This window comes from Brevundimonas sp. EU05-FHT14B11 (assembly GCF_058790835.1).
The window spans coordinates 1225001-1279847 of sequence record NZ_JBYTCY010000001.1; the positions used below are offsets into that span (position 1 = coordinate 1225001).

Here is a 54847-nt window from a genome sequence, read left to right on the forward strand (position 1 = left end):
AATAACTCTAGCAGAGACCGTACCCGAAACCGACACAGGTGGTCAGGTAGAGCATACCAAGGCGCTTGAGAGAACTGTGCTGAAGGAACTCGGCAAATTGCACGCGTAACTTCGGAATAAGCGTGACTCACCTAGCGCAAGCTAGACTGAGTGGCACAAGCCAGGGGGTAGCGACTGTTTAGCAAAAACACAGGGCTCTGCGAAGCAGCAATGCGACGTATAGGGTCTGACGCCTGCCCGGTGCCTGAAGGTTAAAGGGAGATGTGAAAGCGTCGAACTGAAGCCCAGGTAAACGGCGGCCGTAACTATAACGGTCCTAAGGTAGCGAAATTCCTTGTCGGGTAAGTTCCGACCTGCACGAATGGCGTAACGACTTCCCCACTGTCTCCAGCACAGGCTCAGTGAAATTGAATTCCCCGTGAAGATGCGGGGTTCCCGCGGTCAGACGGAAAGACCCTATGAACCTTTACTATAGCTTCGCCTTGGCGTTAGCGACCGTATGTGTAGGATAGGTGGGAGACTATGAAGCCGGGGCGCCAGCTCTGGTGGAGTCATCCTTGAAATACCACCCTTACTGTCGTTGACGTCTAACCGAGGGCCGTTATCCGGTCCCGGGACATGGCGTGGTGGGTAGTTTGACTGGGGCGGTCGCCTCCTAAAGTGTAACGGAGGCGCGCGATGGTGGGCTCAGACCGGTCGGAAATCGGTCGTCGAGTGCAATGGCATAAGCCCGCCTGACTGCGAGACTGACAAGTCGAGCAGAGACGAAAGTCGGCCATAGTGATCCGGTGGTCCCGCGTGGAAGGGCCATCGCTCAACGGATAAAAGGTACTCTAGGGATAACAGGCTGATTTTGCCCAAGAGTCCATATCGACGGCAAAGTTTGGCACCTCGATGTCGGCTCATCACATCCTGGGGCTGGAGCAGGTCCCAAGGGTATGGCTGTTCGCCATTTAAAGTGGTACGTGAGCTGGGTTCAGAACGTCGTGAGACAGTTTGGTCCCTATCTGCCGTGGGTGTTCGAAGCTTGAGAGGATCTGTCCCTAGTACGAGAGGACCGGGATGGACATACCTCTGGTGGACCTGTCGTGGCGCCAGCTGCGCAGCAGGGTAGCTATGTATGGAATAGATAACCGCTGAAAGCATCTAAGCGGGAAACTAACCTCAAAACAAGGCTTCGCTGAGGATCGTGGAAGACTACCACGTTGATAGGCCAGGTGTGGAAGTGGGGCGACCCATGAAGCTTACTGGTACTAATAATCCGATCGGCTTGATCGTTTCTCAGCAAAACTCATTCGATTTTTTGACAATGTCTTCTTCGCAATCCTTCTATCCGCCTGGTTGACCTGGTGGCTATGTCGGAGGTTCCCCACCCGATCCCATTCCGAACTCGGTCGTTAAGCCCTCCAGAGCCGATGGTACTTCGTCTTAAGGCGCGGGAGAGTAGGTCGCCGCCGGGTCTACCAGTCGGATAGAATGATTGCTTTATGTCGCCGTTATCGGCGCGTCTTCTCGAACGTCTCTTCCTTCATTTCTACCGTTTGCCGCGGGATGGAGCAGCCCGGTAGCTCGTCAGGCTCATAACCTGAAGGTCGTAGGTTCAAATCCTACTCCCGCACCCAAGCTTTTAAGCCGTTAGATCAATCGTCTAACGGCTTTTTGCTGTCCGGAATCCCGACGCCGGCCGGCTGCGGGCGCCTCCAGATCCGGTTTCGCGCGCCGTTCGTCCGCTGCAACGCCTTTCTCAAAGCCCCGCCCGGTCCCGCCGGCGGGGCTTTTCTGCGTTGAGCCCCGTGCTGGCCCGGCGCCTGTCGCCGAGTTCATCCGGCCGCCCCGATCCTGACGCAATTCGCTACAAATGTAGCGCTACACATGTAGCGATCCGGAGGCGCTGTGATGATCGAAACCCTTCCCAGACGTGAGCGAGAGGTGTTCGAGACCCTGTGCCGGCTGGAGCAGGCCACCACGGGCGCGGTCCGCGCGGCCCTGGCCGATCCGCTCAGCGATTCCGCCGTCCGCACATTACTGGCCCGGCTGGAGGCCAAGGGCCTGGTCGTGCGCGAGGCGGGGGAGGGCGGCGTCGCCTATCGCCCGGCGCCCGCGCCCGAGGCCCTGGCCACCGGCGCCCTGCACCGGATGGTCGACACCTTCTTCGCCGGCTCGGCCGCCAGCGCCGCCACCGCGCTGCTGGGCCTGACCCGGGCCCTGAAGCCGGATGAGATCGCGGCCTTGAGGCGCGCCATCGACGACGCCGGGGAGCGCGACGCATGACTGTCGTCCTCATCCTCGAACTGCTGGTCAAATCGGGCGTCATCGCCGGCGCCGGCCTGTTGCTGGCGGCCGCCCTGCGCGAACGTCCGGCCACCGAAGGCGTCGATCTGCTGCGCGTCACGGTCCTGCTGCTGCTGGCCCTGCCGGTGCTGATGCTGCTGACGCCGGATCTGGCCCTGCCGCTGCTGCCCGGCGCCGCCGCGCCGGAGGCGACGCTCGCCCCCATGCCGCTCTGGGCCGGGGAAGTGGGCCCGGTGGCGGGGGTGTCCCTGTCCACCTCCCTGGTCGAGCCGTCGCCCGGCCTGCTCCTCTCCTGGGTCTGGGCCGCCGGCGCCGCCCTTGTCGCGGGCCGCTTCGCCCTGGGCCTGTGGACCCTGATGACCTGGACGCGCGCCGGGCGACCGGTGACGTCCCCCCTGTGGACCGCGCCGCTGGAGCGCATCGCCGCGCGCTTTCGCCCCCGCCTGCTGGCGTCGTCCGCCGTGGCCGCGCCGCTGAGCTGGGGTCTGCCGCCCGGCGTGGTGCTGATCGGCGACGATCATGTGGCCCGGCCGGAGTGCGCGCGCGCCGTCCTGGCCCACGAACTGGCCCACATCCGTCGCCGCGACTGGCTGTTCCTGCTGCTGTCCCGCTGCGCCCTGGCCCTGTTCTGGTTCAACCCGCTGGTCTGGTGGCTGCACGCCGAACTGGCCGCGCGGACCGAGGACGCCGCCGACGCCGAGGCCCTGAAGGTTCTGGATCCGGGCGCCTACGCCCGCACGCTCGTCGGCCTCGCCGCCGATTTCGGTCAGCCCGCCGCCCTCGGCATGACCGGCCCCGCCCGCTCTCTCTCCAAAAGGATCGCCCGCATCATGAAGACCCGCCGCTCCCTGCCTGCCCGTCCCCTGGTCCTGGCCCTGACGGTCGGCGCCCTGGTCGCCGTCGCCACCCCGCTGGCCGCCGTCGAACTGACGCAACAGGCCGCTCCGCCGCCGCCCCCCAGCGCCCCCCGCCATGCGCCGAAGGCTCCTCCAGCGCCCCCGGCCCCGCGTTCGGCCATGAACTGGGTGGCGCCGCCCGCGCCGCCTGCGCCTCCGGCTCCGCCTTCAGCTGTGGAATGGACCGCGCCGCCCGCGCCGCCGGCCCCGCCGGCGCCTCCGCCTCCGCCCCGGGCGCCCCGGTTCCAGACCTCGCAGGTCTACTGGACCGAGAACGCCGATCCGGAGACCCGCCGTCTGGCCGACCAGGCGAGGGAACAGGCTGCGCAAGCCAGGGAGCAGGCCACCCAGGCCCGTGAGCAGGCCGTCCAGGCGCGAGCCGATGCGGCCCGGGTCCGGGCCCAGGCCGCCCAGGTGCGCGCCGAAGCCGCCGCCATTTCCCGCTCCGACGTGCGCCGACAGGCGGAACAGGCGCGAGCCCTGGGCGAAGCGGCGCGTGTCGAGGCCCGCCACGCCGAGGCCCAGGCCGCGGTCGCCCGCCGCGAAGCCGGGCGCGCCATGGCCCAGGCCCGTGTCGAAATGGCCCGCGGCGCTGACGAGATGGAGCGCGGCGCGCAGCAGATGCGTGAGGAATCGCGCCGCCTGCGCGACCCGGCCTATCGCGCGCAGGTGATCGAGCGGCAACGCGTCGCCGGCCACCCGGTCACGGATGAGGACCTGCGCGCCCTGTCGCCGAAGCTCGCCCGTCAGGCCGAGGAGTTGGCCGCCCAGTCCGTTCAACTGCGCAATCAGTCCCGGGAAGGCTGACGGCCGGTCTGAATGGAAAGACGGCCCCGTCCGGGATCGGGCGGGGCCGTTTTGTTATGAGCGCTGGGCGTCCCACCAGCGGACCGCGTCCGCGTCGCGGGCGCTGAGATCCGGGTAGTCCGGATCGGAGCCGACGTCGGGCACCCGCCGCCACGAGCGGGCGCATTTGGGATGGTCGGCCAGCTTGACCTCGACCGAGATCGCCTCGCCGCCGTGGACCAGTTCGGCGCCCGAGGTCCGGAAGACCTCCGCGGCGTCCAGCTCGGCGAACGCCGCGAAGGCGCCGGCGGGACCGGTCACGACCGGCCAGGCGTCCAGCGCCCCGCCGATGACCTTCTCGCGCCGCGCGGCTTCCAGCGCCTCGTTGACGACCTCGAGCACGCCCTGGACGCCGGCCCAGCGGTCGGCTTCCTGCGGGTTGTTCCACTCCGCCGGCGTCTCCGGGATGACCCGCGCGCAGTTGGAGCCGCCCTCGGGGAAGCGCGTGGTCCAGGCTTCTTCCATCGTGAACGGCGTCAGCGGGGCCAGCCAGGCCGTCAGGCGCGCGAAGACCTCGTCCATCACCGTGCGGGCGGCGCGGCGGCGGATCGCATCGGGGCGGTCGCAGTACAGGCTGTCCTTGCGGACGTCGAAATACAGGGCCGACAGGTCGTTGGAGCAGAATTCCAGCACCGGGCGAACGACGTCCTGGAAGCGGTATTCGGCGTAGGCGGCGCGGACCTGGCCATCCAGCTCATGCAGGCGGTGGAGGATGAATTTCTCCAGCGGCGGCATCTCGGCGTAGGGCAGGCGTTCGCTTTCGTCGAAGTCGGCCAGGGCGCCCAACAGATAGCGCACCGTGTTGCGCAGCTTGCGATAGGCGTCGACCGTGGTCTGCAGGATCTGCTTCCCGATCCGCTGGTCCTCGGCATAGTCCACCAGCGCCACCCACAGGCGCAGGATGTCGGCGCCCGACTCCTTGATCACGGTCGCCGGGTCCACGGTGTTGCCCTTGGACTTGGACATCTTCTCCCCGTTCTCATCCTGGGTGAAACCATGGGTGAGAACAGCGTCATAGGGGGCGCGGCCGCGGGTGCCGGAGCCTTCGAGCAGGTTGGACTGGAACCAGCCGCGGTGCTGGTCCGAGCCTTCCAGATACAGGTCCGCGGGCCAGTGCGAGGGGCGATCGCCGACATAGCCGTGGGCCGGATCGCGGGCCTCCAGCGTGAAGGCGTGGGTGCAGCCCGAGTCGAACCAGACATCCAGGATGTCCTCGATCTTCTCGTACTTGGCCGGGTCGTTGACGCCCAGGAAGTCGGCGTCGGGCGTCTCGAACCAGGCGTCGGCACCGCCCTTGCTGACCGCGGCCAGGATGCGGGCGTCGACCTCCGCATCGACCAGCGGCTGGCCGGTCTGCTTGTCCACGAACATCGCCAGGGGCGTGCCCCAGGCGCGCTGTCGGCTGATCAGCCAGTCGGGACGGCCCTCGACCATCGACCGGATGCGGTTCTTGCCCGCCGCCGGGTGGAAGGCGGTGGCGTCGATCGCGGCCAGCGCCCGCTCGCGCAGGGTGCCGTCGTCTTCCAGCGGGGCGTCCATGCGGATGAACCACTGCGGCGTATTGCGGAAGATGACCGGCGCGCGCGAACGCCAGCTGTGCGGATAGGAATGCTCCATCCGGCCGCGGGCCAGCAGGGTCCCGGCCTCGATCAGCTTGTCCATCACCGCGCCGTTGGCGGGGCCGAACTTGCCGGTCTTCTTGCCCTCGGTCTCCAGCACCTTCAGGCCCGCGAACAGGGGCACGTGGTCATAGTAGGCGCCGTCCGGATCAACCGTGTCCGGCACCTCGTGATGGCCGTGGGCCTTCCAGACCTCGAAGTCGTCGGCGCCGTGGCCCGGGGCGGTGTGGACGAAGCCCGTGCCGGCGTCGTCGGTGACGTGGTCGCCGGCCAGCAGCGGCACGGCGAAGCCATAGCCGGGCGACAGGGCCGCCAGCGGATGGGCGCACTCCAGGCCCGACGGGTTCAGGTCGTCGACGCGGGTCCAGGCGGCGATCTTCGCGGCCTTGAACACGTCCTCGGCCAGCTTGTCAGCCAGGATCAGGCGGTCGCCCGGCTTGGCCCAGGGCTCGAACTCCAGGCCTTCCTCCATCGCCGTGACCTCGTACAGGCCATAGGCGATCTCGGGGCCATAGCTGATGGCGCGGTTGGCGGGGATGGTCCACGGCGTCGTGGTCCAGATCACGACGGACGGGGTCGCGTGGCGGAACGACAGCAGGTCGTCCGGATGATCGTCCGTGGCGCCGGTGACCGGGAATTTGACCCAGACCATCGGGCTGACGTGGTCGTGGTATTCGATCTCGGCGTCGGCCAGGGCCGTGCGCTCGACCGGCGACCACATGACGGGCTTGGAGCCGCGATACAGCTGGCCCGAGTTCTTGAACTTGTGGAACTCGGCGACGATGGCCGCCTCGGTGGCGAAGTCCATGGTGGCGTAGCGGTTGTCCCAGTCGCCGGTTATGCCCAGGCGCTTGAACTGCTCGCGCTGCACGTCGATCCAGCCGGCGGCGTATTCGCGGCAGGCGGCGCGGAACTCGGCCTTGGAGACCTCGTCCTTGCGGCGGCCCTTGGCGCGGTACTGTTCCTCGATCTTCCACTCGATCGGCAGGCCGTGGCAGTCCCAGCCGGGGACGTAGTCGACGTCGTTGCCCAGCAGGAACCGGCTGCGGACGACGAAGTCCTTCAGCGTCTTGTTCAGGGCGTGGCCGATGTGGATGTCGCCGTTGGCGTAGGGCGGGCCGTCGTGCAGCACATACAGCGGCGCGCCCTCGGCCTGACGCTGCTTGCGCAGGGCGGCGTAGAGGTCGCCCCATTGCGCGATGATCTGCGGTTCCTTCTGGGGCAGGCCGCCGCGCATGGGGAAGGGCGTCTCCGGCAGGAAGACGGTTTCGCGGTAATCGCGGCCGGAGGGGGTGTCGGTGGCGTCAGCCATGAAGTCTCGTTTCGTCGTGTGTGATCGTTCGCGTTGGTTTCGAAGTCCCGACGTGCGCGGGGCAAAAGCCCTGCGGCGCTACGCCGGGCGGCTAATCGAAATGGGGCGAAACACGCGGACGGTCATGGTGCTAGCGGTCTAGCAGGGGCGTTGGTCGGGCGCCAGCGGGAGCCTTGCCAAGAGTCCCTGCGGGGCCGATATTCAATCCATGACCGACATCACCCTGCAGCGATCCGCCAAGGGCAAGCGCGCCGGCAAGAAGCCGAAGGGCGTCACCCTGCGTCGGGTGACGACATCCGAAGGCGACAAGGTCACGATCCGCGCGGTCGATGCTCACAGCCCGACCTTCGGCGAGGACTTCCTGTACGTCTTCAGCAAGAACGTCGAGGCGGCGCGGCGCGAGAACAAGCGGGTAATCGGCTCCGCCGATGGCGTCAAGAAGCCCGCCTAGGTCGCCTTCGCTCTGGATCATCGCCGGGCCCAACGGCTCCGGAAAGAGCAGCGCCTATGGCATGGCGGCGGTCAATGAACCGTCGGGCTCGATCTGGATCATCAATCCCGACGAACTGGCCAGGCGGATCGCCGAGCAGGAAGACCTGCTGCTTCAGCCGGCTAACCTGGAGGCGGTTCGGCGCATTGAATCATGGCTGTTCACCTCGCTGGACGCTTACCAGACCATCGGCGTCGAAACGGTGCTTTCGACCGACAAGTACCGGCGGCTGGTCGAACATGCCCGGAAACGGGGTTTCAGCGTCAGCCTGATCTACGTCTTCCTCGAGACCGCCGAGCTGAACGTCGAGCGGGTGGCGACACGGGTTCGCAAGGGCGGCCATGCCGTGCCGGAGGACAAGATCCGGGGGCGCCGGGACCGCTCTTTCGCGCAGTTCGGCTGGTTCTTCGATGCGGCGGACACGGTCGATGTCTACGACAACTCCGGCGCGCGACCCCAGCGGGTCATGACCAAGCGCGGCGACGAGGTGACGGTCTATGATGACCTTCCGGACGGGATGCTGGCTTCACTGGAGCAGGTGATGCCGGGCTTCGGGGCCATCTACGAGGGCGACTGAGCCAGCGCCGTTCGCGCATTTGCAGCGTCTTGCCCGATCTGGACTTTCAGCGCGTCCAGTCCGTCGAACTTCATCTCGCCGCGCAGGAAGGCGACCAGTTCGGTCTCGACCGTCTGGCCGTAGAGGTCCTCGCTGAAGTCGAACAGCCAGACCTCCAGCAGGGGATCGTCGGTCGGATACATCGGCCGCACGCCCAGGTTGGCGACGCCGTCGATCACCCGCCCGTCCGGCAGACGGGTCCGGGTCGCATAGACCCCGTAGGCCGGGCGCATGTAGTCGCCCATGGCGATGTTGGCGGTCGGTATGCCGATGGTCCGGCCCCGCTTGTCGCCGTGGATCACCTCGCCGGCGATGGCGAAGGGGCGGCCCAGGATGGCGGCGGCGCGGGCCATGTCGCCGGCCTTCAGCGCCTCGCGCACGGCCGAGGACGACAGTTTCAGCCCGTCGGCGTCGTCCAGCCGCTCGGCGACGGAGACGGTGAAGCCCGCCGTCTCGCCGTAGCGGCGCAGGGCGTCGGGCGAGCCGGTGCGGCCCTTGCCGAAGGTGAAGTCGAAACCGACGGCGGCGTGCCTGATCCCGATGCCGTCGCCCAGCACGTCGCGGGCGAATTGTTCGTCAGTCATGGCCGCCATCTCGCCGTCGAAGGGCAGGAGATAGAGGCGATCGACTCCCAGGGACTCCAGCGCCCGGGCCATCTGGTCGGGCGTCATCAGGCGGAAGGGGGCGGCGTCGGGCTGGAACCAGCGGCGCGGATGCGGATCGAAGCTGACGACGGCCAGGGGAACGCCCAGACGGGCGGCGGCCTCGCGGGCGTCGGCGATGACGGCCTGATGCCCGCGGTGAACGCCGTCGAAGGCGCCGATGGCGACCGCCGCCCCCCGTTGCTCCGGGGGCAGGCCGCGCCAGCCGCGGACGACCTGGATCAACGCGCGGACGGCTTGCGGCGGCGCGGCACGCGAACCATGGCGATGCCGTCCATGATCAGCTTGCCTTCGACGAAGCCCTCGCAGTTCAGCTCGACCCGCGCGCTTTCCTGATCGACCGACAGCACGGTGATGCGGATCAGGACGGTGTCGTCGATGCGGACCGGCAGATGGAAGGCCAGGGTCTGGGAAATATAGATCGCGCCGGCGCCGGGCAGGATGGTGCCGACCACCGCCGAGCCGAACGAGGCCGACAGCAGGCCATGGGCGATGCGGCCGCGATAGGCGGTCCTGGAGGCGAAGGCCTCGTCCAGGTGGACCGGATTGAAGTCATCCGACGCCTCGGCGAACAGGCGGATCCGCTCCTCGGTGACGTGGATCACCTTTTCGGCGGCCATGCCCGCGTGAAGCTCCTCGAGGATGTAGCCGCCCGAGGGATGTTTCTGAACCAGATCAACCATGAGGGGGTGTTAGCGCCCGTGCGACAGAATGACCATCCTCACCACGCGAGATCGAGCATGGCGTGGCGCGCATATGTCGTTTCAGCCTTCAACAGGGCGGCGGCGCGGTCGGGGTCGAGGCGTCCGTCCGGTCCCTTGGCCTGATCGCCGTGGATGCCCTGGGCGATGAACAGGCAATCCAGCGCCTGTTTGTTGGCCCCGAGGACGTCGGTCACGACGCCGTCGCCGATGCACAGCACGCGCGAGCGATCGACCGGCTTGCCCAGCAGGGTCGCGGCTTCGTGCAGGGCCAGGTCGTAGATCGGGCCGAACGGCTTGCCCGCCATGGTCACGCGCCCGCCGAGGCTTTCGTACAGGTCCGCCAGCGAGCCGGCGCAATAGATCAGCCGGTCGCCGCGCTGAACCACCCGGTCCGGGTTGGCGCAGATCATCTCCAGATCCTGCGCGGCGGCGGCGGTCAGGCGCTCGCGATAGTCCTCCGGCGTCTCCACCTCGTCGTCATAGGGCCCGGTGACGGAGATGAAGGCGGCGCCCGAGGCGTCGGCGACGGTCTGGAGGCCCAGGCCTTCATACAGGGGGGCGTCTCGCTCGGGGCCGATCAGCCAGGCCGGGCCGGGCGCGCGTTTGGCCAGTTCGGCGCGGGTGGCGTCGCCCGAGGTGACGACGGCCTTCCAGCTGTCGCGCGGCACGCCCAGCGCGTCCATCTGGCTGACCACGCCCGGGCCGGGGCGGGGCGAGTTGGAGATCAGGACGACGTGCCCGCCCTCGCGGTTGAAGCGGGTCAGGGCCTCGCAGGCGGCGGGCCAGCTTTCGCGGCCGTTGTGGATCACGCCCCAGACGTCGCAGAGCAGGATGTCGTAGTCCCCGGCGATCTCGCCGAGGCCGGAAAGGGCGTGCGGAAGGGTCATGCGCCCGAGATAGCGGTTCGGGGGCGCCGGGTGAAGGGCAGGGTAGCCCCTAGTCCTCGCGGTGGACCGTCCCGCCCTTCATCACGAAGCCGACGCGCTGCAGCGCGGTCACATCGTCCAGCGGGTCGCCGCTGACGGCGATCAGGTCGGCCGGCATGCCCGGCGCGATCCGTCCCGCCTCGCCGGAGATGCGCAGGTGGGCGGCGGCGTTGACGGTCGCCGTCTGGATCGCCTCCAGCGGCGTCAGTCCGGCGCGGACCAGCAGGACGAATTCGCCGGCGTTGTCGCCGTGCGCGGAGACGCCGCTGTCGGTGCCGAAGGCGATGCGGACGCCGCCCTCATGCGCCCGGCGCGCCATGTCCAGCATCAGCGGCCCGGCCTGCAGGGCCTTGGCGGTCTGGGCCGGGGTGAAGAAGTTGTCGGGACCCGAGGCGATGCGGGCCACGAAGTCGCCGGCCATCAGGGTGGGCACCAGATAGACGCCGTCGCGGCGCATCAGCCGGATCGACTCGGCGTCCAGATAGGTGCCGTGCTCGATCGAGTCGCCGCCGGCGCGCAGGAAGCTGTTGATCCCGTCTCCGCCGTGGGCGTGCGCCGTGACCTGGCGGCCCATGCGGTGCGCGGAGTCGACGATGGCGGCCAGTTCCTCGTCCGAGAACTGCTGGCCCAGGCCGGCGGCGGTGTTGGACAGCACCCCGCCCGTGGCCGTGATCTTGATGATGTCGGCGCCGGCCCGCACCTGCAGCCGCACCGCGCGCATGCAGTCCTCGGGGCCGGAACAGATGTTCTCCCCGGTGAACAGATGCATGATGTCCTCGCGGTAGCCGTTGACGTCGCCATGGCCGCCATGGATCGACACCGCCGCGCCCGAGGCGATGATCCGCGGGCCCGGCACGTCGCCGCGGGCCACAGCGCCGCGCAGGGCGAAGATGGCTTCGTTGGTCGCGCCCAGATCGGCCACGGTGGTGAAGCCGGCCAGGAGGGTGCGGCGGGCGTAGCGGGCGCCGACCATGGCCTCGTCCGCGCTGGACTGGGTCACCCCCTCCAGCCGTGAATTCGGGTTCTGCTGACCGGTCAGATGCACGTGGCTGTCGATCAGTCCGGGCAGGACGAAATCATCCCTCAGATCGACGATCCTCCCTTCGCCGACGAAGCCGTCGCGGATTTCGACGACCTGGTTCCCTCTGATCACGAGAGTTTTATCGCGTTGCACAATCCCCGTGGACGGATCGGCCAGAAGTCGCCCCACTTGAACGAACGTGGTTCCCGCCTCTGGCGAAACGGACGTGGTCGCGGGTGTTTGCGCGGCGACGCTTGTGGCCACACATGCGGCGAGCGCCGCCAGCATCAACGTGATCGACTTCACGAAATCCTCCCTTGGTCCCCGGATCACCATACCCGTCCCCGGCCATCCTCCAAGGCTCAGGTTGCTAACCTCGGTCGCTTTTGAAACAACCCGTCACTTCCTGTGAAACGTGCGAGGGGCGTCGCATGCGGCTAGCAAGACGTGGATTCATTCTGGGCGGCGCCGCCCTCCTGTCGGGTTGCGCCTCAGCGGCGGCGACCCGGCCGACCGGCGTCTTCACACCGCTGACGACCGCACAGGCCGTTCCGGTCCAGACTCCGCGCATTGCCGTCGCTCCGGCCGAGCCTGAGGCCATCACGGCCCATCTGAACTCCACCCGCCTGCTGGATCCGCGGGGCCAGGTCCGTCCCGAGCTGATGCAGCGCGCCCTGGCCGCGCTCGACATCCACGATCACAAGATCACCCAGCGCGACCGCATGTATCTGGTCGACTTCACCAAATTCTCGGGCGAAGAGCGCCTCTACGAGGTCGATCTCGAGGGCGGCGCCGTCACCCTGATGCGCACCTGCCACGGCCGCGGGTCCGATCCGGACCACTCCGGCTACGCCCGCAGCTTCTCCAACACCCCGGAAAGCTTCAAGTCCTCGGTCGGCGCCTACGCCACCGCCGGCGCCGGCTGGGGCGCCCAGCAGGGCCCGAACGTCCTGCTGGACGGGCTGGAGTACACCAACAACAACGCCCGCGAGCGCGCCATCATCATCCACGGCGCCGACTACGCCGACCCGGCCTTCCTGGCCCGCGAAGGCAAGCTGGGCCGCTCCTACGGCTGTTTCTCGGTGGCCCACACCGACCTGCCGCGCCTGCGGGACCGCATGGGCGAAGGCCGCCTGCTGTTCGCCTGGGCTTAAGCGCCGGGCTGCTTATTCCCGTTCCAGCGCCCGCCAGCCGATGTCGGTGCGGTTGAAGCCGCCGGGCCAGTCGATCTTCTTGATCGCGGCGTAGGCGCGTTCCCGGGCCTGGGCGATGTCCTTGCCGCGGGCGCAGATGTTCAGCACCCGGCCGCCGGCGGCGACCAGCTGGCCGTCTTCCTGACGACGGGTTCCGGCGTGGAAGACCTGCACATGCGGGCCGAAGTCCTGCTCGGCGCCGCGGATGATCGACCCCTCGACCGGGCTGTCGGGGTAGCCCTGCGCCGCCATGACCACGCAGATCACCGTCTCGGGCAGGAACTCGGGCGGCGGCGTCCGGCTCAGGTCGCCGCGCGCGCAGGCCAGCAGCACCGGCACGATGTCGCCGGCCAGCCGCATCATCAGCACCTGGCATTCCGGATCGCCGAAACGGGCGTTGAACTCGACGACCTTGGGGCCCTCGTCGGTGGCCATCAGGCCGGCGTACAGCACGCCGCGATAGGGCATGCCCTCGGCCGCCATCCCGGCGATCACCGGGGCGACGACGTCGCGCTCGGCGGCCTCGACCAGTTCGGGGGTGAAGACCGGAGCCGGGGAATAGGCGCCCATGCCGCCCGTGTTCGGACCCAGATCGCCGTCATAGGCGCGCTTGTGGTCCTGGGCCCCGCCCAGCAGGACATAGTGGCGGCCATCGGACAGGGCGAACAGCGAGCCCTCTTCGCCGGCCATGAACTCCTCGATGACGACGCGGGCCCCGGCCTGGCCGAAGCGGCCGCCCAGCATCCATTCAATCTCGCGCTCCGCCTCGCGCTTGGTCGGCGAGATGGCCACGCCCTTGCCCGCCGCCAGGCCGTCGGCCTTGATGACGTAGGGGGGCTTGAACACCGTCAGGGCCTGCCGGGCCTCGTGCAGCCGCTCATAGACGCCGAAGCCCGCGGTCGGGATTTCGTGGCGTTCCATGAAGGCCTTGGAGAAGGCCTTTGAGGTTTCCAGCTGCGCCGCCTTGGCCGTCGGCCCGAAGCAGGGGATGCCCGCCGCGTTCAGTCGGTCGGCCAGACCCTTCTCCAGCGCGCTCTCGGGGCCGACCACGACCAGATCGGCGCGAATCTCGCGCGCCAGGGCCGCCAGCTGGTCGGCGTCCGTCACCTTGACCGGGCGCAGTTCGCCCAGCTTTTCCATGCCCGGATTGCCGGGCGCGATAACCAGCCGCTTCACCAGCGGTGACTGGGCGATCTTCCACGCCAGGGCGTGCTCGCGCCCGCCTGATCCGACCAGCAGGATATTCATGCCCGCGCAATGACCGCACCTGCGAAGGCGGTCAAGTCACGAGCGGCGCCAAACGACCTTAACCGGCCGGCGGAGGCGTCCATTCGGGCAGCGCGGCCAGCTGCGCGGCGCTCAGAGTGGTGGTCAAATTTTTCTCGGTTCCGTTGGCGTGGGCGATCGGGCTGATGTCGGCGATCGGCAGGGCCACCTTGCGGTCGCCTGGCCCTTCCAGCTCGACCACCACCTGCGTCAGCGCGCCCGAGGCGTCCAGAACCAGGGTTTCGATATCGCCCAGGTCGGTGAAGTTCGCAGACACCAGATCGGCGTCCTCAAGCTCCTTGCGGGTCATGCCGAAGGCGAGGGCGGCGGTGGTCTGGGCGGTCTGGGCGCGGGTCTCGGTGACGGGCGCGGGCGCGGCGCCCGGGGCGGGGGCCTGAACCACGTCGTCGGTGGTGTTGTCGGAGCAGGCGGCGACGGCCAGCAGGCTCACGGCGGCGGCGCTCAGAAGGGCGGTGCGGATCATCGGAACTCTCCTCGGGATCAAAGCAGGGCGGATACGACGTAGACCAGCCCGCCCAACATCAAGATGCCGCCTAGGATCACCCACGGGCTGACGGCGGGCGTGTCGCTCCGCTCGCGCAGGCCGCGTTCGCGCGGCGTCTCGTCTCCAGGATCGGTATCGGGCGGGTCGGCGGGCATGATCCGCAAACGACCCACACCTGAACGGCGTTCCCCCTGCCGTGGCGTCAAGCTTCACCCTGTCCCTTGCGGCCAAGGCGACCTAAACCGCCCGACCATGTTCGATTCCCTTCGTACCGACCGCCGCTTCGCCCTCCTCGCCGGAGCCGCATTCTGCGCCCTGGCCAGCGCCGCCCAAGCCCAGACCGCGCCCCAGACCGCGCCGGACTCGCTGGACGAGGTCGTCGTCACCGGCTCGCGCCTGTCGGGGGCCCAAAAGCTGGCTCCGGTCGAGATCCTGGACCATCGGACGCTGGACCGAGCGGGCGTCACCGACGCGGCCCAGGTGCTTCAGCTGCTGACCGCCAACTCCGGCTCCGAAGCGCGCGTGGACCAGCTGAACCAGCCGCAGAGCTCCGGCACGGCCCAGTTCAACCTGCGCAACCTCGGTCTCGGCTCGACCCTGGTGCTGGTCGACGGCCTGCGCTGGACCTCCAGCGCTGCCGTGGCCGCCGACGGCTCGAACTTCGTCGACATCAACAGCCTCGTGCCCCTGATCGCGCTGCGGCGCATCGAGACGTTCAAGGACGGCGCCTCGGCCCTCTACGGCTCCGACGCCGTGGCCGGGGTGGTCAACTTCATCACCCGCGACGGCGTGGACCAGCCCGAGCTGCGGGTCCGGTACGGTTTCATGGACGGGGCGGACGAGACCCTGATCGAGGCGTTGGGCGGCCTGCGGGTCGCGGGCGGGGACCTGACGCTGGCGGCATCGCATCTGCATCGGTCGGCGCTTGGCTCGGACGAACGCGCCTTCACCCAGGCCCAGACCTATGGCCGCGCCGCATGGACGGCCGTGACCAGCTACGGCCAGCCCGGCTCCTACTTCCGGCCCAGCACGAACGCCTATGCGCCGGATCCGAACTGCACCAATCCCGCCTTCACCCACGCCTTCCGCAACAGTCCGACCGACGCCTTCTGCCGCCTCGACTATTCGGACTTCTTCGACCTGTCGCCGGAAGAGACCCGCACCCAGCTGTTCGCCGGATGGCGCCGCACGGTGGGCGCGGTGGATGTCCGGCTGCAGGCCGCCTGGTCCTCGACCGAGACCATCGCGCGTCAGAGCCCGTCCCTGCCCATCCTGGCCCGCAGCCTGACCGTGCCGGCCTCCCATCCGGACAATCCGTTCGGCGAGGCGGTGCAGTTCCGGGGGCGTCTGCTGGGCGCCGAGGCCGGGGCGTCCCAGGCCGAGTTCGACTACCGGACCTGGCGTCTGGCGGGCGGCCTGGCCGGGCGCTTCGCGAGCGGCTGGACCTGGGACCTGTCGGCGACCTCCAGCCGCCAGCACATCGCCTATGACAAGCCCGACGTGATCGGCACGGCCCTGCAGAACGCCCTGAACGGCCTGGGCGGCGCGGGCTGCAATCCGGCGACGGGAACGCCCGGCGCCGGACCTTGCCGGTACTTCAACCCGTTCGGCAGCGCCTACCTGCGCACCGGTTCGGCCAATGACCCCACGCTGGTCGCAGGGCTGATCGGCTCGACCGGCCTGCGCGGCGCGGCCACCCTGACCACCGTCGACGCCCAGACGAGCGGCCGGGCCCTGAACTGGACCGGCGGCGGGGCCGACCTGGCTTTCGGCGTGCAGTATCGCCGCAGCGGCCTGCGCCACGACTGGAGCGATCTGGTCAATGCGGGCGAGCTGCTGACGGCAGGCTATTCGCCCGACTTCGACGGCGACCAGGAAGTCTTTTCGGCCTTCGCGGAGGCCCGCATCCGCCTCGGCGACGCCATCGAGGCCCAGCTGGCCGCCCGGCAGGAGGTCTATGACGGCGGCGAGAGCGCGCTGAGCCCCCGCGTGGCCGTGCGCTGGGATGTCGCCGACGCCCTGACCCTGCGCGCCTCCTGGGGACAGGGCTTCCGCAACCCGTCCGTCTATGCGCTGGCCGGCGCCCAGGCGTCGCAGCCGTCCGTCTTTGATCGCGGCGCCTTCGTCTTCGTCAACACCCTGACCATCGGCGACCCCGATCTGAAGCCCGAGGAATCCGAGACCCTGACGGCGGGGGCGGTCTGGACGCCCCTTCGCGGCCTGCAAATCGGCCTCGACGCCTGGCGGATCGACTACACCAACCTGATCGTCAAGGAATCCGCCCAGGCCGTCATCGACCGCGCGACGGCGGATGATCTGGCGGGCCTGACAGGCACGGCGGCGCAGGCCCGCGTCACCCGCGCGCCGGGCGGCGCCCTGACCTTCGTCGACCTGCGCTTCGCCAACGCCTCCTCCATCGAGACCCAGGGGCTGGATCTCTCGGCCCGCTATGAACGCGACCTGTTCGACGGCCGCTTCTCGGCCTCGGCGACGTGGACGTACGTGAACCGCTACGACATCCGCCTGGCGCCCGGCGCGCCGACCACCTCGGGCCTGGGCTCGACCAATCTGAACACCCTCGCGCGGTCGATGCCGCAGGACCGGGGCGAGTTCGCCCTCGGCTGGTCGGGGCCGAGCGACACCATCACCGTCCTGGCCCACTACACCGGCGGCTATCGCAATGACCGCAGCGGCATCACCGATCCGACCATCGATCACTGGACCACGGTGGACCTGCAGTACGTGCGGGCCCTCTCTTCGGCCTTGGACCTCTCGCTGGGCGTCATGAACGTGGCGGATTCCGACCCGCCGCTGGCCCAGTTCGCGCTCGGCTACGATCCGATCGCCGCCGATCCCCGCGGTCGGGTGATCAGCATCGGCCTGACGAAGCGGTTCTGAGTTTCGCCCGGCTCCGCGCCTCGCTAGGCTGACGCCATGACCGACGACTACGTCTTCGAAGGCCCGGCGGACGAACCGCAGGCGCCGCGCGACAACAATCCGCCCCAGACGGTCTCGGAACTGTCGTTCGCCCTGAAGCGCACGCTGGAGGACCGGTTCGGCCATGTCCGCCTGCGCGGCGAGATCTCCAAGGTGAACCACCACGCCTCGGGCCACGTCTATCTGACGCTCAAGGACGACAAGGCCGCCATCGACGGCGTGATCTGGAAGGGCTCGGTCCGGGGCCTCGGCGTACGGCCCGAGTCGGGGCTGGAGGTCATCGTCACCGGCAAGATCACCAGCTATCCGGCCCGCTCGTCGTACCAGATCGTCATCGAGAGCATGGAGGCCGCCGGCGCCGGCGCCCTCCTGGCCCAGCTGGAGCGGCTGAAGACTAGGCTGGCCGGCGAGGGGCTGTTCGAGGCCGCGCGCAAGAAGTCCATCCCCGCCTTCCCGGCCACGGTCGGCGTCATCACCAGCCCGACCGGCGCGGTGATCCGCGACATCCTGCACCGCATCGCCGAGCGCTGGCCGTGCCGCGTCATCGTCTGGCCGGTGGTGGTCCAGGGCGACGCCGCGGCGGGCCAGGTCGCCAACGCCATTCGCGGCTTCGATGCGATGACGCCTGACGGCCCCGTTCCGCGTCCCGACGTGGTCATCGTCGCGCGGGGCGGCGGCTCGGTCGAGGACCTGTGGTGCTTCAACGACGAGGGGCTGGCCCGCACGGTCGCCGCCGCCTCCATCCCGATCATCTCGGCCGTCGGGCACGAAACCGACACCACCCTGATCGACTTCGTCTCGGACCGCCGCGCGCCGACGCCGACCGGCGCCGCCGAGATCGCCACCCCGGTGCTGGCCGACCTGCAGTACGCCGTGGCCGATTTCGAGCGCCGCCTAGCCCGCGCCGGGGGACGGTTGCTGGAAGACCGCCGCACCCGCTTGCGCGCCGCCGCCCGCGGCCTGCCGGCCCGGCCCGAGGACCTGCTGGCCCTGCCGCAGCAGCGGCTGGATCACGCCGGAAGCCGCCTCGGCTCGGCCCTCCATCGCAATGTCGCGGTGCACGAACGGCAGTACGCCTCGGTTTCAGCCCGCCTGTCGCGGGGGCTGCTGGATCGCGCCACCGAGCGGCGCCGGGATCGCCTGACCGCCGTCGCCGGGCGGTTCGATCCGCTGCTGCCGCGCCGGCTTGAGCGGGATGAGACCCGGCTGGCCGCCCTGTCGCGGGCGCTGGCGACCCTTGATCCGAAGCGGCCCAAGCCCGGCTTCGCCCGTGTGGAGGATGCAGAGGGGGCCATGATCGCCTCCGCGGCCGGGCTGCACGACGGTCAGGCCGTGCGTCTAGTCTTCGCCGACGGATCGAAGGGCGCGCGGATAGAGGGGGAGGGGGCCTCCCCGTCTCCGGCGCTCGTGGAGCCCAAACCGCGCCCGGCGGCGAAGCCCAAGCCCGCCGCTCCGGGGCAGGGCGATCTGTTCTAGCCGTGTCTCCAGCGCTCCGGCCGGGATGACCGGTGGAGCGGAGCCTCGGATCACCCCCACGCCCAGATTCGACGCATCCCCCTGCTAGGGTGCCGGTCCTCGGATCTTTGACAATCAACACGCCCGACGCTCCGGTTGAGCCCGTTCGATTTCCCCCGCCTCAGGCGAATTTGTGCACAATGTGCACTCCATTTTTTCCGAGTGCACTTTTTCCGGCTGATCCGCGTCGGATGCGCCGGGAAGACGGGATTCGGCGTTTTTAGCCCGACAGGGTCGGCCAGGGCCTTGGCGCTTCCCGTTCGCTCAAGCTAGGCTGTCGTCATGGTCCAATCTCCCGGTGAACAGGCGACGCTCCACTACGGCGATGGCGAATTCGCCGTCCTGAAGCCTGGGCGTGTCGTCACCTGCGCCGTCTCCGGAAAGCCGATCCCGCTGGAAACCCTGCGGTACTGGTCGGCCCGGCTTGAGGAAGCCTACGCCGGCCCCGAGGAGGCCTTCCAGCGGCTGGGCCAGCAGCCCTGATGCTGGACCGGCGCGGCCTGCTCGCCGGCAGCGCGGCGCTTCTGGCCGCCGGCGCCGCCCGCGCGCAGACCACGGGCTCCGACCTCGACCTGACCGGCCGCTTCGTACAGGGCGGCCACACCATCGGCCGGACCTGGCCGCGGGCGCTGGTCTTCGTCGACGGCGAATCCCTGACCGCCGCCTCGGCCGACGGCTGGTTCATCGTCGGCTTCGACCGTGATGCGGCGGGCAGCGTCGAGATCGAGGCCCGGTCGGACGGCCGCTCGGCCCGCCGGGTGCTGTCCATCGCGGCGGGGACCTTCCCCTCCACGGCGGTCAACGGCCTGCCGCCGGCGACGGTGGAGCCCTCGGACCCGGCCCTGCTGGCCCGCATCCGGGACGAGGTTCTGCTCAAGACCGAGGGCTTCGCCAGCCGTACCGACGCGGACGGCTTCCATGACGGCTTCGTCTGGCCGCTGGAGAGCTTCCGCATCACCAGCCGCTGGGGCGCCCAGCGCGTGCTGAACGGCACGCCCGCCCGGCCCCATTTCGGCATCGACCTGGCCGCGCCGCAGGGCTCGGCCATTCGCGCGCCGGCGCCCGGCCGGGTGACCCTGGCCCAGCCGTCGCTGCATTTCGAGGGCGGGCTGGTCCTGATCGATCACGGTCAGGGCCTGATCACCGCCTATCTGCACCAGTCGCGGCTGGAGGTCCGGGAAGGGCAGGATCTGATGCGCGGCGATCTGATCGGGCGGGTCGGCATGACCGGGCGAGCGACCGGTCCCCACCTGTGCTGGCGCATGAAATGGCGCGATCGGAACCTCGATCCGTCGCTGCTGGTCAAATCCTGAGCAAGCTTAGCCGTTTACGCTAAAGTTGAAACAGCGTTCGCTGATAGACGCGGGCCGAATCCGGCCCTAGACGTCGCGAACGCCGACGGTTTGGCCGTCTCCACCAAGCTGTCCTGCATGTCTTCCCTCGCCGCCCTTCAGGTTCTTCTGGTTGACGATAACCAGCACATGAGGGCGATCACCTCCGCTGTTCTTCAGTCCGCCGGAATCCGCAAGCTGCGCGAGGCCGCCGACGGCGCCGCCGCGCTCGAAATCCTGCGCGACCATGCGGTTGATCTGGTCATCGTCGACTTCAACATGTTTCCGCTGGACGGGGTCGAGTTCACCCGCCTGGTGCGCAACAGTCCCGACAGCGCCAATCCCTATCTGCCGATCATCATGATGACCGGCCATTCCGAGAAGACGCGCGTCTACGAGGCGCGCGACGCCGGGGTGAACGAGTTCGTGGTCAAGCCGATCACCGCCAAGGCCATTCTGGACCGCATCCAGGCGGTGATCTTCCGCCCACGCCCGTTCGTGAAGACCGACGGCTATTTCGGGCCCGACCGCCGCCGGGTGCAGAGCGCCGACGACAAGGGGCCCAAGCGCCGCGCCACGGACCGGCCGCACGAGGTCTGAGGCGGTCTAGAACGAAATCGGTCGAGTTGGACGTAGTCCGGCTCGGCTCAGATTTCGCTCCAGTTTGATGCTGGACCATTTTTTGGATTCAGGTCGATCCGACCTGAAGCAAAAATGGTCTAGCGCTCGGCGGCCAGCGCGTCATAGACCTTCTGCGGCCAGCGCTTGTGGACCCAGAACCAGTCGACCGGATGCTCGCGCACCCGATCCTCGATGAAGGTGGTGATCGCCTGCACGCCGCGGACGATGTCGCCCGACCGGTTGCCGGTCTTCTCCAGTTCGATCGGTTCATGCGCCGTCACGCGGAAGCGCACGCCCGGCAGGCGCACCACCGACATCGGCTGGATGAAGGTTCCGAACCGCAGGGCCAGCCGGCTGGGCCCCGGCGCCGCGTTCACCGGCTGACCGAAGAAGGTCACCTCGGGGCCTTCCGAGAACTTCTGGTCGTTCATCAGCGCCACGGACTCGCCGCGCGCCATCCCGGCCAGCAGCTCGCGCGCGCCGTCGCCGCCCTTGGGCGCGAACAGGGTCACGCCGTAGCGGGCCCGCGCCTCGCGGATCTGCTTGTCGACATAGGGGTTGTTGGCCGCGCGATAGGTCACCTGGCAGGGCACGCCCGCCGCCACGATCACCGCCGCCATCACCTCGATATTGGCCATGTGGCCCGAGACCAGCACCGCCGGCCTGCCGCTGTCGCGAATGGCGTGCAGCCGCTCGATGCCGACGATCTCGATCCGTCCCGACGCCGGGGTCAGCTGATCCATCACCAGGGTCTCGGCGAAGGTGCGGCCGGTCTGTTCCCACTGGGCCGTCGCCAGGGCCTCGCGCTCGGCCCGCGGCATGTCCGGGAAGGCGATGCGCAGGTTGCGCATCACCGTCTTCTGGGTGCTGGTCATCGGCCCCAGGGCTTTCAGCAGCCAGCCGCCGACCGCGGAGGCCCGCGTCAGCCCCAGCAGTCGCATGAGGCCGATCAGGCCGGCGAAGGCCACGCCTTCCAGCCGCCAGGCCAGGTCCTGGCCGAAACTCACCTTGGGACCGTCACCAGGCAATCGTCAGCCCGCCGTCTACGACCAGGGTCTGGCCGGTCACATAGGCCGCCGCCTTGCTGCACAGATAGACGGCGGTGCCCGCGATCTCGTCCGGCTGTCCGATGCGCTTCATCGGATTGGGCTCGACGGTGACCTTCAGCACTTCCTCGTTCTCCCACAGGTAGCGGGCGAAGTCGGTCTGGATCAGGCCCGGCGCGATGCAGTTGACCCGCACGTTCGACGGGCCGAACTCGACCGCCAGGTTGCGCACCAGCTGCATGTCCGCCGCCTTGGACACGTTGTAGGCGCCGATCAGGGCGTTGCCGCGCAGGCCGCCGACCGACGAGATCACCAGAATGGCCCCGTCCTTTCGCTCCACCATCTGCGGCGCGACCATCTGGATGAGCCAGTGGTTGGCCAGGACGTTGTTGTGGAAGATCTTCTGGAACTGGTCGTCCGTGATTCCGCCCATCGGCCCGGCGTAGGGATTGGACGCCGCGTTGCAGACCAGGATGTCGATCTTGCCGAAGGCGGCGATGGTCTCGTCGACCAGCCGCTGCAGTTCTTCCTTCGAGGCGATGTTGGCCGGGACGGCGATGGCCGTGCCCTCGCCGTGCTTGGCGTTCAGCGCTTGAGCCACTTCGTCACAAGGGCCGGCCTTGCGCGACGAGATCACGACCTTGGCGCCGTGCTCGGCCATCCGCTCGGCGATCGCCTTGCCGATGCCCTTTGAGGAGCCGGTGATCACCGCGACCTTGCCGGTCAGGTCGAACAATTCCATCGTTAACCTCGAAAGCGTGGGGAGAATCCGTGTTCGGACCCTATGCGTATTGCCGTGATACCCCGATACTCGGGCGATTCCATCCGGGAAGGCGGAAACTCCGTACCCCATGCGCGCCATAACCAACGGCTTTCTGTTCTTCGGCTACCTGTTCCTGGCGATGACCGTCGGCGCCTTCCTGTGGCGCGCGGGTCTCGGCGGCGGCGCAGGCGTGGCCGCCGGCTTCGGCACCGCGGGCCTGCTGATGGCGATCCACGTCCTGGTCGTCGGACGAACTCAGCGCGCCGCCCTGAAGAAGGAAATCGACCAGGTCCGCGAGGCCCACCGCCTGCTGGCCGACGCGATGGAGTCCACCCAGGGCGCTCTGACCGAACTGGCCCAGGCCATCGAGGCCGGAGCCCTGACCTCGACCGAGCAGCTGTCGGGCGAAGTCCGCATGCTGGAGACCCTGATCCAGCAGATGAGCGTCTCCATCGAGGAGCGGGTCCAGCAACCGGTCCCCGCCAGCCCGTTCGAGGCGCGTCACCGCCAGCAGTCCAACGTCCTGCTGCAGACCATCCACGAGGCCCTGGCCGAGAACCGGGTCGACCTCTACCTGCAGCCGGTGGTCTCCCTGCCGCAGCGCCGGACCATCTTCTACGAAAGCTTCACCCGCCTGCGCGCCGCCGACGACCGGGTGATGATGCCGGCCGAGTATCTGTCCGTCGCCGAGGGCGAGGGGCTGGTGCCCGCCATCGACAACCTGCTGCTGTTCCGCTGCGCCCAGATCGTGCGCCGCCTGGCCCGTCAGGACCGCAAGGTCGGCGTCTTCTGCAATGTGGCCCTGTCCTCGCTGGGCGACGAGACCTTCTTCCCGCAGTTCCTCGACTTCCTGAGCGAGAACCGCGACCTGAACCAGGCCCTGATCTTCGAGCTGGGCCAGGCCGTGTTCGACGCCCGCGGCGCCGTCGAGGCCCGGAACATGGCCAAGTTGGCCGACCTCGGCTTCCGCTTCTCGATCGACAAGGTCCAGACGCTGGACCTCGACTTCGCCGACCTGCAGCGTTCGGACGTGAAGTTCCTCAAGGTCGCCGCCGACCTGCTGATCGAACAGCTTCTGGATCTCGACAACGGACCGGCCCTGCCGTCCCTGCGCGACATTCAGGCCGCCGACTTCGCGGGCCTGACCCGGCGCTACGGCATCGAGGTCATCGCCGAGAAGTGCGAGAGCGAGCGCCAGATCGTCGACATCCTCGAACTGGACGTTTCCATGGGCCAGGGCCACCTGTTCGGCGAGCCTCGCGCCATCAAGGAAGCCGTGCTGGCCGAGACCGATCCGCCCGCCGAGTTCCTGCGCTCCACCCTGCGCAGCGCCGAGCAGCGCCGCCGGTTCGGCTAGGATTCAATAGCGCGGATAGGGGCGGTGGTTGTCCCGCCAGTAGACCCGCTCGGTCCCATAGCGACGGTCCCGGTTGTAGCCGCCGAAGCCATAGCCGCAGGGATCGTCCTCCGCCGACAACTGGTTGCCCAGCAGGCCGCCCGCCAGCGCGCCGATGGCCGCGCCACGCTCGGGATTCTCCTTGTCTATCGCCGCCCCTGCCAGGGCTCCCAGGGCCGCGCCGCTGGCCCTCGCATAGTCCCGGTTCCGGGCGTAGTCGCGCTCGCAGGCCGAGGCGTAGCCGTCGGTGGTGGCGCAGCCCGCGGCGGCGGCCCCCAGGGTGGTCAGGGCGGCGAGGATCATCAGGCGGCGCATGCGGCTCTCCCTCCGTAATCCCGTGTCGAACACACGGGCGTCGGGACTGTTCCGCTCAGCCCTCGCCGCGCAGCAGGTGGAGGAACCCCGCTTCGTCCTCGAACGCAGCCTTCACCGGCCAAGAGGTCACCCGCGTCCGCCATTCAGGGGGCAGACGGGACCAGTCCTTCTCGGTGGTCACCAGGGTCGCGCCGAACTGTTCCGCGCGGTCGGCGAGGAAGCGGAGATCCTCGGTCTTGAAGGCGGCGTGGTCGGGGAAGGGGGCGAAGTCGGCCAGATCGGCGCCGGCGGCCTTCAGCGAGCGCTCGACCTTCCACGGCTTGGCGATGCCGGCGAAGCCGACCAGCGGTCCGGACGGCGGCGGACCGGCGGGCTGCAGCCGGGCGATGAAGACGGGCAGGGCGCCGAAGGTCTCCAGCAGTTCCGGATCGGGCTCGGCCAGATCGGACGGCATCAGGACGATCACGGCGTCGGCGCGGGCCAGACCGGCCTTCAGCGGCTCGCGCATCGGACCGGAGGGGAAGACCGAGCCGTCGCCGAAGGGCCATTCGTCGTCGCGGGTCTCGCCGTCCACCACGATCAGGCTGAGGGTCTTCTTCAAGGCCGGGTTCTGGTGTCCGTCATCCAACACGAGAGCCTTTGCGCCCGCGGCGGCGGCCGCCTTGGCGCCGGCCACGCGGTCGCGGGCGATCCAGGCGGGGCTGGCCAGCGCGAGCATCAGCGGCTCATCGCCCACTTCGGCGGCGGTGTGGAGGTCCAGGTCGACCCGGATCGGGCCTTCCAGCTTTCCACCGTAGCCGCGCGACAGGGCGTGGGCCTCGACGCCGGACAGCCGCAGCAGCCGCAGGACCTCGCGGGCGACCGGCGTCTTGCCCGATCCGCCCACGGTCAGATTGCCGACGGAGATGACCGGCACGCCCGCATCGACCGGCGTGGCGCGGGCGATGCGGTTGGCCGTCACTCCGGCCCAAATCCACGACAGCGGCTTGAGCAGCATCCGCGTCATGGCCGCATGCTTGCGGTCGCGCAGATACCACCATTTCGGCGTGCTCAGGCTCATCGCCGGCTCCGCTTCGGCGGCAGCAGGGGATGCATCGCCTCGATCAGCCGTTCCAGCCCGGACCCGGCCTCGGCGGCGGCGCGACGGCCGCGGTCGCCCATGGCCCGGGCGGCCTTTTCGTCGGCCAGCAGGGGCGTGAGCGCGGCGGGCAGGTCCCAGGGCGCGGCCACGATCTGCAGGCCGCCGGCCTCGACCAGCGCCTCGGTGATGGCGGCCCAGTTGGTCATGTCCGGGCCGGTGACGGCCGGCTTGCCCAGCCGCGCGGGCTCCAGCGGGTTGTGGCCGCCGACGGGGGGCTTCTCGAGCGCCGCCGAGAAGCTGCCGCCCATGACGACCACGTCGGCCAGCCGCAGGAACAGGCCCATCTCGCCCAGGGTGTCGGCGACATACAGGTCGGTGTCGTTGTCCGGCTGACGTCCCTGCGAGCGCAGGGCGAAGCGGTAGCCGTCGCGGGTCAGGGCGGCGGCGATGGCGGCGCTGCGCTCCGGATGGCGCGGGATCAGGATCAGGCACAGCCGGTCGGCCAGCTTGTCCAGGGCGCGGACGATGGCGATCTCCTCGCCGTCGTGGGTGCTGGCGGCCACGACCACGGGCCGGTCCCCGATGGCGGCGCTCAGCTTGGTGAAGGCCGCGCCGTCATGCGGCGGGGCCTCGCCCGCCAGCTTGAGGTTCACATGGCCGTCGATACGGGCGCCCAGGCTCTCCAGCCGGTCGGCGGAAACGCCGTCCTGCGGCAGGATCACGTCGAAGGCCGACAGGATCTCGCGCGCCGCCGCGGGGAAGCGCCGCCAGCCGGCGACCGTCTTCTCGGTGATCCGGGCGCTGGCCAGCACCAGCTTCACGCCCCGGCGGCGGGATTCGAGGATCAGGTTCGGCCAAAGCTCGCTTTCGACGAAGACGCCGACCACGGGTTTCCAGTGGGTCAGGAAGGCGTCGACCGCGCCCGGCGCGTCGACGGGGGCGAACTGGTGGATCACGCCTTCGGGCAGACGGTGCGCCAGCAGGGCGGCCGAGGTCAGGGTGCCGGAGGTGACGAGCAGGTTCAGGTCCGGGCGCGTGGCGCGCAGCTTGGCGACCACGGGCAGCAGGGACAGGGTCTCGCCGACACTGACGCCGTGCAGCCAGACCACCTCGCCGTCGGGACGGGGGACCCGGGTCAGGCCCAGGCGTTCATCGACGCGGACGGGGTCCTCCTTGCCCTTCTTCGCCCGACCGTCGAGCAGGCGGGGGGCCAGCGGCTCCAGCATCCGGGTCAGGAGCCGGTAGAGGATCAGGGCGGGGCTCACGTCAGACCCGCTTCAGGCCGGTGATGGCGTCGGCCTCGGCCTCGACGGCGTCCAGGCGCTCGGCCCAGGCGAAGGCGACATCGGCCACGTCGGCGCCTTCCGGATAGTCGGCCACGTCCCAGACGATGGCCCCCTTGCCGAAGGGCAGCGGCAGGACGGCCTTGTCCCAGCTGTTCAGACGGATGGCCGGATTGCAGGAGATGCCGATGAGCAGGGTCGGCGCCCCCGACAGCTTGGCCAGCAGGGGCAGGCCCTCGGCCATCTGCCGGGCCGGGCCGCGCGGACCGTCGGGGGTGACCGCCAAGGCGCCGACCTTCAGCTGGCGCAGGCCGTCACGCAGGGCCTGGGTGCCGCCCTTGGCGCGGTCCGCCTTGTCCTTGTTGGCGGACGAGCCGCGCACGGCGGGGATGCCCAGAAGCGCCATCGCCCGGGCGATGAACTGGCCGTCGGGCGACAGGGAAACCAGGCCCTTGACCGGTTGAGCGCGGTCCAGGGGCCAGCTGGCGGGGCTCAGGCTGATGCGCGAATGCCAGAAGGCGCACAGCACGCCGCCGCCCTGTTTCCATATGGCCTCGGCCACGCCTTCGTTCTGGTGCGTCCAGCGGATGGTGGCGAAGCAGAACCGCATCCACCACGCCAGGGCCCAGGCGAAGAACGCCTGGACGACCGGGTTGCGCAGCGGCCTCATGAAACGCTCGCCACGGAGACCGGATCGCTGTCCAGAGACTGCTGCCGCGCCAGGCGGGCGTACAGGCCGCCCTTCTTCACCAGCGCCGCGTGGCTGCCGGTCTCGACCACCTTGCCGGCGTCGATGACATAGATGCGGTCGGCGTTGCGGACGGTCGACAGGCGGTGGGCGATCATCAGGGTGGCGCGGCCCTCCATCAGCCGCTCCAGCGCGACCTGCACCAGGGCCTCGCTCTCCGTGTCCAGCGCCGAGGTGGCCTCGTCCAGCAGCAGGATCGGCGCGTCCTTCAGGAAGGCGCGGGCGATGGCGATCCGCTGGCGTTGGCCGCCGGACAGGCGCAGGCCCGCCTCGCCGGCCCGGGTCAGATAACCCTCGGGCAGGGCGGTGATGAAGTCATGGGCGGCGGCCGAGGCGGCGGCGGCCTCGATCTCGTCCTGCGAGGCCCCGGGGCGGCCATAGGCGATGTTGGCGGCGATGGTGTCGTCAAACAGGAAGGGTTCCTGCGTGACCAGGGCGATATGGGTGCGCAGGTCGTGCAGTTTGAGCTCGCGGATGTCGCGGCCGTTGATGGTCACGGCGCCCGATGTGACGTCGTAGAAGCGGGGCAGCAGCGACAGGATCGTCGACTTGCCGCCACCGGACGGGCCGACCAGGGCCACGGTCTCGCCGGGCTTCACCGACAGAGAGACGTCCGACAGGGTCGGTGCGCCGCCGTCGGCCGCGGGGGCGTAGGCGAAGCTGACGTGGTCAAAGGCGACGGTGACCGGGCCGGTCTCCAGCGGCGCGGCGTCGGGCGCCTCACGGATCTCGGGTTCGATGTCGAGCGAGGCGAACAGGCGACGGGCGGCGGTCAGGCCCTCGGCCATGACGGTCTGCAGGTTGGTGACCTGGCGCAGCGACTGGCCGGCGGACATCAGCAGGCCGATGTAGGCGGCGAACGCGCCGACCGTCATCTGGCCCTGACGCGCCTGCCAGCCGGCGTAGGCCATGACGGCGGCGACGATGACCATGGCGACGAGGTTGGAGAAGGGACCGGCGAAGGCGCGGCTGTCGGCGGACTTGATGACATGGCGCTGGCGGCGGGCGACGACCTCGCCCACCCGGGCCTCCTCGGCGGCCTCGCGGTTCTCGATCTTGATGAGGCGAACGCCGTCCAGGTTCTCCATCAGGGCGGTGGAGAGGTTGGACGTCTCGACCATGGCGCCGGTCGTGGCCTTGCGCACCCGCTTGCCGAAACGGCGAATGACAAGGGCGATGACCGGCGCGCCCAGCAGGACGATCAGGGTCAGCCGCCAGTCGGTCCAGGCCATGTAGCCGATCACCGCGATCAGGGTCAGGGCGTGCTGGGTGTAGTTGACCACGCCGTTGGTGAAGGCCTCGCGCACCATGTTGGCGTCGAACAGCACCGAGGACACGAAACCGCCGGAGTGCTGGCTGCGCAGGCGGGCCAGGTCGGCGCGGATCATGGCGCCGAACAGGCGCACCTGGATGTCGCCGACGATGCCGTGACCCAGCCGGTTGACCAGAGCCGCCTGGCCCAGGGCCGCGATGGTCCAGATGACGCCCGCGCCGATGATGATCAGCGGAATGCTGACCAGAGCCTGTTCGGGCGGGATGGTGAAGACGCGCCAGATGGTGACCGGCTTGCCCAGGAACAGTCCGTCGACGGCGGGCTGCAGCAGTTGCAGGACGGTGGCGGCCATGACGCCGACGACGGCCGCGCAGAGGATGGACAGGAACAGCGGCGTCCGGTGGTGCGAGAGGTAGTCGCGCCAGATGCGCGCCAGCAGCGGGCGCAGCGGCTCTTTCTCGTCGGTCGCGGGGGCAGGCGTCGTCATCGGTCCGAGGTCGGACGACGGGGGGAGGAAGTCAAGCGGGGATGGCGTGATCGCGCTCCCACTTGAAGTGTCGACGATCCACTGGTTCCAATAGCCTGCGAAACGGGAGGGGCGGGATGGCCAGGAAGCGCATCGTGCGGGGCGTCGGAAAGGTCGCCGGCTACCTGATCGCGGGGTTAGTCGTCGGCTTCCTCATTTTTTGGGCGTTCGCCTACTATGCCGCGCCCGTGACGGCGCCGCTACGCTATGATGCACCGTCGCCGGAAAACGTAATCCCGGCGCCCTAGCCTTTGGGATGACGCGGCCCCCGCGACCCTCTATCTCCCCCTGATGTCCCGCTACGACCTCTCCTCCGCCGCCGGCCGCTTCAGGGCGAAGTGGGACTATGTCTGGAAGGACCACGCCTTCCTGAGGCGGTGGTTCATGAACGCCCACTGGCTGGGGCCGGATCTGGTGCGGACAAACCAGCCGTCGCCGCGTCAGCTGGCCTGGTGGAAGTCGCAGGGGATCAAGACGGTCATCAACCTGCGCGGGGCGCGGGACGAAGCCTATTACGCGCTGGAGAAGGACGCCTGCGAGCGGCTGGGCCTGACCCTGATCGACGCGCCGCTGGACAGCCGGGATCCGCCGCAGCCCGACCGCATCCGCCGGGCGAAGGGGCTGTTCGAGACGATCGAATATCCGGTGCTGATCCACTGCAAGTCGGGGGCGGACCGGGCCGGGATGATGGCGGTCTTCTATCGCCACTTCCATCTGGGCGAACCCATCTCGGAAGCGATCAAGCAGCTCGACAAGAAATACCTGCACCACCGCGAGGGGCTGACCGGGGTGCTGGACTACACGCTGGAGAAATACCTCAAGGAGGTCGAGCCCACGGGCGTCAGCTTCCTGGAGTGGATCGACAGCCCGGCCTATGATCCGAAGGCGATCCGGTCCGAGTTCAAGGGCCAGTGGTGGGGCACCCTGCTGACCGAGAAGCTGCTGCGGCGGGAGTAGGGCCTCAGCTCCAGGGGCCGCGCGGTCCTTGGGGGGACGGCGGAGGGCTTTCGCCGCGCTCCGAAGCCAGTTCGGCGTCGCGCCGCGCCTTGCGGTCGGCTTCCCAGTTCCTGAACCACCGCGTCCACCGCATCTCGCCGCGCAGGGACATGGTCCACAGCACCAACGCCATGAGCATGAAGACCAGGGCGCTGATTTCCTCAGCGCCGAGAGTGCGACCGAACAGGGTCATGGGTGTTTGGTATCATCCGGCGACGCGGGCGTCACCGGGTCGTTCCAGGCGGTGTCGGACTCTCGCGGGGCGTTGCTGTTGGCATCCGGCTTGCGACGCGTGACCCACACGACGATGCCGACGGCGATGGCGCCGAGCACCAGCACGATCAGAAGAGTGTTCACGGGCGATCCTCCGTCAACGTGACTGTCACGGACAGAGCGTTCGAGCGACGGCCCCGGTTCCCGTCAGGGCCCAGGCGCGCGGTCAGTGCTCGTGGGCGTCGCCGCGCGGATCGATCATCCGGTGGGCGTGCAGGATGAAGTAGCGCATGTGGGCGTTGTCGACCGTGGCTTGGGCCTTGGCCTTCCAGGCCTTGCGGGCTTCCTCGTAGTTCGGGAAGGCGCCGACGAATTCGACCTTGGACAGGTCGCGGAACACCGGGGCGTCCAGATGGCGCAGCTCGCCGCCGATGACGATGTGCAGCAGCTGGTTTTCGGTTTCGGCGGTCATGTTCGTATCCCGGAGGAGGGCGTCTGTGGGGTTCACCGTCCCATTTGCAGGTTGAAATGACCTGAAAGAGGCGGATCAGCGCGGCGCGAGCGGAATAGGCGCTGTCCGCCGCACGATCAACGGGTGAAGGGCCGGGGCGGAGCAGATCAGGCTGGTTTGTCGCGGATCGGGCTGGTTGAAGCGCCACAGGCCGCCGTGATGGTCGCTGACTTTCGCCCCGGCTTCTTCCGCGATCAGGGCGCCGGCGCAGACGTCCCAGTCCCATTTGGGCGTCAGGGCGATGGCCGCGTCAAACGCGCCCGCGGCGACCAGCGCCATGCGATAGGCCAGGGCGTTGCGCTTCTCGTAGCGCATGGCGGGCCAGGGCTCCGGCCAGTGCGGTCCCTCCATCAGCCGGGCGTCGGCCAGCACCGAGGCGTCGTCCAGGTCGGTGGTGTCCGAGGCCGTGATCGTCCGCCCGTTCAGGGACGCGCCGCCGCCCAGGGTGGCGACGAAGGTCTCGTTCAGCATGGGGGCGTGAATGACCGCGGCGACCGGTCGGCCGTCCTCGACCACGGCGATGGGAATGCACCACCACGGCTTGTCCTTCATATAGGCCACGGTGCCGTCGATCGGATCGACCACGAAGATGCGCCGCTTCGACAGTCGCTCGGCGCTGTCGGCGGTCTCCTCGGACAGCCAGCCGTAGTCCGGACGGGCCGACAGCAGGCGGGCGCGCAGCAACTGGTCGACGGCCAGATCGGCCGAGGTGACGGGCGAACCGCCGGACTTGGACCAGATCTTCAGCCCCCGCTCGCGCTCGGACAGGGCCAGCTCGCCGGCGGCGAGGGCCGCGTCGCGGATCAGCTCGAGATCGGTGGCGAAATCCGTCATTTGCCCGCGATGGCGACGCCGTCGAACAGTAGGGACGGACTGTTGAAGCTGCTGCGGAACTCCAGGTCGGAGCCGGGGACCAGGCGCGCCCACAGGTCCTTCAGATTGCCCGCGACGGTGACTTCGCTGACCGGATAGGCGCGTCGTCCGTTCTCGAACCAGAAGCCCGACACCCCGGCGGACCAGTCGCCGGTGTTGCCGTTCAGCGAGGGGCCGAACATCGAGGTGATCAGCAGGCCGGTCCCCGCCTGGCCCATCAGGCCGTCCAGGTCCTGCTCGCCCGGCTCCAGATGCAGGTTGTGGGTCGAGACGCCGGGCGGACCGGCGAGGCCGCGCGAGGCGTGGCCGGTCGAGGCCAGGCCCAGCTGGGCCGCCGCGCTGCTGTTCAGCAGCCAGGTGGTCAGGACGCCGTCGTCGATGATGGATTGCCGGCTTACGGCCACGCCCTCGTCGTCGAACGGGGTCGAGCCGAGGCCGCGCGGGCGGAAGGGATCGTCGATCAGGCGCACGCCCTCGGGCAGGATCCGTTGGCCGAGCCGGTCCTTCAGGAAGGAGGTGCCGCGCGCGATGGAGGCGCCGGAAATGGCGCCCAGCAGGGGCGACAGCACCTGGGTCGCCACGCGGTTCTCGAAGATCACCGGGGCGGTGGTCGAGGCGATCTTGCGCGGACCGGTGCGTTCGACGGCCCGCTTGCCCGCATAGGCGCCGATGGAGTCGGCCGAGGGCAGGTCGGACAGGTGGCGGACGGCGCGGTGCTCTCCGCCCCGCTCCATGGCCCCGTCCTTCTCGGCGATGACGCCGACGCCCAGCGAGAAGGCCGAGCCCTGATAGGCGCCGTCGAAGCCGTGCGAGGTGACCAGACGCCAGCGGCTGGACGAGGCGGCGGCGTGACCGCCCTCCGAACGGGCGACGCCCTCGACCGCCAGCGCGGCGGCCTCGGCTTCGGCGGCGGCGGCTTCCAGATCGGCGGCGCTGCGCTCGGTCGGGTCGTAGAGGTCCAGATCGGGGAAGGGGCCCTTGGCGAGGCAATCCTGCGGGGCCAGTCCGGCGTAGGGGTCTTCCGGCGCGAGGCGCGCCATGGCGACGGCGCGCTCAACCAACCGGGCGCGGGTCTTGTCCGACAGGTCCGAGGCCGAGACGGTCGCCTGACGCCTGCCGATGAAGACCCGCAGGCCGAGGTCGCGGCTCTCCTCGCGCTCCACATCCTCCAGCGCGCCGTTGCGCACGCCGATGGACAGGGAGGCGCGCTCCGAGGACACCGCCTCGGCGGCGTCCGCCCCGGCCTTCAGGGCGGCGGCGACGAGGTCGGGCAGGATGTCGGAGGCGGCGGCGTCACGCGGGGAGGTCATGCCCCGATATGGCCGGGCCTCCGCCGGGGCGCAACCGCCGTCAGAAGGCGGCGGCGAAGATCAGCAGCCCCGCCGAGGCCAGGAAGGGCAGGTAGGTCAGGATCATGCCGAACATGCGTCCGGCGGCGGGCTGCTTCTCCTGCGCCATGCCCCAGGCATGGAGCACCCGGCCGAGGAAGAATGAACCGCCCAGCACGTGCACGACAGGCGCGCTGTAGAAGACCGCCACCACGGCCAGCGAGACCAGCGCCACCGGGATGTATTCGATGGCGTTGCCGAAAGCGCGGGTGGTCGTGGTCAGCTCGGCGTGGCCGCCGTCTCCGACCGAGACCTTGAGCTTGCGCCGTCCGGCGCTGATCCGCATCGACAGGAACAGGACGAACAGCAGCGAGAGGCCGGTCCAGAGCGCAACCGCCCGGAAGGCCTCGGTATGGAAGGCCAGCGCCTGTTCGATGCTCATGGAATCGCCCCTCAGTTCTCGCGCGCCACCGGATAGAGGCGGTAGTGGTCATCATAGAACGGGGTTCGTTCATAGAACCACTGCAAACGGGCGTCGCCGTTGGCGGCGAAGTCCGGCTCGGCGGCCAGCTTGGCCTCGAACTCGGCCTTCAGGGCCGGATCGGCGGCCATCATCCGCTCGGCCAGCGGGGCGATGGCGTAGCCCTCGATGTATTCGACGCGGCTCAGCACCTCGGGGAACAGGCCCCAGGCGAAGAAGCTTTCCGACGACTGCGGCTCCAGCAGCAGGACGACGATGTCGCCCAGCGGCTGGTCGGTCGGGACGCGCACCGAGCCGATCGGGAAGGTCCAGTCGCGGCGCTCGGGCGTGACCGAGGTCACGGTCACCGGAACATGGCCTTCGTTGGCGCGGGCGCCGACCTTCGGATCGTCGAGGCGCAGCATCTCCACCGGCACGGTGCGCGGCGCGGTCAGGGTCTCCATCGTCACGCCGTGGACGCGCAGGCGCTCGATGATGTCCGTCCGGTACGACGGCACCCAATAGGCTTCGGGCCGGCGCAGGGTCAGCGTCGGATGCGAGGTGTAGAACGGCAGCTGCCACAGCGCGGGATCGGCCTGGCCCAGCCAACGGATTTCGCGGCGGCCCGACGCCGGGCTGTCATAGGTTTCATAGGTGATGCCCTTGAACGGGCGGGTCACGGTCGGCTGGTCGTTCTGGACGAAGTTGGCGGGGATCTCGGCCGGACGCAGGGCGCTGTCGGCGGTGATCGCGGCGCGCAGGTCCCGGCCGTCGCTCGCCAGCAGCTTCAGGGCCTGTTCGAGGAAGACATAGGTGCCCAGCACGCGCTGTTCGTGCGGTTTGAGGCTGTGGTTCTCGATCAGGATGGTCGGGACGTGGGCCGCCGAGCCCCAGCCGTTCGAGAAGCGCTCGCCCAGGCCGCCGTCCGACAGGCCGGCGCGCGGGTTCTGGTCGTCGATGCCGAAGACCAGTTCGCCGGGGATATGGCCGCGCGCCTCGAGCGCCGCGTTCATCGCCGGCTTGAAGGCGTTATCCAGCCACAGCGCCGTGGCGGGCGAACGGGAATAGACCCCGTCCTCGCCGTTGTAGCCGTAGGTGACGTCGTACTGGTAATCCATGCCGTCGGTGACGTGGATGTCGACGTACAGGTCGGGCCGGTACTTCACGATCAGGCCGCGCACCGCCCGCATCTCGGGCTGGTCCAGCTTCAGGTAGTCGCGGTTCAGGTTCTGGTTGGTCGCCGTGTTGCGCCAGCCCTGAATGCGCGGTCCCCGTTGGTTCGGGCGGCTGTAGGCGCTGGCCCGCTCGTGCCCATCAACCGACAGGATGGGGATCAGGATCAGGTTGACCCGGTCCAGCAGGTCGTCCTTGCCGTAGAAGGCGATGTCGCGAAGCAGCATCATGCCCGCGTCCTTGCCGTCGATCTCGCCCGGATGGATGCCGGCCTGCGCCAGCAGCACCGGCTTGGACGGATCGAAGCGCGCGCCGTCCTTCGAAGCGATGACGGCGTAGATCGGCCGGCCTTCCGGCGAGACGCCGAACTGCTCGATGCGGATCAGGTCCGAGGCGGCATCCAGGCGGTCGAACCAGGCGCGGGTGTCGGCGTAGGTCGGGCTGAAGTCATGGGCGGCGTCGGCCTCGAAGGCCGTGACCCACGGGTCCGAGGCGGCGCGCAGCAGGTCGCGGCTGGCGCCGTTCCACTCCGGCGCCGGCGGCAGGAAGGGTTGATCCCACGGCGCGGCGTTGGGGACAGACTGGGACATGGCGGGACTCGCGAACAGAAGGGCGGCTGCGATCAGAAGGGGGGTGCGCATGATGCTTCCTCGACCAAATGCTGAACGGCGGCAAGCGATCCGGGCGTCAGCCCGTCACCCCCAGCGCGGGCGACCAGGCGCCGCTGGACAGCAGGTGAATGGCGGACATCGACAGCGTCCACAGGCTGTAGGCCAGAACGATCAGCAGGGCGCCGATCACGGCCCGTCGCCACGGCGCGAAGGCGGCGACGGCGGTTGTGGTGAAGAAGATGCCGAAACCGACCCACAGCCGCGTCGTCGACAGGGCGGCGAAACCCTCGTTCGCGGCCATAAGGCCCAGGAACAGCAGACCGACGATGAGGTTGGCGGTCATGATGCAGCCGAAGACCAGCCGCCGGGACTTCCAGAAATGCTCATCCAGATCGATCCGCTCGTGATGACCCTCGGCGGACACGCGGGGGAAGGTCATGCTGGCGGCGACGTAGAAGGTGGCGGCGATGATCAGGCCGGCGATCAGCAGGGCTTGGCTGAACGGCGCGCCGCGGAAGATGACCCAGGCCTGGTTCCAGAACGTCGCCACATCCAGCGCCACGAAGGTCGCCAGCAGCGGGGTCAGCCAGCCGAAGCGCACCCGTTCCCGCTCCTGCAGGATGCGGGCGAAGCCGCCGACCAGTTCGGCCACCGAGAGGCCCAGCAGCAGGCCGTAGAAGCTGAAGAAGAACTCGAAGGCGCTCATTTCGCGGGCGCCGTCGCCGAGGCGGCCGCCTCCCCGGCGTTCATGGCCTCAAGCATCTGTTCCGAGGAGTTGGGGAAGGCGGCCGAGGCGGCGCCCAGCACCAGATAGATGGCGATGTGGATCCCCGTCAGGGTCGCGAACGCCGCCTTGTTCCGGACGAAGGCGGCCGGGATCACCAGGGCGATATAGGCGGTCAGGGTCACGGCGTAGTTGGCGATCAGCAAGGAGCCGGCGGGCGCCGCCAGCAGGATCGGCGCGGCGACGATGAGCGCGGCGATATTGGCGGCCGTGGTCAGCAGCAGGACGAGCTTCTTGTTGGCCCAGAAATGATCGTCCAGCGACAGGTCGTCCTCGATGGCGTGCGGGAAGACCAGCGACGCGGCGATGAAGTAGATCAGGGCGATGGCCAGGCCGACGATCAGCAGGCCGTAGCTGAACGGCAGGTCGCGGAAATTGGTCCAGGCGAAGTCCCAGAAGCTGGCGACATCGAGCCCGACGAACAACGCCAGCAGCGGGGTCAGCCAGCCGATCCGGATTCGCTTGCGATGCTGGATGGCGGTGGCCAATCCGGTGGCGATCACGGTCACCGAGAGGCCCAGCACCAGGCCATAGAAGCTGAAGAAGAACTCGAACGCGCTCATGGACCCCCCGACCGGCGAAGCGCGACCCTATGAGCCCGCCGGTCCCGCGTCACCCCTTGGAAAGGCTCCAGAACGAAAAACGGGCGACGATGAGATCATCGCCGCCCGTCTGATTTCGTATGCTGAAGCCGGAGGCTCAGCCGTTCCGCTTGGCGACCAGGCGATCAACGGTAGCCTGGGCCTCGTTGCGGCGCGTGGTGTGGCCGTCGATCTCGGCGCGTTGCGCATCGGTCAGGCCGCCTGCGGCGGCGCCGTCGGCCTGCAGGGATTCGATCGTGGCGTTCAGGTCGGTGACCAGGTCCTGGGCTTCCCAGAGCTGCTGCTGCTCGGCCTGCGACAGGCGCGGCGGCGCGGCGCGGCGCGGGCGCGAGGCGCGCGCGCTATGGCGGCCGGTCAGCACCTGGGCGTCGGCGGGGGCGGGGATGGTGACCACCGGCGTCGCGAGAGCGAGGGCCAGGGCGGCGACGAGAGCGTGTTTCATGGATGGGCCTCCGGGAAGATCACTGACCCTGTTTCTAGATTACCGTTTCGTCATCTGAAAAGCGATTTTTCGACACATTCCGGAAACGATCGCGTCATCGCTGCAACACACGGCTATTTCCAGATCGGCGTTCCGTCCCCGGGCAGTCCCAGACGGCTCCACATCTCCGACACGCGGTCGACCACGTCCGGCTCCATGCGAATCTCCTCGCCCCATTCGCGCTTGGTCTCCGGCTCCCACTTGTCGGTGGCGTCCAGACCGATCTTGGAGCCCAGCCCGCTCTCAGGGCTGGCGAAGTCCAGATAGTCGATCGGGGTGTTCTCGATCAGCGTGATGTCGCGCGCCGGATCCATCTTGGTCGAGATGGCCCACATGACCTGTTTCCAGTCGCGGGCGTCGATGTCGTCGTCCACGACAATGACCCACTTGGTGTACATGAACTGGCGCAGATAGCTCCAGACGCCCAGCATCACCCGCTTGGCGTGGCCGGGGTAGGCCTTCTTCATCGACACCACGGCGATCCGGTAGGAACAGCCCTCGGGCGGCAGCCAGAAGTCGGTGATCTCGGGGAACTGCTGGCGCAGCAGGGGGATGAAGACCTCGTTCAGCGCCTCGCCCAGCACCGAGGGCTCGTCCGGCGGACGGCCGGTGAAGGTGGTCAAATAGATCGGGTCGCGGCGCATGGTGATGGCCGTCACCTGGAACACCGGGAAGGTCTCGACCGAGTTGTAGTAGCCCGTGTGGTCGCCGTAGGGGCCCTCCGCCGCGTGCTCGTCCAGCAGGACATGGCCTTCCAGCACGATCTCGGCGTTGGCCGGGACCATCAGCGGCACGGTCTTGCAGGGGACGAGCTCGGCCTTGGCGCCGCGCAGCAGGCCGGCGAACTGGTATTCCGACAGGGTGTCCGGCACCGGCGTCACGGCGGCCAGAATGGTGCCCGGGTCGGCGCCGAGCACGACCGCGCAGGGCAGGGGTTCCTTCGATCCGGCCTTCTTGTGCCGGGCGTAGTGCTGGGCGCCGCCGCGGTGCGCCAGCCAGCGCATGATGGCCTTGTCCTTGCCCAGCACCTGCATGCGGTAGATGCCGAGGTTGAAGTCGTCCTCGCGCGCCTGGGACGGCCCCTTGGTGACGACCAGGCCCCAGGTGATCAGCGGCGCGGGCTCGCCCGGCCAGCAGCCCTGGATCGGCAGGCTGGTCAGATCGATCTGGTCGCCTTTCAGCACGACCTGCTGCACCGGCGCGGTCTTCACGACCTTGGGCCGCATGGCCATCACCGTCTGGGCCAGCGGCAGCATCTCCATGGCGTCGCCCAGACCGCGCGGCGGCGTCGGGTTCCGCAGGAAGGCCAGCAGTTCGCCGACCTCGCGCAGCTCGGCGGCGGTGGTGCGGCTCTTCTTCTCCAGCGTCACGCCCATGGCCACGCGCTTCACCGTGCCGAACAGGTTGGCCAGGCAGGGGATGGGGCTGATCGAGCCGTCGGGCATGACCGGCTTCTCGAAGATCACCGCCGGGCCGCCGTTCCGGAGGAGGCGGGTCTGGATCTCGGTCATCTCCAGGTGGGTCGAGACGGGTTCGCTGACGCGCACCAGCTCGCCCTCGGCTTCGAGGATGTCGATGAAGTCGCGCAGCGATTTGTAGGCCATGGCTTCGCTTAAGCGGCGACGCGCGTCCTGTCACGTCGTCCGATGGTGCGGTCGATCGCCACGATGATCAGGCCGACGACGAGGAACAGGGCCAGCATGGCCGCGAACCAGAAGGCGGCCTTCGCCAGGCCCAGCGCGGGCAGGTCCACGAACCAGTACGGCCACCAGCCCGAGGCATAGCCGTGGATCGTGGTCCAGACGATGTAGACGAGCGGAACCGACAGCCACTTCACCGCGTCGATCCAGCGCAGCCGGCCCTTGGGCGTGAACAGCAGCCAGTCCATCACGAAGGCGATCGGCATCACGTAGTGGAGCAGGCCGTTCGACACGAACAGCCAACCCTGCGGATCCCAGACGTGCGAAAGCAGGAAATGATAGGTCAGGCCGACCACGGCGATGAACATCGCCACCGCCGCCCGAACGCCTTCGCTCAGGCTCCAGCGGCCCAGGGCGCTGTTCGGAAACAGCGCCGGGGCGGTCAGGGCCAGCGCCACGACCACATTCATAAGGACGGTGAAATAGCTGAAGAAATTCAGCGTAAGCTCGCCGGCGCCCTTGCCGCTGTCGCCGGTCAGCGTCAGCCAGTACTGCAGGCCGATGGCGAACCAGCCGACCAGGGCGAAGACCGCGCGGTAAGCCCGGGCGGCGCCCATCAATAAGCCCTTGAGTCAGACACCAGCGCCCACAGCGGCAGGCGCAGGGCGGCGGTGGCCGTGCCGATGCGCAGGCTGTCGAGGTGCGCCCGGCCGGCTTCGGCGCGGCGCTCCTCCTCGGGGGTCATGTCCAGCAGGCGCGCCATGTCGTCCACGCTCCAGCCGCGCTCTTCGCGCCACCGCTTCAGTCTTGCGCCGACCGCCGCGTCCGACGGATCGACGCCGGGGAAACCCAGCACCGAACCCATGGTCTTCTCCCTTGGCGCGATCGGCGTTCGCCTGCTTGAGCGCCGATACTCCCAGAGGGCGTCCTCTCAGGCGGAACGCCTCAGGCCCATTCTTCATCCCATTGGAAGGCCTTGTCGAGCCAGTCGCCCAGGCGGCCGTCCGGACGGGCCAGCGCGTGGATGCGGTCCATCTCCTCGGAAGACAGTTCGAAGTCGAAGATGTCGAAGCTTTCCTCGGCGCGGCTGACCTTGGTCGTGCGCGGGATGGCGATGACGCCCTGCTGGATCAGCCAGCGGAGGGTGACCTGGCCCGCGGACTTGCCGTGCGCCTCGCCGATCGCGTTCAGGGTCGGATCGTCGGCGATATTGCCCTGGGCCAGCGGCGACCAGGCGGTGATCGACGACCCCAGCGCCTTCGCCGCCGCGATCAGCTTCGTCAGCTTCAGATAGGGATGGTACTCGACCTGGTTGGTGATCAGCTTCGCCTTAGACAGGCTCTGGGCGCGGGCGAATTCGGCCGACGGGAAGTTGGACAGGCCGATGCTCTTGGTCAGGCCCTGCTCCAGCGCCTCGTTGAGCGCGCCCAGCGTCTCCTCGAACGTCGGCTCGGCCTTGGGCCAGTGCAGCAGCAGCAGGTCGGGGGTGAAGCCCAGGCTGTCCGCCGACTCCTTCGCCTGTTTCAGCAGGCCGGCGCGGTCGAAATGGGCGACCCAGATCTTGGTGGTCAGCCAGATGTCCTCGCGCTTCACATGGCCGGCGGCGATGGCGTCGCGGATGCCGTCCCCGACGGCGGCCTCGTTCTTGTAGATCCAGGCGGTGTCGATGTGGCGGTAGCCGATGCGCAGGGCCTCGGCGACCATGCGGCGCGCGTCGGCCGGTTCGAGGTTCCAGGTGCCGAAGCCCAGCAGGGGGATGGTGTGGCCGTCGACGGTGATCGTGGGCTGGTCGGTCATGGGAACGCTCCGGGAAGGGTGCGCTTACCTATGTGCGGACGGCCCCGGTTCAAGCAGCCAGTCGAACATCTCATCCCAGAGCCGCTCCATGCCCCTGCGGAACGCGCCCTCGTGACCGATCCGTTTCACGCCGAAATCGGTCGGGGCGTGGACGGTCATCTCGCGCGGCGCGTTGGGGTAGACCTGCAGCAGGATCGGCGAGGTGACGGGCGTGGCGATGGGGTCGTCCGTGAAGATCCACGAGCGGATCGGGGCCGTTACCGCGTCGAAATGGTGCGGCTTCAGCCCGTCCCTCAGCTCATCGAGGAAGTAGGGCTCCTTCAGGCACCAGCGCCGCCAGGTCTCCCAGACGCCGCGCGGCAGGTCGGTCCCGGCCCACAGCCCGCCGCCCTTGATGTAGCCGTGCCGGGCCAGGCTCCATGGGCCGAAGCCGAACCAGAAGAACAGCTCCATCGGATTGTAGGACCGGTGATGCCGCCCCCAGTAGCCGCTGCCGACCGAGACGAAGGCGTGCCTGGCGATGCGGTCCTGATTGGCCATGAAGCCGAGGAAATGGCCGCCGACACTGTGGCCGACGTGGACGACCGGCAGGCCCGGCGCAGCCTCGATAAGAGCGTCCAGCGCGGCGGGCATGTCCAGGCGGCCCCAGTCGACATAGTCCATCGTCATCGCCGCCAGATCCTCGGGCCGGGATCCGGCGATGCCGCGGAAATCATAGGTCAGCACCGCCGCGCCCCGGTGCGCCAGATGCCGGGCGAAGCGGTCGTAGAAGCCCTTGGGGAAGCCGGTCCCGGAACTCATCAGGACGGCCATCGTCGGCGATTGCGCCGAGACAAGCCGCATCGCCAGCGGATAGCCGTCGGTCGCCGGAGCGATGAAGTCGCTGATGATCAGATCGGTCACGGCCATGGTCCGGAATTGGGTCCGTATTGATTTGCAACGAACCTAGTCGATTGACCCCACGTCAGGTCAAGAGCTTGGAGCCGGGCGGCGGACCGGCTAAAGGCGGCGGCTGATTTGCTGAAGAGCCCCACCATGACCGACCTTCCCGACCGCCTGTCCGTCGATCCCGACAGCGCCTTCCACGACGCCGACATCCTGGCGCAGGGCATCGGCGTCCGCTTCAAGGGCGAAGAGAAGACCAACGTCGAGGAATACTGCATCTCGGAAGGCTGGGTCCGCCTGGCCGTCGGCAACCGCGTCGACCGCCGCGGCAAGGCCCTGACCGTCAAGCTGCAGGGGCCGGTCGAGGTCTGGGTCAAGGGCGAGTAGTCGCCCTTATGGCGGCAGCAGGAAAACTGCGGCCGCCGATGCTTCCCGCTCCGGAAATCGCGGTCTAGGGTCCCGGCCTCGTTGCTGAGTCCCTCGGAGCCGTCATGCGCCTGTCCGCCCGCCTTCTCGCCGCCAGCGCGATCGCGCTCAGCTTCGCCGCCCCGGCCCTCGCGCAGGACGCCGCGACCGTCCAGCGGGCTGAGCGCATCCGCGACGCGGCGCTCCAGCAGAACATCGCCCTGGACTACGTCACCCGCCTGACCACCCGCTTCGGTGCGCGTCCGGCCGGATCGAAGTCCGAGCAGGACGCCGCGGCCTGGGCCGCCGGCTACATGCGCGAACACGGCTTCCAGAACGTGCGTATCGAGACCTTCCCCCTGGTCGGCTGGGAGCGCGGCGAGGAGAGCGCCTCCATCGTCGGCGCTCATCCGCAGCGTCTGGTCGTCGCCGCCCTGGGCCATTCGCCGGGCACCAATGGCGTGATCGAGGCCGAGGTCGTGCGTTTCGACAGCCTGGAGGCCCTGAACGCCGCCCCCGCCGGTTCCCTGGCGGGCAAGATCGCCTACGTCGACGCGGGCCAGATGGTGCGCATGCAGGACGGCGCCGGCTACGGTCCCCTGACCCGCATCCGCGGCGCCGGCCCGGGCGCGGCCGCGGCCAAGGGCGCGGTGGCCTTCATCATGCGCTCGGTCGGTTCGGACGAGCACCGCATGCCGCACACCGGCACCACCCGTTACATCGAGGGCCGCGTGCCCCTGCCGGGCTTCGCCCTGTCGGCCCCGGACGCCAGCCAGCTGTCGCGCCTGATCGCCGGCGGCGAGACCGTCCGCCTGCGCCTGTCCTCCACGGCCCACACCTATGAGACGGTGTCCCAGAACGTCGTCGGCGAGATCACCGGCGCCTCGCGCCCCAATGAGGTGATCGTGCTCGGCTCGCACATGGACAGCTGGGACCTGGGCACCGGCGCCATCGACGACGGCGCCGGCGGGGCCATCACCCTGGCCGCCGCCAAGGCCATCGCCGAAAGCGGCCGCCGTCCGGCGCGGACGGTGCGCGTTGTGCTGTACGGTTCGGAAGAGGTGGCCCAGCCCACCGACACCGGCAACGGCGGCGGCGCCTATCTGCGCGGCATCGGCGCGGCGGTGGAGCAGCACATCATCGCCGGCGAGAGCGACTTCGGCGCCGACCGCGTCTACGCCTTCGGCCTGCCGCCCGGCGCCCAGGGTTCGGACTTCGCCAGGATCGCGGGTCGGGTGCTGTATCCGATCGGCGTCCTGCCCTCGCCGGATCCCGAACTGCACGGCGGCGCCGACGTGGGCCCGCTGGCGGAGGCGGGCGTGCCGGTGTTCGGCCTGAACCAGGACGGCACCCGCTACTTCGACCTGCACCACACCGCCGACGACACTCTGGACAAGATCGACCCGGCCCAGCTGAGCCAGAACGTCGCCGCCTGGGCCGCGCTGGTCTATCTGGTCGCCGATTCCGACGTCGACTTCCGCGCCATGCGTCCGGCGACGGCGGCGGCCCACTGAGACCGAACACCGCCGCGGGCGTGGCGAAATGGTAGACGCACCGGACTTAAAATCCGGGTCCTCTGGAGTGTCGGTTCGAGTCCGACCGCCCGCACCAGCTCCCGGTCAGCCGACCAGCGCTTGCCGGTCGCGTTCCAGGAAGGCGACGATGTCGGCCGGCGTCGCCCTCGGCGTGCGGGTGTGCGGATAGGCGTGCGCAGTGCGCGGCTTCCGGTCGAACCACAGTTCATCGACCACCTCCGGCGGACGGGTCGCGGCCAGCCAGTCGATGGTGTCGGCGCCCTCGTCGTCGTTGCGCAGGATCGGAGCCAGGATCTTGCGGAATTTGGGCAGGGAGGTCTTCACCCCCGCCGTGTCGGCCCAGCCCGGATGGACCGCGTAGGTCCTGGCCCCAATGCCGGCGAAGGCCGCGCGCCAGTGCTCGGTCAGCGCCACCTGGGCCCGCTTGTGGGCCGCGTAGGCGGCGAAGCCGTTGAACTTCTCTTCCGGGATGTTCAGCATCGATTTGGTCAGCGGCAGATTGTAGAGGCCGCCCGAGACCACATTGATGATCGCCGCTTCCGAGGCCAACAGGCCCTCGGCGTGCATCTGTTGCGTCAGGATGTAGTGACCCAGCAGATTGGTCGCGTAGGAGGTCTCCAACCCCTCGGCCGTCGCCTGGTAGGACCGCATCAGCAGGCCGACATTGTTGACCAGAACGTCGAACTTCAGGGCGGCGATCTCCGGCCGGCGGGTCAGGTCGGACACCGCTCGCATGGATGACAGGTCGCAGACGACCGGAACGATCCGTCCGGACGCCCCCGCCGCCGCGGCCTGAAGCGCATCCAGCGCGGCGACATTGCGCCCGACCGCGTACACCGTGGCCCCCTTGCGCACGGCGCGCAGCGCCGCCGCCCGCCCCAGCCCGCCGGTCGCGCCGGTGACCAGCCAGGTCTGTCCGGAATAGTCCGCGCGAACCGGCTTGAACGGCAGGCCGCGGGCGATGTAGCCGACGCGGGTGAATGACGGCGCGAAGCGTGCGTAGAAATTCACAGACTTCATAAGGGCTTGCAGGAAGGGCAGCTCAGCCATCGGATATCCTCCAAAGCGCGTACGTCGTCGCTTTCGTAAACATACTAATCAAGCGGGACGGCTTGGCAACCGGCTTGCGTTTCTGGACTGATGGCGTATCGGTTCGGAATCGCAAGTCACAGGATCCGCTTCGAATGACCAGACCGATCCGCGTGATCCAGTGGGCGACCGGCTCCATGGGGCGGGCCTGCCTGCGCGCCGTGATCGACGATCCGCGCTTCGAACTGGTCGGTCTGTTCGTCTATGGCGCGGCCAAGGCCGGGCGGGACGCCGGGGATATCGCGCGGCGCGATCCGACCGGGGTGATCGCCACCCGCGCCATCGAGGACATCCTGGCGCTGGACGCCGACGTGGTGCTGCACTGCCCGATGTTGCCGGATCCCTATGACGGGCATGACGCCGACGTCCGGCGTCTGCTGGAGGCAGGCAAGAACGTCATCTCGATCAACAACTACTTCGAGCCCGCCGCGCTCGGCGCCGACTATGCGGCGACCCTGTCGCAGAGCGCGCTGAAAGGCGGCGCGACCCTGGCCGGGACGGGGGTGAATCCCGGCTGGGTGGCGGAGCGGATGGCGGCCAACGCCGTCAGCCTGTGCCTGTCCCACCGCAACGTCGCGACCCGCGAAATCATTGACTGTGCGACGGTTCCCAACCCCGACTATGTCTTCGGCGCGCTCGGCTTCGGAGCGGATCCGGCGTCGATCGACCTGGTGGACGGCCCGCTGGCGCGAACCTTCGACCGCATGTTCGCCCAGAGTGTCGAGGGGCTGGCGCAACGCATCGGTCTGAAGCTGGACGGGTATGAGTCCGACCACGAACTGCGCACCGCCGAGCTCGACCTCATCGTCGCGGCGGGCATCATCCCTCGGGGCACGGTGGCGGCGACGACCTGGCGGGTGCACGGCCTCGCCGACGGCGTCCGCCGCATCACCCACGAGGTCAACTGGATCATGGACCCGGCTGACCCGGCCTTCGCCGGCAAGCCGCACTGGCGGATCGAGGTCGACGGCCTGCCCGGGCTGAAGATCGCCATGGACCTGGTCGACACCGCGCCGGCGGGCGTGCGCACAAAGCCAGAGCAGTTCGCGGTCGCCGGCATGGTCCTGGACGCCATCCCGCGCGTGGTCGCGGCGCCGCCGGGCCTCCTTCGCCTCTGATGTCAGCGGGTTGCCCGCTAACAAAAGTCATGTCACTTTCATTCAAAGACTAAAAGAACGAACCGAGGAAACGACCATGGCCGACCGTGATCCCGAGGTGCAGGCGCTTCTCGACAAGAAGGCGATCGAGGAGACCCTGCTGCTGTTCCTGCGCGGCTGCGACCGCGCCGACGCGGACCTGGTCGAGCGCGCCTATTGGCCCGACGGTTGGGAGGACCACGGCGGCACCTTCAACGGCCCGGCGTCAGAATGGGTCGCCGTCGTCAAGGAGCGCCTGCCCAAAGCCGGGCTGATGAACCATCTGGCCATGAACCTGGTCATCGAGCTGAAGAGCGCCACGACGGCCACGGCCGAATGCTACATCCTCACCGCCTCGCGCCTGAAGGTGAAAGGGGAGCTGTTCGACACCCGCACCCTGGCCCGCTGCGTCGATCAGATGGAGAAGCGTGGGAACGAATGGCGGATCCTGCGCCGCACCATGTGCTGGGAGTGGAACGAGGAACACGAGATCTCGGAGACCTGGGCGCGCGGGGCGATCACCAATGATCCGACCCAGCTGCGCCGCGGCGCCAAGAAGCCCGACGACATCATCTACACCGCCGCCTGAGGTCCGATCATGGAAGTCCAGGGCTGTGTCGCCATCGTCACCGGCGCCAATCGCGGGATCGGCGAGGCCTTCGTCCGCGTGCTGATGCAGGAGGGGGCGGCCAGGGTCTACGCCGGCGCCCGCGATCCCGCCTCGGCGAAACATCTCGAGGATGAGTTTCCCGATCGCGTCGTGGCCGTGCGCCTCGACGTGTCGAAGCCGGAGCAGATCACGGCCGCGGCGGCCGCCTGTCCGGACGTCTCGGTCGTGGTCAACAACGCCGGCGCCTTCAACAACCAGCTGCTGATCGGCGCCGACGACCTGTCGGCCGCGCGCGAGGAGATGGAGGTCAACTATTTCGGCCCCGTCGCCATGGCCCGCGCCTTCGCGCCCATCCTGAAGGCCAACGGCGGCGGCGCCATCCTGAACGTCCTCTCGGTCGGCGGCATCCTCGCCGCGCCGAACATGGGGGGCTACAGCCCGTCCAAATTCGCCATGCGCGCCGCCGGGACGTGCATCCGCGCCGAGCTGGCCGGGCAGGGCACGACCGTCACCTCGCTGATCGTCGGCTCGGTCGACACGCGCATGGCCGCGCATGTGAAGGGGGCCAAGGAGGCGCCTGAGGACGTCGCCCGGGCCGCCATGCGCGGCATCACCCGGGGCACGGACGAGATCGACACAGACCGCTTCGCCATCGAGATGCGCGCCGCCAAGGCGCGTGATCCCAAGGGGTTGGAGCGGCAGATGGCCAAGGCCGTCTTCGTCAAGGAACCGTCGACCGGCCGCTAGCGCCGGCGCCACAAGGGGAGGGAAGTCCAATGCCTGCTGTTCAGGAGATCGCCACGATCCTGGGGATCAACCTCGGGATCTGTATCGCGTCCTTCGTCATCCTCTGGGCCATCGGCTGCGCGCTGAAGGACGTCACCTTCGTCGACGCCTGGTGGGCGCTGGGCCTGGCCTTCATGGCGGTGACCACCTTCTTTCAGGCCGACGGCGCCGATGCGCGGATGCAGCTCCTGCTCGCGCTCGCCTGCGTCTGGGGCCTGCGCCTGGGCCTCTACATCCTGTGGCGCTGGCGCTCCCACGGGCCCGACCGCCGCTACGTGAAGATGCTCAGCCGCGCGCAGGAGACCAAGGGCTGGAGCTTCCCCGTCGCCTCCTGGAGGCTGGTCTTCATGTTCCAGGCCCCGATCCTGTGGGTGGTCAGCATGCCGGTCCAGCTGGGCCAGCTGTCGGCCACGCCCGCGGCCATCGGCACGCTGGGCTGGATCGGCGCCGGCCTGGTCGTCTTCGGCATCCTGTTCGAGAGCCTGGCCGACTTCCAGCTGGTCCGCTTCAAGGCGAACAAGGCCAATGAGGGCAAGGTGCTGGACGCCGGCCTGTGGCGCTACACCCGCCATCCCAACTACTTCGGCGACCTCTGCGTCTGGTTCGGCCTGTGGGCCATCGCGGCGGAGACCGGCCTGATCGGCATCGCCTCCATCGTCGGGCCGCTGCTCCTGCTGCTGATGTTCGTGAAGTACAGCGGCGGGCCGTCCTATGAGAAGCGGCTGACCTATCAGCGCCCCGGCTATGCCGAGTATATCGCCCGCACAAGTTCCCTCATCCCCTGGCCGCCGAAGAAGGCCGCTCCGGAGGTCGTGTGAAGCGCCCGTCCACCCCACGCGTCATGTCCACCCCCGGGATCGGCGAGATGTCGCCCCGGGGCATGGGCGCCCTTCTGGACATCCACGCGGCCCGCGATCCGGACCGCCCGGCCCTGTCCTTCGAAGGCGAGACCCTGACCCGCGCTGCGCTGGCGTCGCGGGTCAATCGCCGCGCCCGGACCCTGGCGCGGCTGGGCGTGGAGGCGGGAGACTTCGTCGCCATCGCCCTGCCCAACACCCCGGCCTTCCTTGAGCTGGCCTTCGCCGTCTGGGCCCTGGGCGCCACGCCCGCGCCCCTGTCGCACAAGCTGCCGGCGGCGGAGCTGGAGGGCGTCCTCGACCTGCTCAAGCCCCGGCTGGTGGTGATCAACGACGCGGCCAAGGCCGGCGGCTGGCCCGCCTTCGCGGAGGCCGACACCTTCGATGCGGCGGCCGATGACAGCCCCCTGCCGGAGAAGATCGCCCCGCACCTGAAGGCCATCGCCTCGGGCGGCAGCACGGGCCGGCCCAAGGTCATCGTCGACATGTCGCCGGGCGTCGCCGATCCGGACAGACCCCTGCTGGGCATGCTGCCGGACGACGACGTGCTGATGAATCCCGGGCCGCTGTACCACGCGGCCCCCTTCGGCATGACCTGCTTCGCCCTGGGCTGGGGCCTGCACGTGGTGCTGATGCCGCGCTTCGACGCCGAGGAAGCCCTGCGCCTGATCGAGCGCTACAGGGTGCGCTGGCTGTTCCAGGTGCCGACCATGATGCACCGCATCTGGGCCCTGCCGGAGGCGGTGAAGGCCCGCTACGACATCTCGTCCCTGGACGCCGTCATGCACATCGCCGCGCCGTGTCCGCCGTGGCTCAAGCAGGCCTGGATCGACTGGGTCGGCCCCGAGACGGTGTGGGAGCTCTACACCGGCACCGAGGCCATGGGCGGCACCGGCATCAACGGCCTGCAGTGGCTTGAGAAGCCCGGCTCGGTCGGCCGGGTCCTGCCCGGCTACCAGATGCAGGTGCTGCGTCCGGACGGCTCGGCCTGCGACGTGGACGAGGTCGGCGAGATCTTCTTCCGGCCCCTGCGAGGGCAGGGGAGCACCTACCGCTACCTGGGCGCCGAGCCCAAGGCGGTGGGCGAGTTCGAGACCCTGGGCGACATGGGGCGGCTGGACGCCGACGGCTATCTCTTCCTCGCGGACCGTCGGGTGGACATGATCCTGTCGGGCGGCGCCAACGTCTATCCGGCCGAGGTCGAGGCGGCGATCGACGCCTTCCCCGGCGTCCAGTGCAGCGTGGTCATCGGCCTGCCGGACAACGACCTGGGCCAGCGCGTCCACGCCATCGTCGAGACGGCGGACGGGCGGCTGGACGCGGCGGCGCTGACCGCCTTCCTCGCCGAGCGCATCGCCCGCTACAAACAGCCGCGCACCTTCGAGGCCACCGCTGAACGGCTGCGCGACGACGCCGGCAAGGTGCGTCGGGGCCAGCTTCGGGCGGAGCGGATCTGAAGTTTCTCCCTCCCCCCTGTGGGAGGGATGTCGGCGCGCAGCGACGACAGGGTGGGGGGCTGTGCGGTTGCTCCCCACCCCTCTCGCTCCGCGAGCCACCCTCCCCAGAAGGGGGAGGGAGAACTCACCCCGTCGCGGCTGGGTCCTTCATCTGGAAATAGTCGCGCCAGGCGGTGATCTTCCCGTCCGGCCCGAACTCGATGATGCCCATATAGGGGTGGGACACCTTCACGCCGTCGGCGTTGACGTAGTCCTCGCGGCCCTCGGTCAGGACCTGGGTCTCGTTCTGCGCCCAGCTGGACAGGACCCACTCGGTTTCGGAGTGGTTGGCCCAGTACCGGGTGATGAATTTGTCGACCCATTCGACCCCGATCAGCGGGCGGGTGCCGACGTGATAGTGGTACTCGATCGTGGGGTCGAAGAAGTCCAGAAACGCCGCCTTGTCGCGGCGTCCCGAGACCTCCATCAGCGCCCGCAGGCGCTCGATCGGCGTGCTCACGCCGAGGCCTTGGCGGCGTCCGGCTTGGCCGGGGCGTGCACCTGCGAGGTGTCATAATAGTCCCGCATGCGGCGGATCAGGCCGTCGCGGACCTCGAAGACCTGGACGAAGGGATTGTCCATCTTCACCCCGGTCGAGCGGTCCACGAGGACTTCCATCCCTTCCACGAACAGCACCTCTCCGGCCTCGGCCGAGTGCACGATCCGCCATTCCTGCTGGTCGAAGCCCTGTTCGTAGTTGGCCAGGAATTTGCGCATCTTGTCCTTGCCGATGGCGGGACGTTTGGTGGGGTGCCAGTGGTACTCGATGTCGTCGGACAGGGTGGCGATGAAGCCCTCCACGTCGCGCTTCTTCCACGCGGCCATCATGGCCTCGACCACCTTCATATGCTCGCCCATGGCGTCTCTCCCGTTCTTGTCGTTCGGCAAACGCTAGGACGGTAAGTTTGTTTATGCAAGTGACATGGCCGCACTTTCAAACGTGGACTTTCACGTCCTCGCGAGCGCGTTCGGGATCAGGCGATCGTGTGCCCCTTGCCGGGCTTCAGCAGCACGTCGGCCATCTTCAGCCGGCCCTTGCAGCAGCTGCAGTCTACCTCGCTGCTCAGGGCGGCGCCGCACTCGTGCCGGATGCGGACGGGCGGTCCCGCCTTGTCCCTCAGCCAGGCGTCGGCCCAGGTCAGCATGGTCAGGGCGTGGGGATACAGGTCCAGCCCCTTCTTGGTCAGCCGGTACTCGTACCGGGGCGGGGTGATCTCATAGAGCCGCCGCTCGAAGATGCCCGCGTTCTCCAGCGTGCGCAGCCGGTCGGTCAGGATGTTGGACGCGATGCCCAGCATGTTCTGCATCTCGTCGAAGCGGTGGATGCCGAAATACTGGACGCTGACCACCAGGCCGGTCCAGCGGTCGCCCAGCAGATCGACCAGCTCCAGCACCGGCGTCGTGTCGGTCGGCTGACGCTTGCGGTGCATGCGTTGGACCGGCAGCTTCTCCATCCCCTGGCCGGGACCGGGCACGAAGCTGCAACTGCGCAGGGTCAGCAGTTCGCCGCAGGCGGTGCAGCGCACCTCGGGCAGCATGGGCTTGCCGCACACCTCGTGGATGAAGACCGTCGGCGCGCGGCGGCCGGCCACGCCCCAGCGCACGCCCCAGCCCCACATCAGGATCATGCTGTCGAATAGGTCCAGCCCGCGCGGCGTCAGGTGATAGGCCATGCGCGCGCCCTCGTCCCGGTGCGGGCGCTTCTCGAGAATGTCGTGCCGCTCCAGCGCCTGCAGCCGGCTGGACAGGGTGCTGCGGGCGCCGCCCAGCCGTTCGTGGAACTCCTCGAACCGCGTGGCGCCGAGGAAGGCTTCCTGAACGATCAGCAGGCTCCATCTATCGCCGAGCGCGTTCAGCGCCCGGTTCAGGGAACTCTTTGGAACCAGCCGGGTCTTCGTCGCGCCTTGGGAAACCATGGCTTGTCTTAGCGGTCTCGTTGAACGGGATTCAAGCGGTTGAGAGTTTCTGACGACGAACGGTCAGGCCGGCTGCCTCCCGGTCGAAGGTCTCCGCCGTGATTCCCTCCGCCCTCAGGCCGGTCTTCTGGATCTTGTTGGTGGGGGTCTTGGGCAGCTCCGCCTCGATCCGCACATAGCGCGGCACCATGAAGTGGGTCATGCGCGGGATCAGATATTCGACCAGCTCCCTCGGATCGATCGTCGCGCCCGCAACCGGGGCGACGGCGACCATCACCTCCTGTTCCCCGCCCGGCAGGTCAACGCCATAGGCCGCCGCCTCGCGCACGGCGGGGTGGCCGCAGACCTCGATCTCGATCTCCAGCGACGACATGTTCTCGCCCCGCCGGCGGATCGCGTCCTTCTTGCGGTCGATGAAGAAGAAGCAGCCCTCGGCGTCGCGGCGCATCAGGTCGCCGGTGTGGAACCAGCCGTTGCGCCAGGCCTCCGCTGTCGCCTCCGGATCGCCCAGATAGCCGTGGCTCAGGGTCCAGGGGCTGTCCGCGCGGATCACCAGTTCGCCCGGCTCGCCGTGCGGAACCTCGTTGTCGAAGGCGTCTACGATGCGGCACTCCATGCCCTCGCGCGCCCGCCCGCAGCTGCGCATCACCGTCTCGTTGACCGCGCAGATCAGCGGCCCCGAAACCTCGGTCATGTTGAAGCCCGAGATGTAGTCGAAGCCGAACCGCTCGGCGAGCGCGACCGTGTCCTCGGTGATGGGGGCGAGCGTCACCATGCGCAGCGGATTGTCCCGATCGTCCGGTCGGGGCGGCTCCTTCATCAGGAAGGCCGTCAGGGCGCCGATCAGGCCGCTGCACACGGTCGATTCCGTCTCGCGGATCACGTCCCAGAAGCGCCGGGTGTCGAAAGCCTCGAACAGGGCCACGGAACCGCCGCAGGCCACCGCCGCCGTGATCGCGGCGATGCCGCCGACATGGAACATCGGCAGGTTGACCAGCATCCGGTCGCCGCCGTGCATGTAGCCGTAGGTGACCTTCCCGGTCGTCCACTCCTGCACATAGGAGGTCAGCACCGCCTTGGACGGCCCCGTGGTGCCGGAGGTGAAGATGATCACCGGGCTGTCCCACGGATCGGACTCCACCCGCGCATAGGCCGCCGCGTCGCCGGCCAGGGCCGTGGCGGGTTCGACCGCGACGCCCAGGTTGACTTGCCCGGTCGCCTCGCCCGTCAGGATCAGTCCCTCGACGGCGCCCAGCGACAGGCCTTCCAGCCGCCCGACCAGATCGGGGTGCACGATCAGCAGTCGGGCTCCGGTCTTGCCGATCGCATGCTCCAGCAGCTTGCCGCGGAAGCTGGTGTTGATCGGGGCCAGGGCCGCGCCCGCATAGTTCGCGCCGAACCACGAGCGCACCAGCGCCGCCGAATTGGGCGCCCAGGCGGCGACGATGTCGCCCTTCTTCACCCCGCGCGCCTGCAGGGCGGCGGCGGTCTCAAGCGCCTTTCGCCGGGTCTCGGCCCAGGTCCAGGTCTCGCCGGTCTCATAGCGGATGAACACCTTGTCGGGCGTCTCGGCGGCGTAGCGGTCCAGCAGGCGCGGGATCACGCACTCGTCCGCCGTGGGCGGCGTCGGGTCGAACCAGGGCAGCTTCAACCCGCTCACGAGGCGTCCCTCTGCCATTCCTCCGCCTCATCCACGCTGGCGCGGAAATGGGGCAGGGTCTTGATCAGGATGGCCGAGGCGACGGTGATGCAGACGCCGCTGACGATGGCCAGGGACACGCCGATGTGTTTCGGGCCGCCCAGCAGGCCGTCGCTGATCGCCGCGACGATGGTCGGTCCCCCGGCCAGCGAGATCAGGTTGCCGATCAGGAAGTAGATGGCCGTGACCTGCGCCCGGAACTGGTTGGGCGACACCGATTGCAGCGAGGTCGCCGGCAGGCTGTTCATCAGGCCCGCGAAGAAGCTGAAGCCGGCCAGCGAGGCGATGGCCCAGTTCGCGTCAGGCATGAGGGGCGTGGCGATGGCGAAGGGGATGCTGCACACCAGACCGAAGATGGCGGCGACAAGCGGCGCGTCCTTGCGGCCGCGCGCGGCCAGGAAGTCGCTCAGCCATCCGCCGACCAGGACGCCCGGCGTCGCCGCCAGCAGAAGCACGGCCCCGTAGGCGAAGCCGACCTGCGAGGCGTTCCAGCCGTGCGTGCGGATCAGCACCGCCGGGATCCACGCCAGGTAGGAGATGCCGGCGATGCCGAAGATCGAGAAGCCGATGATCATGGCGTAGAAGGTCTTCTTGCGCGCCCACATGAACTTCAGCACGCCGGCGTTCCGGTCGGCCTTGACCAGCCCGTGCCGGGGCGGCTCGCGCACGATCAGGAACAGGGCGGCGATCAGAAGGCCGGGCAGGCCGACCAGGACGAAGGTCTGCTGCCACGGGGCCAGCGTCCCCAGCAGCGGCAGCTCCATCGTCCCGTGACGGGCGATCATGTCGATCGCGCCGCCGCCGATCATCAGGGCCAGCCCGGCACCGATATACGGCCCCATGGAATAGACCGCGAGCGCGCGCGCCCGCATGCGCGGCGGGAAATAGTCCGAGATCATCGAATAGGCGGCGGGCGACAGGGCGGCCTCCCCGATGCCGACGCCGACGCGTGCGGCGAACAGGGCCCAGAAGCTGTTGGCCAGGCCGCAGCCGACGGTCATCACGCTCCAGATGACGATGCCGAAGAAGATGATCCAGCGGCGGCTTCCCCGGTCGGCCAGCCGGGCCAGGGGCACGCCCATCAGGGTGTAGAACAGCGAGAAGGCCAGACCCGCCAGCAGGCTGAACTGGGTGTCCGAGATGTTCAGGTCGGCGCGGATCGGCTCGACCAGAAGGCTCAGGATCTGCCGGTCGATGAAGCTGGAGGTATAGGCCACCATCAGGGCCGCGACCGCGAACCAGCCCCACCCGGGATGGGGCCAGATCCGGGGCTTGGGCGTAGTCGCCGCGACGGGTGTTTCAGGGGACGTCGTACTGGTCATCGGCGAGGTCCGGTCCATCAATCAATCTAAAGATGAAAGTGACTTGCCGATCCGATCCCGGCGCACGGGTGGATTTCGGCAAGGGATTTCGTGGTCCGCGGAAACGGGCCGGGCTGTTCGCTGTGACGTGTGACCGATGTCTCCACGGGTCCGCCTCAACTCCCTGTTATACCGCCGGTTTTCCGGTCTGGTTGGTTTCGTTCGGGCCGCGGATTTCCGTTCTTCCAAACGGGTCTGCGGGCCCTGTGACAGCCTTAACCCAATCAAGCACAGATGTTGGTCTGATTACAAAAGCTATTTGACAGTCTCGTTCTGCAAGTTACACCTAGCACTGAAGCACCTCGGCTAAACGGGGGCTCATGGGAGGATAGGGCGTGACCATTCGAGGTTCCATCAGCGTATCCGCATTGCTTCTGGCCGCATCTCTCGGCGCATCGCCGGCATGGGCCCAGACCGCTC

General features: G+C 68.8%; 56 protein-coding genes, 2 tRNA genes, 2 rRNA genes and 1 pseudogene (2 of these 61 cut by a window edge). 25 read left to right on the top strand and 36 right to left on the bottom strand.

Annotated elements, in window-relative coordinates:
* The 5 genes from AC3WRV_RS06145 to AC3WRV_RS06165 form a co-directional block, all read left to right on the top strand.
* Positions 1–1278 (top strand): 23S ribosomal RNA (locus AC3WRV_RS06145) (it extends 1508 nt beyond the left edge of the window).
* 67 nt (positions 1279–1345) lie between these two features.
* Positions 1346–1460: ribosomal RNA gene (gene rrf / locus AC3WRV_RS06150) — 5S ribosomal RNA — on the top strand.
* A gap of 85 nt (positions 1461–1545) precedes the next feature.
* A tRNA-Met gene (locus tag AC3WRV_RS06155) sits at positions 1546–1622 on the top strand.
* Between the two features lie 274 nt (positions 1623–1896).
* Positions 1897–2271, top strand: coding sequence for a BlaI/MecI/CopY family transcriptional regulator (locus tag AC3WRV_RS06160; protein ID WP_492312536.1), 375 nt, complete (start codon positions 1897–1899; stop codon positions 2269–2271).
* A complete protein-coding gene (locus AC3WRV_RS06165; protein ID WP_492312537.1) occupies positions 2268–3995 on the top strand; it encodes a M56 family metallopeptidase in 1728 nt (575 codons plus the stop codon). Before AC3WRV_RS06160 ends, AC3WRV_RS06165 begins: the two co-directional genes overlap by 4 nt.
* A gap of 54 nt (positions 3996–4049) precedes the next feature.
* Here AC3WRV_RS06165 and ileS read toward each other — a convergent pair whose 3' ends face one another.
* Positions 4050–6965, bottom strand: a complete 2916-nt coding sequence (gene ileS / locus AC3WRV_RS06170; protein ID WP_492312538.1) for an isoleucine--tRNA ligase — start codon at positions 6963–6965, stop codon at positions 4050–4052.
* Between the two features lie 208 nt (positions 6966–7173).
* Here ileS and AC3WRV_RS06175 point away from each other — a divergent pair, with 208 nt between their 5' ends.
* Positions 7174–7416, top strand: coding sequence for a hypothetical protein (locus AC3WRV_RS06175; protein WP_291838060.1), 243 nt, complete (start codon positions 7174–7176; stop codon positions 7414–7416).
* Positions 7394–8032 carry an ATPase gene (locus AC3WRV_RS06180; protein WP_492312539.1) on the top strand — a complete coding sequence of 213 codons (639 nt, stop codon included), beginning with the start codon at positions 7394–7396 and terminating at the stop codon, positions 8030–8032. The genes AC3WRV_RS06175 and AC3WRV_RS06180 overlap by 23 nt, the downstream gene beginning before the upstream one ends.
* On the opposite strand, the gene AC3WRV_RS06185 is transcribed toward AC3WRV_RS06180, so the two are convergent.
* The 4 genes from AC3WRV_RS06185 to AC3WRV_RS06200 are packed head-to-tail and all read right to left on the bottom strand — an operon-like array spanning position 8017 to position 11672.
* Positions 8017–8955, bottom strand: a complete 939-nt coding sequence (locus AC3WRV_RS06185; protein WP_492312724.1) for a bifunctional riboflavin kinase/FAD synthetase — start codon at positions 8953–8955, stop codon at positions 8017–8019. The two genes, AC3WRV_RS06180 and AC3WRV_RS06185, sit on opposite strands and share 16 nt — an antisense overlap.
* On the bottom strand, positions 8955–9416 hold the full coding sequence (locus AC3WRV_RS06190) for a MaoC family dehydratase (RefSeq protein ID WP_291838053.1): 462 nt from the start codon (positions 9414–9416) through the stop codon (positions 8955–8957). Before AC3WRV_RS06190 ends, AC3WRV_RS06185 begins: the two co-directional genes overlap by 1 nt.
* 38 nt (positions 9417–9454) lie before the next feature.
* Positions 9455–10324 carry a TIGR01459 family HAD-type hydrolase gene (locus tag AC3WRV_RS06195; protein ID WP_492312540.1) on the bottom strand — a complete coding sequence of 290 codons (870 nt, stop codon included), beginning with the start codon at positions 10322–10324 and terminating at the stop codon, positions 9455–9457.
* A 49-nt stretch (positions 10325–10373) separates the two neighbouring features.
* Positions 10374–11672 (bottom strand): metal-dependent hydrolase family protein, encoded by a 1299-nt coding sequence (locus AC3WRV_RS06200; RefSeq protein WP_492312725.1) that lies wholly within the window; start codon positions 11670–11672, stop codon positions 10374–10376.
* A gap of 143 nt (positions 11673–11815) precedes the next feature.
* Here AC3WRV_RS06200 and AC3WRV_RS06205 point away from each other — a divergent pair, with 143 nt between their 5' ends.
* Positions 11816–12538 carry a murein L,D-transpeptidase catalytic domain family protein gene (locus tag AC3WRV_RS06205; RefSeq protein WP_291835744.1) on the top strand — a complete coding sequence of 241 codons (723 nt, stop codon included), beginning with the start codon at positions 11816–11818 and terminating at the stop codon, positions 12536–12538.
* A 12-nt stretch (positions 12539–12550) separates the two neighbouring features.
* Here the strand turns inward: AC3WRV_RS06205 and purD are convergent, their stop codons facing one another.
* The 3 genes from purD to AC3WRV_RS06220 are packed head-to-tail and all read right to left on the bottom strand — an operon-like array spanning position 12551 to position 14512.
* Entirely contained in the window at positions 12551–13825 is a 1275-nt protein-coding gene (gene purD, locus AC3WRV_RS06210) for a phosphoribosylamine--glycine ligase (RefSeq protein ID WP_291835741.1), read from the bottom strand.
* Positions 13826–13883: 58 nt separating this feature from the next.
* Positions 13884–14327, bottom strand: a complete 444-nt coding sequence (locus tag AC3WRV_RS06215) for a hypothetical protein (RefSeq protein WP_492312541.1) — start codon at positions 14325–14327, stop codon at positions 13884–13886.
* Between the two features lie 17 nt (positions 14328–14344).
* Entirely contained in the window at positions 14345–14512 is a 168-nt protein-coding gene (locus tag AC3WRV_RS06220; protein ID WP_291835750.1) for a hypothetical protein, read from the bottom strand.
* 88 nt (positions 14513–14600) lie between these two features.
* On the opposite strand from AC3WRV_RS06220, the gene AC3WRV_RS06225 reads away from it, so the two are divergent.
* The 5 genes and pseudogenes from AC3WRV_RS06225 to AC3WRV_RS06245 form a co-directional block, all read left to right on the top strand.
* The gene (locus AC3WRV_RS06225; RefSeq protein ID WP_492312542.1) at positions 14601–17246 is read left to right on the top strand and encodes a TonB-dependent receptor plug domain-containing protein; all 2646 of its coding nucleotides are present in this window, start codon (positions 14601–14603) and stop codon (positions 17244–17246) included.
* Positions 17247–17282: 36 nt separating this feature from the next.
* Positions 17283–18761 (top strand): exodeoxyribonuclease VII large subunit, encoded by a 1479-nt coding sequence (xseA, locus tag AC3WRV_RS06230; RefSeq protein ID WP_492312543.1) that lies wholly within the window; start codon positions 17283–17285, stop codon positions 18759–18761.
* A 321-nt stretch (positions 18762–19082) separates the two neighbouring features.
* Positions 19083–19283 (top strand): DUF2093 domain-containing protein, encoded by a 201-nt coding sequence (locus AC3WRV_RS06235; protein WP_492312544.1) that lies wholly within the window; start codon positions 19083–19085, stop codon positions 19281–19283.
* Complete coding sequence (locus AC3WRV_RS06240) at positions 19283–20113, top strand: M23 family metallopeptidase (RefSeq protein WP_492312545.1); 831 nt, start codon at positions 19283–19285, stop codon at positions 20111–20113. The genes AC3WRV_RS06235 and AC3WRV_RS06240 overlap by 1 nt, the downstream gene beginning before the upstream one ends.
* A gap of 63 nt (positions 20114–20176) precedes the next feature.
* Positions 20177–20731: pseudogene (locus AC3WRV_RS06245) on the top strand (response regulator); the annotation flags it as partial.
* A 119-nt stretch (positions 20732–20850) separates the two neighbouring features.
* Here the strand turns inward: AC3WRV_RS06245 and AC3WRV_RS06250 are convergent.
* A complete protein-coding gene (locus AC3WRV_RS06250) occupies positions 20851–21759 on the bottom strand; it encodes a lysophospholipid acyltransferase family protein (RefSeq protein ID WP_492312546.1) in 909 nt (302 codons plus the stop codon).
* Between the two features lie 10 nt (positions 21760–21769).
* Complete coding sequence (locus AC3WRV_RS06255) at positions 21770–22540, bottom strand: SDR family NAD(P)-dependent oxidoreductase (RefSeq protein WP_492312547.1); 771 nt, start codon at positions 22538–22540, stop codon at positions 21770–21772.
* A 109-nt stretch (positions 22541–22649) separates the two neighbouring features.
* Here AC3WRV_RS06255 and tipF point away from each other — a divergent pair, with 109 nt between their 5' ends.
* The gene (gene tipF / locus AC3WRV_RS06260; protein WP_492312548.1) at positions 22650–23918 is read left to right on the top strand and encodes a flagella assembly cyclic-di-GMP phosphodiesterase TipF; all 1269 of its coding nucleotides are present in this window, start codon (positions 22650–22652) and stop codon (positions 23916–23918) included.
* Positions 23919–23921: 3 nt separating this feature from the next.
* Here tipF and AC3WRV_RS06265 read toward each other — a convergent pair whose 3' ends face one another.
* The 5 genes from AC3WRV_RS06265 to AC3WRV_RS06285 are packed head-to-tail and all read right to left on the bottom strand — an operon-like array spanning position 23922 to position 29144.
* On the bottom strand, positions 23922–24272 hold the full coding sequence (locus tag AC3WRV_RS06265; protein ID WP_492312549.1) for a glycine zipper 2TM domain-containing protein: 351 nt from the start codon (positions 24270–24272) through the stop codon (positions 23922–23924).
* A 55-nt stretch (positions 24273–24327) separates the two neighbouring features.
* Positions 24328–25332 (bottom strand): tetraacyldisaccharide 4'-kinase, encoded by a 1005-nt coding sequence (lpxK, locus tag AC3WRV_RS06270; RefSeq protein ID WP_492312550.1) that lies wholly within the window; start codon positions 25330–25332, stop codon positions 24328–24330.
* A complete protein-coding gene (locus AC3WRV_RS06275) occupies positions 25329–26618 on the bottom strand; it encodes a 3-deoxy-D-manno-octulosonic acid transferase (RefSeq protein WP_492312551.1) in 1290 nt (429 codons plus the stop codon). Before AC3WRV_RS06275 ends, lpxK begins: the two co-directional genes overlap by 4 nt.
* A 1-nt stretch (position 26619) precedes the next feature.
* On the bottom strand, positions 26620–27306 hold the full coding sequence (locus tag AC3WRV_RS06280) for a lysophospholipid acyltransferase family protein (protein WP_291836130.1): 687 nt from the start codon (positions 27304–27306) through the stop codon (positions 26620–26622).
* Entirely contained in the window at positions 27303–29144 is a 1842-nt protein-coding gene (locus tag AC3WRV_RS06285; protein WP_492312552.1) for an ABC transporter ATP-binding protein, read from the bottom strand. The genes AC3WRV_RS06280 and AC3WRV_RS06285 overlap by 4 nt, the downstream gene beginning before the upstream one ends.
* Positions 29145–29260: 116 nt before the next feature.
* Here AC3WRV_RS06285 and AC3WRV_RS06290 point away from each other — a divergent pair, with 116 nt between their 5' ends.
* Positions 29261–29431, top strand: coding sequence for a hypothetical protein (locus AC3WRV_RS06290; RefSeq protein WP_492312553.1), 171 nt, complete (start codon positions 29261–29263; stop codon positions 29429–29431).
* 43 nt (positions 29432–29474) lie between these two features.
* On the top strand, positions 29475–30140 hold the full coding sequence (locus AC3WRV_RS06295) for a protein tyrosine phosphatase family protein (protein WP_492312554.1): 666 nt from the start codon (positions 29475–29477) through the stop codon (positions 30138–30140).
* A 4-nt stretch (positions 30141–30144) separates the two neighbouring features.
* Here AC3WRV_RS06295 and AC3WRV_RS06300 read toward each other — a convergent pair whose 3' ends face one another.
* The 15 genes from AC3WRV_RS06300 to AC3WRV_RS06370 form a co-directional block, all read right to left on the bottom strand.
* A complete protein-coding gene (locus AC3WRV_RS06300) occupies positions 30145–30372 on the bottom strand; it encodes a hypothetical protein (RefSeq protein ID WP_291836144.1) in 228 nt (75 codons plus the stop codon).
* Entirely contained in the window at positions 30369–30536 is a 168-nt protein-coding gene (locus AC3WRV_RS06305) for a hypothetical protein (protein ID WP_291836146.1), read from the bottom strand. Before AC3WRV_RS06305 ends, AC3WRV_RS06300 begins: the two co-directional genes overlap by 4 nt.
* A gap of 82 nt (positions 30537–30618) precedes the next feature.
* Positions 30619–30864, bottom strand: coding sequence for a DUF4170 domain-containing protein (locus tag AC3WRV_RS06310; RefSeq protein WP_492312555.1), 246 nt, complete (start codon positions 30862–30864; stop codon positions 30619–30621).
* Positions 30865–30939: 75 nt separating this feature from the next.
* Positions 30940–31737: a 3'(2'),5'-bisphosphate nucleotidase CysQ gene (locus tag AC3WRV_RS06315; protein ID WP_291836152.1), complete on the bottom strand. Its 798-nt coding sequence runs from the start codon at positions 31735–31737 to the stop codon at positions 30940–30942.
* Positions 31734–33086, bottom strand: coding sequence for a TldD/PmbA family protein (locus AC3WRV_RS06320; RefSeq protein WP_492312556.1), 1353 nt, complete (start codon positions 33084–33086; stop codon positions 31734–31736). The genes AC3WRV_RS06315 and AC3WRV_RS06320 overlap by 4 nt, the downstream gene beginning before the upstream one ends.
* Before the next feature lie 40 nt (positions 33087–33126).
* Positions 33127–33546: an MAPEG family protein gene (locus tag AC3WRV_RS06325; RefSeq protein ID WP_492312557.1), complete on the bottom strand. Its 420-nt coding sequence runs from the start codon at positions 33544–33546 to the stop codon at positions 33127–33129.
* A gap of 11 nt (positions 33547–33557) precedes the next feature.
* Positions 33558–35378 carry a M14 family metallopeptidase gene (locus tag AC3WRV_RS06330; protein WP_492312558.1) on the bottom strand — a complete coding sequence of 607 codons (1821 nt, stop codon included), beginning with the start codon at positions 35376–35378 and terminating at the stop codon, positions 33558–33560.
* Positions 35379–35424: 46 nt separating this feature from the next.
* Positions 35425–36054, bottom strand: coding sequence for a hypothetical protein (locus AC3WRV_RS06335; protein WP_291836163.1), 630 nt, complete (start codon positions 36052–36054; stop codon positions 35425–35427).
* Positions 36051–36695 carry a hypothetical protein gene (locus AC3WRV_RS06340; RefSeq protein ID WP_492312559.1) on the bottom strand — a complete coding sequence of 215 codons (645 nt, stop codon included), beginning with the start codon at positions 36693–36695 and terminating at the stop codon, positions 36051–36053. The genes AC3WRV_RS06335 and AC3WRV_RS06340 overlap by 4 nt, the downstream gene beginning before the upstream one ends.
* 136 nt (positions 36696–36831) lie before the next feature.
* Positions 36832–37176, bottom strand: a complete 345-nt coding sequence (locus tag AC3WRV_RS06345) for a hypothetical protein (RefSeq protein WP_492312560.1) — start codon at positions 37174–37176, stop codon at positions 36832–36834.
* Positions 37177–37289: 113 nt separating this feature from the next.
* Positions 37290–38819 (bottom strand): UbiD family decarboxylase, encoded by a 1530-nt coding sequence (locus AC3WRV_RS06350; RefSeq protein ID WP_492312561.1) that lies wholly within the window; start codon positions 38817–38819, stop codon positions 37290–37292.
* Between the two features lie 8 nt (positions 38820–38827).
* Positions 38828–39472, bottom strand: coding sequence for a Pr6Pr family membrane protein (locus AC3WRV_RS06355; RefSeq protein WP_492312562.1), 645 nt, complete (start codon positions 39470–39472; stop codon positions 38828–38830).
* A complete protein-coding gene (locus AC3WRV_RS06360) occupies positions 39472–39720 on the bottom strand; it encodes a helix-turn-helix domain-containing protein (RefSeq protein WP_492312563.1) in 249 nt (82 codons plus the stop codon). The genes AC3WRV_RS06355 and AC3WRV_RS06360 overlap by 1 nt, the downstream gene beginning before the upstream one ends.
* 80 nt (positions 39721–39800) lie before the next feature.
* Positions 39801–40652: an aldo/keto reductase gene (locus tag AC3WRV_RS06365; RefSeq protein ID WP_492312564.1), complete on the bottom strand. Its 852-nt coding sequence runs from the start codon at positions 40650–40652 to the stop codon at positions 39801–39803.
* Between the two features lie 24 nt (positions 40653–40676).
* On the bottom strand, positions 40677–41555 hold the full coding sequence (locus AC3WRV_RS06370; protein ID WP_492312565.1) for an alpha/beta hydrolase family protein: 879 nt from the start codon (positions 41553–41555) through the stop codon (positions 40677–40679).
* Between the two features lie 132 nt (positions 41556–41687).
* On the opposite strand from AC3WRV_RS06370, the gene AC3WRV_RS06375 reads away from it, so the two are divergent.
* The 3 genes from AC3WRV_RS06375 (at position 41688) to AC3WRV_RS06385 (ending at position 43553) form a co-directional block, all read left to right on the top strand.
* Positions 41688–41924, top strand: coding sequence for a DUF3297 family protein (locus tag AC3WRV_RS06375; protein ID WP_291838985.1), 237 nt, complete (start codon positions 41688–41690; stop codon positions 41922–41924).
* A 104-nt stretch (positions 41925–42028) separates the two neighbouring features.
* Positions 42029–43456 carry a M20/M25/M40 family metallo-hydrolase gene (locus tag AC3WRV_RS06380; RefSeq protein WP_492312566.1) on the top strand — a complete coding sequence of 476 codons (1428 nt, stop codon included), beginning with the start codon at positions 42029–42031 and terminating at the stop codon, positions 43454–43456.
* A gap of 14 nt (positions 43457–43470) precedes the next feature.
* Positions 43471–43553, top strand: a tRNA-Leu gene (locus tag AC3WRV_RS06385).
* 8 nt (positions 43554–43561) lie between these two features.
* Here the strand turns inward: AC3WRV_RS06385 and AC3WRV_RS06390 are convergent.
* Complete coding sequence (locus tag AC3WRV_RS06390; RefSeq protein WP_492312567.1) at positions 43562–44527, bottom strand: SDR family NAD(P)-dependent oxidoreductase; 966 nt, start codon at positions 44525–44527, stop codon at positions 43562–43564.
* 134 nt (positions 44528–44661) lie between these two features.
* Here AC3WRV_RS06390 and AC3WRV_RS06395 point away from each other — a divergent pair, with 134 nt between their 5' ends.
* The 5 genes from AC3WRV_RS06395 (at position 44662) to AC3WRV_RS06415 (ending at position 49412) form a co-directional block, all read left to right on the top strand.
* The gene (locus AC3WRV_RS06395) at positions 44662–45684 is read left to right on the top strand and encodes an NAD(P)H-dependent amine dehydrogenase family protein (protein WP_291832728.1); all 1023 of its coding nucleotides are present in this window, start codon (positions 44662–44664) and stop codon (positions 45682–45684) included.
* Between the two features lie 76 nt (positions 45685–45760).
* On the top strand, positions 45761–46291 hold the full coding sequence (locus AC3WRV_RS06400; RefSeq protein ID WP_492312568.1) for a nuclear transport factor 2 family protein: 531 nt from the start codon (positions 45761–45763) through the stop codon (positions 46289–46291).
* Between the two features lie 9 nt (positions 46292–46300).
* Positions 46301–47059: an SDR family oxidoreductase gene (locus tag AC3WRV_RS06405; RefSeq protein ID WP_291832723.1), complete on the top strand. Its 759-nt coding sequence runs from the start codon at positions 46301–46303 to the stop codon at positions 47057–47059.
* A 29-nt stretch (positions 47060–47088) separates the two neighbouring features.
* The gene (locus tag AC3WRV_RS06410) at positions 47089–47916 is read left to right on the top strand and encodes a DUF1295 domain-containing protein (RefSeq protein ID WP_492312569.1); all 828 of its coding nucleotides are present in this window, start codon (positions 47089–47091) and stop codon (positions 47914–47916) included.
* On the top strand, positions 47913–49412 hold the full coding sequence (locus tag AC3WRV_RS06415) for an AMP-binding protein (RefSeq protein WP_492312570.1): 1500 nt from the start codon (positions 47913–47915) through the stop codon (positions 49410–49412). The genes AC3WRV_RS06410 and AC3WRV_RS06415 overlap by 4 nt, the downstream gene beginning before the upstream one ends.
* Positions 49413–49536: 124 nt before the next feature.
* Here AC3WRV_RS06415 and AC3WRV_RS06420 read toward each other — a convergent pair whose 3' ends face one another.
* From AC3WRV_RS06420 to AC3WRV_RS06440, 5 genes are all read right to left on the bottom strand, one after another.
* The gene (locus AC3WRV_RS06420) at positions 49537–49911 is read right to left on the bottom strand and encodes a nuclear transport factor 2 family protein (protein WP_492312571.1); all 375 of its coding nucleotides are present in this window, start codon (positions 49909–49911) and stop codon (positions 49537–49539) included.
* On the bottom strand, positions 49908–50309 hold the full coding sequence (locus tag AC3WRV_RS06425) for a nuclear transport factor 2 family protein (protein WP_291832716.1): 402 nt from the start codon (positions 50307–50309) through the stop codon (positions 49908–49910). Before AC3WRV_RS06425 ends, AC3WRV_RS06420 begins: the two co-directional genes overlap by 4 nt.
* Positions 50310–50425: 116 nt before the next feature.
* Positions 50426–51367 carry a winged helix-turn-helix transcriptional regulator gene (locus tag AC3WRV_RS06430; protein ID WP_291832713.1) on the bottom strand — a complete coding sequence of 314 codons (942 nt, stop codon included), beginning with the start codon at positions 51365–51367 and terminating at the stop codon, positions 50426–50428.
* 31 nt (positions 51368–51398) lie between these two features.
* Positions 51399–53027 carry an AMP-binding protein gene (locus AC3WRV_RS06435; RefSeq protein WP_492312572.1) on the bottom strand — a complete coding sequence of 543 codons (1629 nt, stop codon included), beginning with the start codon at positions 53025–53027 and terminating at the stop codon, positions 51399–51401.
* Positions 53024–54388 carry a spinster family MFS transporter gene (locus AC3WRV_RS06440; protein ID WP_291832707.1) on the bottom strand — a complete coding sequence of 455 codons (1365 nt, stop codon included), beginning with the start codon at positions 54386–54388 and terminating at the stop codon, positions 53024–53026. Before AC3WRV_RS06440 ends, AC3WRV_RS06435 begins: the two co-directional genes overlap by 4 nt.
* A gap of 374 nt (positions 54389–54762) precedes the next feature.
* On the opposite strand from AC3WRV_RS06440, the gene AC3WRV_RS06445 reads away from it, so the two are divergent.
* Positions 54763–54847: the beginning of a TonB-dependent receptor gene (locus AC3WRV_RS06445; protein ID WP_492312573.1), read on the top strand. Its footprint extends 2249 nt past the window's final position; only the first 85 of its 2334 coding nucleotides appear in the window; it begins with the start codon at positions 54763–54765; its stop codon lies beyond the right edge, outside the window.

Coding starts and splice junctions, on each gene's coding strand:
- AC3WRV_RS06430 (WP_291832713.1), bottom strand. CDS start 51,367: ATGGTTTCCCAAGGCGCGACGAAGACCCGGCTGGTTCCAAAGAGTTCC.
- AC3WRV_RS06160 (WP_492312536.1), top strand. CDS start 1,897: ATGATCGAAACCCTTCCCAGACGTGAGCGAGAGGTGTTCGAGACCCTG.
- AC3WRV_RS06325 (WP_492312557.1), bottom strand. CDS start 33,546: ATGAGCATCGAACAGGCGCTGGCCTTCCATACCGAGGCCTTCCGGGCG.
- AC3WRV_RS06290 (WP_492312553.1), top strand. CDS start 29,261: ATGGCCAGGAAGCGCATCGTGCGGGGCGTCGGAAAGGTCGCCGGCTAC.
- AC3WRV_RS06255 (WP_492312547.1), bottom strand. CDS start 22,540: ATGGAATTGTTCGACCTGACCGGCAAGGTCGCGGTGATCACCGGCTCC.
- AC3WRV_RS06395 (WP_291832728.1), top strand. CDS start 44,662: ATGACCAGACCGATCCGCGTGATCCAGTGGGCGACCGGCTCCATGGGG.
- tipF (WP_492312548.1), top strand. CDS start 22,650: ATGCGCGCCATAACCAACGGCTTTCTGTTCTTCGGCTACCTGTTCCTG.
- AC3WRV_RS06355 (WP_492312562.1), bottom strand. CDS start 39,472: ATGGGCGCCGCCCGGGCTTACCGCGCGGTCTTCGCCCTGGTCGGCTGG.
- AC3WRV_RS06200 (WP_492312725.1), bottom strand. CDS start 11,672: ATGCTGGCGGCGCTCGCCGCATGTGTGGCCACAAGCGTCGCCGCGCAA.
- AC3WRV_RS06180 (WP_492312539.1), top strand. CDS start 7,394: ATGGCGTCAAGAAGCCCGCCTAGGTCGCCTTCGCTCTGGATCATCGCC.
- lpxK (WP_492312550.1), bottom strand. CDS start 25,332: ATGAGCCTGAGCACGCCGAAATGGTGGTATCTGCGCGACCGCAAGCAT.
- AC3WRV_RS06280 (WP_291836130.1), bottom strand. CDS start 27,306: ATGAGGCCGCTGCGCAACCCGGTCGTCCAGGCGTTCTTCGCCTGGGCC.
- AC3WRV_RS06205 (WP_291835744.1), top strand. CDS start 11,816: ATGCGGCTAGCAAGACGTGGATTCATTCTGGGCGGCGCCGCCCTCCTG.
- ileS (WP_492312538.1), bottom strand. CDS start 6,965: ATGGCTGACGCCACCGACACCCCCTCCGGCCGCGATTACCGCGAAACC.
- purD (WP_291835741.1), bottom strand. CDS start 13,825: ATGAATATCCTGCTGGTCGGATCAGGCGGGCGCGAGCACGCCCTGGCG.
- AC3WRV_RS06380 (WP_492312566.1), top strand. CDS start 42,029: ATGCGCCTGTCCGCCCGCCTTCTCGCCGCCAGCGCGATCGCGCTCAGC.
- AC3WRV_RS06165 (WP_492312537.1), top strand. CDS start 2,268: ATGACTGTCGTCCTCATCCTCGAACTGCTGGTCAAATCGGGCGTCATC.
- AC3WRV_RS06360 (WP_492312563.1), bottom strand. CDS start 39,720: ATGGGTTCGGTGCTGGGTTTCCCCGGCGTCGATCCGTCGGACGCGGCG.
- AC3WRV_RS06190 (WP_291838053.1), bottom strand. CDS start 9,416: ATGGTTGATCTGGTTCAGAAACATCCCTCGGGCGGCTACATCCTCGAG.
- AC3WRV_RS06310 (WP_492312555.1), bottom strand. CDS start 30,864: ATGACCGCCGAAACCGAAAACCAGCTGCTGCACATCGTCATCGGCGGC.
- AC3WRV_RS06400 (WP_492312568.1), top strand. CDS start 45,761: ATGGCCGACCGTGATCCCGAGGTGCAGGCGCTTCTCGACAAGAAGGCG.
- AC3WRV_RS06315 (WP_291836152.1), bottom strand. CDS start 31,737: ATGACGGATTTCGCCACCGATCTCGAGCTGATCCGCGACGCGGCCCTC.
- AC3WRV_RS06440 (WP_291832707.1), bottom strand. CDS start 54,388: ATGACCAGTACGACGTCCCCTGAAACACCCGTCGCGGCGACTACGCCC.
- xseA (WP_492312543.1), top strand. CDS start 17,283: ATGACCGACGACTACGTCTTCGAAGGCCCGGCGGACGAACCGCAGGCG.
- AC3WRV_RS06235 (WP_492312544.1), top strand. CDS start 19,083: ATGGTCCAATCTCCCGGTGAACAGGCGACGCTCCACTACGGCGATGGC.
- AC3WRV_RS06390 (WP_492312567.1), bottom strand. CDS start 44,527: ATGGCTGAGCTGCCCTTCCTGCAAGCCCTTATGAAGTCTGTGAATTTC.
- AC3WRV_RS06240 (WP_492312545.1), top strand. CDS start 19,283: ATGCTGGACCGGCGCGGCCTGCTCGCCGGCAGCGCGGCGCTTCTGGCC.
- AC3WRV_RS06300 (WP_291836144.1), bottom strand. CDS start 30,372: ATGACCCTGTTCGGTCGCACTCTCGGCGCTGAGGAAATCAGCGCCCTG.
- AC3WRV_RS06425 (WP_291832716.1), bottom strand. CDS start 50,309: ATGGGCGAGCATATGAAGGTGGTCGAGGCCATGATGGCCGCGTGGAAG.
- AC3WRV_RS06295 (WP_492312554.1), top strand. CDS start 29,475: ATGTCCCGCTACGACCTCTCCTCCGCCGCCGGCCGCTTCAGGGCGAAG.
- AC3WRV_RS06265 (WP_492312549.1), bottom strand. CDS start 24,272: ATGCGCCGCCTGATGATCCTCGCCGCCCTGACCACCCTGGGGGCCGCC.
- AC3WRV_RS06350 (WP_492312561.1), bottom strand. CDS start 38,819: ATGGCCTACAAATCGCTGCGCGACTTCATCGACATCCTCGAAGCCGAG.
- AC3WRV_RS06335 (WP_291836163.1), bottom strand. CDS start 36,054: ATGAGCGCCTTCGAGTTCTTCTTCAGCTTCTACGGCCTGCTGCTGGGC.
- AC3WRV_RS06410 (WP_492312569.1), top strand. CDS start 47,089: ATGCCTGCTGTTCAGGAGATCGCCACGATCCTGGGGATCAACCTCGGG.
- AC3WRV_RS06195 (WP_492312540.1), bottom strand. CDS start 10,324: ATGACCCTTCCGCACGCCCTTTCCGGCCTCGGCGAGATCGCCGGGGAC.
- AC3WRV_RS06330 (WP_492312558.1), bottom strand. CDS start 35,378: ATGCGCACCCCCCTTCTGATCGCAGCCGCCCTTCTGTTCGCGAGTCCC.
- AC3WRV_RS06365 (WP_492312564.1), bottom strand. CDS start 40,652: ATGACCGACCAGCCCACGATCACCGTCGACGGCCACACCATCCCCCTG.
- AC3WRV_RS06405 (WP_291832723.1), top strand. CDS start 46,301: ATGGAAGTCCAGGGCTGTGTCGCCATCGTCACCGGCGCCAATCGCGGG.
- AC3WRV_RS06215 (WP_492312541.1), bottom strand. CDS start 14,327: ATGATCCGCACCGCCCTTCTGAGCGCCGCCGCCGTGAGCCTGCTGGCC.
- AC3WRV_RS06345 (WP_492312560.1), bottom strand. CDS start 37,176: ATGAAACACGCTCTCGTCGCCGCCCTGGCCCTCGCTCTCGCGACGCCG.
- AC3WRV_RS06175 (WP_291838060.1), top strand. CDS start 7,174: ATGACCGACATCACCCTGCAGCGATCCGCCAAGGGCAAGCGCGCCGGC.
- AC3WRV_RS06225 (WP_492312542.1), top strand. CDS start 14,601: ATGTTCGATTCCCTTCGTACCGACCGCCGCTTCGCCCTCCTCGCCGGA.
- AC3WRV_RS06320 (WP_492312556.1), bottom strand. CDS start 33,086: ATGACCTCCCCGCGTGACGCCGCCGCCTCCGACATCCTGCCCGACCTC.
- AC3WRV_RS06375 (WP_291838985.1), top strand. CDS start 41,688: ATGACCGACCTTCCCGACCGCCTGTCCGTCGATCCCGACAGCGCCTTC.
- AC3WRV_RS06285 (WP_492312552.1), bottom strand. CDS start 29,144: ATGACGACGCCTGCCCCCGCGACCGACGAGAAAGAGCCGCTGCGCCCG.
- AC3WRV_RS06340 (WP_492312559.1), bottom strand. CDS start 36,695: ATGAGCGCGTTCGAGTTCTTCTTCAGCTTCTATGGCCTGGTGCTGGGC.